This window comes from Microcoleus sp. bin38.metabat.b11b12b14.051, from assembly GCF_013299165.1.
In the GTDB taxonomy this organism is placed as follows: Bacteria; Cyanobacteriota; Cyanobacteriia; order Cyanobacteriales; family Microcoleaceae; genus Microcoleus.
This window is the reverse complement of record NZ_JAAFKD010000015.1, coordinates 1-57,671: the sequence shown is the minus strand read 5'-3', so window position 1 is coordinate 57,671 and position 57,671 is coordinate 1. Positions and strand designations below refer to the sequence as shown.

Here is a 57,671-nt window from a genome sequence, read left to right as displayed (position 1 = left end):
ATCGCCCCAGCGCAGACTGGACACCACTACGGCCGCCGTCAAACTCACGGTCACGCCATGATTGTAGACCCTTGGGGTGTGGTTTTAGCCGATGCTGGAGAGGAACCGGGTGTGGCGGTAGCAGAGATTAATCCCGATCGACTCGAACAAGTCCGGCGCCAAATGCCTTCGCTGCAACACCGGGTTTTTCTGTAAGTTATGGTGGCTTGGTACTTCGCAGTTTTGACACCAATTAATGTCAAAATTGTGGTTTGGGTCAGCCACCAAACCTGAATATTTTTATTCTAGCGACGAATTGTGTACGTTCGTACACAAAAAACTTGGCTCGGGTGCCATCAGAACGGGTAGGGGCGAGTTTACGGTTGAGATCGAGCCGATCCCCCCTAACCCCCCTGGTTGTAGGGGGGGACAGGAGTGTTATCAAAGTCCCCCTTCTTAAGGGGGATTTAGGGGGATCGAGACTGCGGTAAAAGCGAAATTTATCAAGGTTTTTTCCCGGAGTTGAACGGCCAATAACTCGGGATAAAATGTCTCAGGCAGATTTAATGGGCGTGCACTTCTGCTAAAAGGCGAATTGGCGACAGTAGAAGTGCACGAAATGCGTCTTTTTTGGAGAAATGAAACACACTCTTTCGGTTTTAGTTGAAGATGAAGCGGGTGTCCTCACTCGAATTGCTGGTTTGTTTGCGCGTCGGGGTTTTAATATTGAAAGTCTAGCGGTTGGCCCGGCGGAGCAAGTGGGAGTGTCTCGGATTACGATGGTTGTACCGGGAGATGACCAGATTATCGAGCAGTTGACGAAGCAACTGTACAAGTTGATTAACGTGCTTAAGGTTCAGGATATAACGGAAATTCCCTGTGTGGAACGGGAGTTGATGTTGCTGAAAGTTAATGCTGCTAGCGGAACGCGATCGGAGATAATTGAGTTAGCTCAGATTTTTAGAGCGCGGGTGGTGGATATTGGTGATGATACCCTGACTTTGGAAGTTGTCGGAGATCCGGGTAAGATGGTGGCGATCGTCCAAGTTCTAAATAGATTTGGGATTAAGGAAATTGCTCGGACTGGAAAAATAGCCATGACGCGCGAGTCCGGGGTAAATACGGAGTTTCTCAAGTCTTTGGAAGCGAAAGTTTAAGTCAGTTGACAGTTGACGGTTGACGGTTAACTGTTAACTGTTAACTGTTAACCTTGAATTAAAGACGCTTTTTATTATTATAAGGTCTCAAAGTTTATGCCAGTTCCTAATGAAGTTATAATTTTAGTACCCGGTATAAATACTCAAGAAAAAAATGACTTTATGGAAAATTTTTGTAGCTCTTTAAGCGAGCAGCTAGAGAGTTTTACTGTTCAAGAAGACGGTGAAATAAAAATAGCAGGACATACAGGAAAAAGATTTTCTATTTATAACAAACAAGAGTTGTACAAAACAATTGACATTTATGAAGGTTATTACATGGATGTATTCGCTAGTAATAAACTGAGTCAAAAAGATGAAAAAACTAAATTTATTAGAGGTGGTGAAGTCTTGATATATTGGTTGATTTCTCCTATTTGGTTGTCCGTTAAGGAATCTCCTTCTTTATTTATAAATTTTATTATTTCTGCTATTTTATTTACAGGTTGGTATTACGGAATTTTAGCGGCAGTTTTGATAGCTATAGGACAAACAAATAGTTTTTTTGGGGCGGAATTTCCGCTGGAGATGGCAAAAAAGATTGGATTTTTTGGTGAATCAATGAAAGGATGGTCTTTTTGGTTTTTTATTAGTATTTTATCAAGCTTTTTACCCATCAGTTCACTTATTGATATCTGTGAATTTTCCGCAGCCTATTTAGGGGAAGATACAGAGGGTAGTACAATCAGATCAAAGACTCGTGGTAGAGTATTAAATCTTCTCGAAGACGTATTGAAGAGCGATAATTATGATAGAGCAACTATATTAGCTTATAGTTTTGGTGTTGCTGTGGCGACAGATACTCTGGCTGATTATCACAGTGACAAAACTTTTCGATACATTACTTTAGGGGGAACTTTAAAGGTTTTATCTTATAAATCTAATTGGGGAGAGAGAGAAATAAATAAATGCTTAAACAATGCAACAATAAATACTTGGATTGACTGCTATTCTAATCAAGACTGGGTGGCAGCTAAGACTCCGTTACCTAAAGGAAGTCCCTCAGATAAAATGATTTACAAAAAAGTTTATGCAAAATCTTCTTCTCTCCTCCAACGTTTCCTAGGAAAAACTCACGTTTGTTATTTTTATGACTCTAGCGTTTGGGAGACTATTATTCGGTAAAATTTATAACTTCCGTAAGTCTATCAGCCTCACTTCCAAAGACAACTAGCCCACTCTCTGTTTTTATTCCTAGAAACAGCCAATAGCCAACAGTCAAACGTTAACTAACAAATTACCATTGAGGTTGACTTTCGATCAAACGTGTGGCTGTGATGCTGTCTACAGGCTTGGAGAAAAAGTATCCCTGTCCGTATTCGCATTGCAGGGCTCTGAGCAAATTAAGCTGTTCAATAGTTTCGATGCCTTCAGCAATTACATCCATGCCTAAATGACTGGCTAAAATTAAAATAGTCTGTACGATGGCTTCGTTTCCTTCATCTTCAGTCATGCGGCTGACAAAAGCTCGATCGATCTTTAAGGCGTCAGTGGGAAAAGTGTGCAGGCGGCTCAAAGAAGAATAGCCTGTGCCGAAATCGTCAATATATAATTCTATTTCTAAATTTTTCAATTGGGAGAGGATAGCGGCGGCTGATTCGGCATTGTCCATGATGACGCCTTCAGTAATTTCTAACTTTAAAGTGCGGGGGTCAAGCTGAGTTTCTTGTAAGATTTCGCTCAGGCGAGCGATTAAATCCGGCTGTTTAAATTGTTCGTTAGAAAGGTTGACGCTCACAGTCAACGGTCGATTTGTTGGGAATTTTTGGTGCCATTGGTGGATCTGGTGGCAAGCCGATCGCATCATCCACCAACCAATAGGTACAATCAATCTAGTTTCTTCTGCTACTAAAATAAACTCGCCCGGAGATACTAAACCCCGCTGGGGGTGATACCAGCGCAGCAGGGCTTCAAAACCGACGATTGTACCGCTAGTTAGAGAGACGATGGGCTGGTAGTAAAGCTGAAATTCCTGGGAGTCTAAAGCGCGCCGCAAATCGTTTTCGAGTTGCAAAAGGGCGACGGCGCGAGTGTGCATACTTAAGTCAAAAACTTCATGACGAGCTTTGCCCAATCCCTTCGCGTGATACATGGCAGCATCTGCATCTCGCAGCAGTTCTTCTGGTCGATCGTACAATATTTGTAACGGTACCGGGGCAATTGAGGAGTCGGAAGACAAGCAAGACACAGAAGGTTCTCCATCGATATTTCGGAGATTTCCAGGACTAGACATTTCGCTGCTGGTAGTAGAATTCTGCGGCAAACCGGAACAAACAATGCCTATGCTAGCACTGCTAAAAACTTGATATTCGTTGAGGTAAAAAGGCTCTGCGAGTTGTGCTTGCACTCGTTCGGCAATCTGGATTGCATCCTCAGTGTTTTTGATATTTTCCAGCAAAATAGCGAATTCGTCACCGCCGAGACGGGCAACGGTATCTCCAGCACGCAAACAGATTTCCAGGCGTTGTGCGATCGCAATGAGCAACCGATCGCCCACTAAATGCCCCAAACTGTCATTGACAACCTTAAAGCGGTCGAGATCGATAAATAGCACCGCAAACAAAACCTCGGGACGGCGTTTGGAAAGTTCGATCGCGTGTCCCAAGCGATCCATAAATAAAGCTCGGTTGGGCAAACCTGTCAGCGTATCGTGCAAAGCATCGTGTACTAACTTCTCTTCTGCGATTTTGCGAAGGGTAATATCTTCGACAGTGCCTTCGTAGTAAAGCAAATTGCCGATCGTGTCGCGAACCGCCCTGCCATTCTCGGAAACCCAGATGGTGGTGCCGTCAGCGCGGTAAACTTGGGACTCGAATTCAGACACAGCGCCGTGTTTTTCGATCGCGCGCAAAAACTCAACGCGGCGGCTGGGATCGACGTAGAGTTGGCGATCGATGTCGCAGATGTTTGCGATCAGTTCCGCGGCCGACTGGTAGCCGTAAATTCTGGCCAAAGCAGGATTAGCACTGAGGTAGCGCCCGTCAACTGTCGTCTGAAAAATTCCCTCGATCGCATTTTCAAAGATGCTGCGGTACTTTTCTTCAGCCTGTTGCAGGGCGAATTCTGCCTGCTTGCGATCGCTGATATCCGTCAGCGTACCCAGATACCCCAGAACTTCCCCGCTGTGGTCAATTTCCGGGACTGCTTGCCAAAATACCCAAGTTGTGAGGTTGCCGTTGCAAAAGCGGTATTCTAACTTGCAAGGCAACTTATCTTGCACGGCGCGATACCACTGGCTCAAAACCCGAGATCGGTCTTCGGGATGCAAACTTTGACCCCAACCTTCACCCAATGCCTGTGCGGCCGTCAGTCCCGCCATTTCCAAAAATCGCTGGTTGACATACAAACAATCTCCCGCAGCGTCGGCGCGGAAAATCCCGACAGGCAGTATTTTTGCCAAAGTGTAGTAGCGATATTCGCTTTCGAGCAGGGCGCTGGCGGCGACTTTAGTCTCGGTGATGTCAAACATGGCACCTTGCAGGATGACGGATTTACTGCCTTCATCGCGAACGGCGATCGCTCGATCGCGAAACCAGACAACTTTGCCGTTGCGGGCGATCGCGCGGTATTCTGAAACAAGCGGCGCCTCACCAAAAATATCTTCTCCACCGGTGAATTTCTGTGCTGCGTTTTCCACTAACACGCGATCGCGGTCTTCTGGGTGAACGAGTTTCAGCCACAGGTCGGGGTCTGCCTTCCATTCAGCTACAGAATAGCCGAGAAAAGTCTCGATTTGGGGGCTAATGTAAAGTTTGGCAGCGTTGCGGTTGAGGGGAGAAATGTAGGTGACAGCGGGCATCTGTTCTACAAGGGCGCAGTATTTGGCTTCTACGGTGCACAGGGCTGCTTCTAGGCGCTGCCTCTCTAATTCGGCGGCGGCGCGAGAGGCAAAAATGCTGAGAATTAGTTGGAATTTGGCAATCTGTGATTGTACCAGAGGTCGATCGTGGAAAATACAAATAATGCCTAAAGGTTCGGCGTAAGAGTTTTTGAGCAAGACTCCCAGGAAACTGCACGCACCTGTCACTATGGGTCTGCGGTCTTGTGGAAAGGTTTCTCCCAGGGAGTCTTGACAGCAGTACATTCCCCGCTCGAACACCAGCGATTCGGGAGTATTGGCCGTGTGGCACTCAAAGTTTGGCTGCTGTTGTCCATCGAGCCAAAAACTGATCGCTTGCAATCGATCGGGAGGGGTATCGGCGCGTTCGATCGACTTCATAGATTTGGCAGCCACGGCGCTGCGAACTGCGAGTGCTGAGGCTAAGTGGCGAACCAAGGCATCAAAAAATTCTGCTCCCCCCGGCGAATTAGTACCTGCTAGGATGTCGCCCAGCAAGTCTTCCTCTAATTGCGGGGAAGTGTTAACTTTGGCAGAACACTCGGCATTCGGCCCATCTCGATTTTCCTCGATCCCACCCGATCGGCTCTGACTGAGGGTTTGGCTGGTGGAAAGCCCTACAAGAGACGAAGAATTCACAGTTGGGAGCTGTTGCTGGGCGAAGAATAGAGAGCGACCAATACTGAAAAGTGTACCCAAGAAGTTGTTAGTTGGCTGCAACGGATTTGAGTTGAATAAAATCAAAAACTTTTTCTGATTTTGGACTTTTGGGGATAAATCGCCGTTTAATTGTGGAAACTGGTCTTGCTCTGCTGGCGGCAGACTAGGCGGCCTTCCCTGCCACTTGAGATAAATCGCCAAGGCAAAGGCTAAGCTCGCCGATAGTCCCAGAAAATATGCAAGAATCTCAAAGTAAAGAAATAAATCTAGCTGGAACATCGATTAGCACCGCTCGACAATTGTAGTAGTTACTTGAAGCCAATCTATTTATTAAAAATAACTAAGTATCGTCACGGATGAGTAACAAATACAAGGTAGGATCGCAGGTGAAGCCGACAAGAGAGTTAATATCACGCTATGAAAGCGATCGTTTTTGAAACCCCCGGAAGCCCGTCCGTATTGAAATTGCAAGATATCCCCGCCCCTACTATACAAACAGAAACTGAAGTTTTGGTGCGGTTGCGGGCGGCGGGACTCAATCCGATAGATACTAAGTTGCGATCGCGTGGCACTTTTTACCCGGAGAAAAGTCCTCACGTTTTGGGGTGCGACGGTGCGGGAGTAGTAGAGGCCCTCGGTGATGCTGTGCAGAGTGTCCAAGTCGGAGACGAGGTTTTTTTCTGCAACGGAGGTTTGGGCGGGTCGATCGGTACTTATGCTGAGTTTGCCGTTGTAGACGAAAGGTTTCTCGCCATCAAGCCTGCTGCATTAAGTTTTGCTGAGGCGGCGGGTGCACCATTAGTTTTAATTACAGCGTGGGAATCGCTCTACGATCGAGGGCGCTTGCAAGCTGGCCAGGTGTTATCAAAGAAAGTGCTAATTTTAGCAGGTGCAGGCGGTGTCGGCCACGTCGCGATACAGTTGGCTTCCTTGCAAGGCGCTGAGGTTTGCACCACTGTTAGTTCCCAAGCAAAAGCCGAAATTTGTAGCTCTTTGGGTGCTGATTCAGTTATTTTATACAAAAACACTGATGTTGTCGATCAGGTTTTGACTTGGACTCAGGGACAAGGAGTTGACTTGGCCTTCGATACAGTCGGGGGAGAAAGTTTTTACCAAATAATTCCGGCTGTGAAGATTTATGGAGATTTGGTAACAATTTTGGAGCCCGATCCGGCTTTAGGCAATTTGAAAACAGCGAGAATGCGTAATCTGCGAATTAGTCTGGAATTAATGTTAACACCGATGCTGCAAGGTTTGGTGGAGGAACAGCAACAGCAGGCGAAGATTTTGCAGCAGTGCGCTCGTTTGTGCGATCGTAATTTATTGAAAATTCACGTCAGTCAAACTTTCCCTCTAGAACAAGCTCAAGCCGCGCATGAGTTGTTAGAAACAGGTTCAGTAACGGGTAAAATAGTGCTGGAAATTGTAGGTGATTGAGATTGCGCGCGGATGGAATTCGCGGGTGGTGGAGATTCGGGGTGATTGAATTCGTGGCGACACAGCCCCGGCGAATCGAATTCGCGGCGACACAGCCCCGGCGAATCGAATTCGCGGCGACACAGCCCCGGCGAATCGAATTCGCGGGCGACACAGCCCCGGCGAATCGAATTCGCGGCGACACAAACGAAACCCGCCTCCGCGGGTTGAAGAAATTTTGGATTCAAGAATCGCTGGCGGTTGAGATTCCCGGCGATTGAAATCGCGGCGACACAAACGAAACCCGCCTCCGCGGGTTGAAGAAATTTTGGATTCAAGAATCGCTGGCGATTGAGATTCCCGGCGATTGAAATCGCGGCGACACAAACTAAACCCGCCTCCGCGGGTTGAAGAAATTTTGGATTCAAGAATTGTGGGCGGATTCCCGGCGAATCGAATTCGCGGCGACACAAACGAAACCCGCCTCCGCGGGTTGAAGAATCACGGGCGATTGAGATTATCTAGTGGTTTGTGAGTCAGTTCCCAATGAGGAATCATTGATTTCTCCTTATGGTGAACAGCTTGATTTTTGATATATTTAGTCACAACGTCGAGCCCATCACGGCTAACAGTAAATGCCCCATAGCTGCCTTGCCATTTTAAAAAATCACCCGGTTTAATTTCGTGAGTGATTAAATGGGAAGAACTGCCCTTGACTTGCTTAATTATCTCAAATACCGCTAAAGTAGTCGGAAAACCTGTTAACAGGTGAACGTGATCTTCGATACCGCCAACAGCAATCACAGTGCATCCCAACTTCTGACATTCTGCAATAATTGCTGCATAGATAAGTTGTTGAATATCAGGAGTAATCAAAGGCAATCTATCCCAAGTTGCCCAAGTAAAATGGACATATAACTGCGTAAAATTGTCTCTCATTTCTATTAAAAATCTGTAAAATTTGTCTTCAACCCGCGGAGGCGGGTTTTGCCTGTGTCGCCGCGATTTCAATCGCCGGGGCTGCCGCAATTTCAATCGCCCGTGCATCTTCAACCCGCGGAGGCGGGTTTTGTCTGTGTCGCCGCGATTTCAATCGCCGGGGCTGCCGCAATTTCAATCGCCCGTGCATCTTCAACCCGCGGAGGCGGGTTTTGTCTGTGTCGCCGCGATTTCAATCGCCGGGGCTGCCGCAATTTCAATCGCCCGTGCATCTTCAACCCGCGGAGGCGGGTTTTGTCTGTGTCGCCGCGATTTCAATCGCCGGGGCTGCCGCAATTTCAATCGCCCGTGCATCTTCAACCCACGGAGGTGGGTTTTGTCTGTGTCGCCGCGATTTCAATCGCCGGGGCTGCCGCGATTGAAATCGCCGGGGCTGTGTCGCCACGAAATCCATTCGCCCCGGCCTCTGAAATTACGATCGCCCTTAAGTCGTATACTCAGCGTTAATCTTCACGTAGTCGTAACTCAAATCGCATCCCCAAGCCTTCGCAAAACCGCCGCCATTCCCGACACTAACCTGAATTAAAACCGTGTCTTCCTTCAGATATTCACCAGCAGCCGCAGCCTTCATGTAATTACTCGCAACAGATTTATCAAACTCCTTCGGTTGTCCGTTTTCCATCATCAAAAAATCTCCCAATTGAATCCGCAAATTCTCTTGTTCAAAAGGAACTCCCGCGCGTCCCGCCGCCGCCGCAATTCTGCCCCAATTCGGATCGCGTCCAAAAATAGCAGCCTTCACCAAAGAAGAACCGACAATTGTTTTGGCAATTTTACTCGCAGAAACTTCGTCGGCGGCGCCGCTAACTTGCACTTCTACCAAACAAGTTGCACCTTCGCCATCGCGGGCGATCGCCTTTGCCAAATGCACGCAAACTTCTGTTAGCATCGCCTCTAATTTTTCAGCCTCCGGGCCCATTTCTGTAATCGCAGGCGTGCGAGATTGGCCGTTAGTCAAAGCAATTAGCGAATCGTTGGTACTGGTATCGCCGTCAACAGTAATTTGATTGAAACTTCTGTTAGCCGCCCGACTCACCATTTCCTGCCACAAATGCGACGATACTGCTGCATCGCAAGTTACAAATGCGAGCATTGTTGCCATATTTGGGTGAATCATTCCCGAACCTTTGCAAATGCCGCCGATGCGTACCGGCCGATCGCCAAACATGGTTTCTAGGGCGATCGTTTTCGGCACCAAATCAGTCGTACAAATAGCCTTAGCAGCAGCATCAGAACCAGTTGCCGAGGCCTCAGCAACCAATCGCGGAATTCCCGCCCTCAGCGGCTCCATTTTAATCCGCTGTCCGATCACGCCCGTGGAGGCCAACAGAATCGATTCTGAAGGAATATTCAGCGCTTCTCCCAACAATTTCGCGCTTTCGAGGGCATCTGCCAAACCTAGTTCGCCAGTAGCAGCATTAGCTTGTCCGGCATTGCACAAAATTGCTTTGGCGCTGGGTTTAGCTTGCAAGCGCTGGCGGCAGTAGTCCACGCAAGCAGCCCGGACTGTGGATGTGGTGAAGACTCCCGCGGCGATCGCGTCCACCTCTGACAAAATTAAACTTAAATCCGGCAAGCCTGAAGGCTTCAAACCCGCTGTAATTCCCGATGCTCGATATCCTCTGGGTGCTGTAACTCCGCCGCCAATTTCTTTCCAGTCCGACATGATGACCTCCCTAGATCTTTCTATTCTATTGAGAGGGGATTATATCATTTTAGATTTTAGATTTTAGATTTTAGATTTTAGATTGCCAATAAATGACGAATGAAAGAGTTGTTCCTTCGTCATTTTATGGTTCCGCACCCGATGCCCCGATGCGTGGAAATGTGCTGCTTCACTTTTTGAGTTTAACCAACCCCATAAAATTAATCGCGACTTCTTCTGTAGAGATCGAACTCAAGAAGAAGCCGCGATGGTTTTGTCACTGTCATGATTAATTTTTAGCTGGCAAACAACCAACTCGATTCAACTGTCTCGCTGTTGAAAAAATGAGTTATTTGCGATCGACACTCGCCTGAGAACCAGTATCTAAACCAACTTCAGCAGCCGCGCGGCTCAGCATGGATTCCTGACGGTTTTTGACGAGATGTTGGTGGCGCATCATCAAGCTGCGCGCTTGTTGTTGAGTAGACATAACTGGTTTTCTCCAAATGTAGGTAATAGGTTTGCGGGCAATTGGGGAAATTGAGCTTTGCCTTAGCTCATGGTGGCGTTGCTGCGATCGTAACTGTCTTTAAGGCTGGGCTGCGGCTTGCCTTGAATGTGGCCCCAGTATTGGGTATCTTCCATCCCAACTTCGGTAGCGCTGCGGTTGAGCATGGATTGCTGCCGGTTCTTCACCATGTGGTGGTGGCGCATCATCAGAGAGCGGGCTTGATTTTCGGTAGACATATCCGGTTCCTCCGTTTTCCTTGATTAATGTTGGGCTGCTTTTTTGTTCCTATTTATGACTATATCAGATATTTCTGTATCTAAAGCTACAAAAATATAACTGTAATAAAACTTTACACTTGGGTGAGAAGGGCGATCGCACTTCTCGCCGGTGAAACACGAGTAAAGGGATTTCGACTTTTCGATGCTAGGGGAGCGATCGCACCATTTTTTTGATAGCAAAAATGTGGAAGGACACAATATGATATTTTGTGTGGTTGTGGAAATAGTAGTTAACTAAAATAAGTTACTCTAGCTCGCGAATCTATCGTATTTCCTCAAGAAGTTGAGGCTAGTATTAATACCATGCGTGACAAATTGTTGCTACATTAAGCGTATATATAGCCTTTCAAGCTCTCATATGAGGTACTATCTGGCATAGGGCATAGGGCAAACAGGGCATAGGGCATAGGGCATAGGGCATAGGGCATAAGCCAAACAGGCCAAACAGGGCTATCCTCACTTTTTTGAGAACCGCTATAAATTATCAGTCATAATCATAAATTGCCGTCTCCGGCAGTGCCGTTTCCCTACAGGTAAAAACCTCTAATTTATTTTTGGTAGCAATGTTTTTTTAACTTGGTATATTTTGTATGGTTTATTTAATTGATGTTGAATTCTACAAATATCTTAAATCAGACAAAATTTTTACAATAAAAAATGATTGAAAGCCTCTCCCTTCCTTGTATTGGAAAATTTAAAAAGACTATTCATTACTCCAATCCTCTTTATTCCAGATAGAAGTCGCCCTCCTTGCGTCAACTGAGGGCGGGCACGGGGGCACCGCCCCTACCAACTGTCAACTGAGGGCGGGCACGGGGGCACCGCCCCTACCAACTACCAACTGTCAACTGTCAACTGTCTCAAAAATCGCTCCTCGTTGCTGTAAATTTAGCTTCACATCCTCCGCCAGTCCCGAGTTATTCCCAAACCTGGCTGACTCGACATTAGCACCGCTGAAATTAGCATTTGTTAAGTTCACTTCGAGCAGATTTGCGCCGCTCAAATCTGCGCCGCTGAGGTTTGCTAAAGCCAGACTGGCGCGGTACAAATCTGCGCCGCTCAAATCGGCATTTCCTAAAAAAGCGCCGCTCAAATCTGCACCACCGAATTTGGAATTTTGCAGGTTGGCGTCGCTGAAATCCGCATCGTTTAAGTTTGCACCGCGGAAGTTGGCTCCCGGGAGATTGGCGCTGCTAAAATCCACTGCACTTAAACTCGTCCCGCGCAAGCTACCGCCCGCGAAATCCTCTGCTGGATTGAGGTTTGCGATTTTTGCCAGTTCGGCAAAATCGTCGGTTTCAGCGGAAATAATGCGATCGACCATTTCCTGCAATTGAGCTTCGGCTTCCGCGACAATTTCCACCTCTGGCGCTTCCACCGCAGGCAAATTGTAAGATAAAAGCGCCCAACTCAGAGCCGGTTGCAGTTTATTTGCTTGCAAATATACAGTCAAGATTCTTTCTAAAACCGAATGTTGATTGGGTGTGATATCGTGCGGCCACAAACCCTCCGCATCTGTGAGATAGATATCTTCTTTCGCAACTTCAAAAACCGCTGCAATTCGCAGTGGTTTCGCTTCAAATCCTCCTATTTTAGCACTTTTGAGCAAACCTTTTAATACTGGCTTGCCTCGTTTTAAGGAAAAAATCCAAGCAGGCTTTGTATCGTCGCCCACTGTAGAAACGTGACACAACGTGCCGTCTGTATCGTCCAAATTTTCCGCATTTTCATGCTGACTTTCGTTCAACAAAACTTCTGTGCTGCTTTCGATTGATGACAGCGCGAAATCGCCGACTAACTGACGCGATGCTACGGGGATTTCGCAGTTTTCCAGACTTAGCTTGAGCGTCCCGCCTTGCAGGCCAAATTTTACCCTACCGCCCAGCAGCGGCTCCCAGTGCTCGTTAAAATTGAGGCTCAAGTGAATGTCGAGCTGCTGGGTTTGGGCTGCAACCGACGGCACTGGAATTGCTTCTAGTTGCATCCACAAGCAATCTGGGTATTTGTTATGAGACTCTAGCGATCGCATATCGGTAGAAGTGCTGGCTCTGCCAGACTGTGATGGAGATTTTGATGAGTTCTTGATTTATACTTTATCATAATCCGGTTTTTTATATAGCAGTTCGATCTCTCATAGGAGATATTGACCGATCGATCCCTCAATCCCCCAATCTAAAATCTAAAATCTAAAATCTAAAATCTAAAATCTAAACCTAGACCTCACCTTTTTGAGACTCGTCTATACCTGGGGGGTGCGCGTCCTAGCTGAGCTTGTTAATTGGTAGTATTTCACTTTTTACCCAATTCCGAAATGCTTTAACTACTTCTAAGTAATCCATTGTTTCTGCTTGTTGTAAAAAATTGACAATTTCTAAAATATTTACGGCGGGAAAGGCTAAACTACGCGCGGCGGAGCTATCCCGCAGGGACTCGCTCGAAACGTAGGCTCTATTTTCTAATCTGTTGATAATCAGCCGTTCCCCATTATAAATCCAAACTTCCGGCACGCCGACATCGGCATAAACTTGCAAGCTATTTTGCGAACAACTCGCGATATCAATTTCCACTACTAAGTCCGGCGGATTTTGACTCGTGTTGATATTTTTTGGGTTTTGAATTGCACAGAAATTCTGGATGTAAAAACATTCGTTGGGTTTGGTAATGCTGAGTTCTGCACGCTGAAAATTTGTGGAACCGACCGCTGCAATATTAACTCCGAATTCTTCAGCTAGGGTCTCGACAAATCTACTGATTATTGTTTTGTAAAATTGGTGTTCTGGCGAAGGTTCCAGAATTTCGAGATGGCCACCATTGTATGTCAGCCGCAGTGAGGGGTTACTGAATTCGGCGAGCAAGGTTTCGTAGGTTTGCTCGCTGATACCCGATAGCTGGATGTTTTGGTCTGGCGAGGAGAAATTTTCAGCGGTCATGGCGGTATTTTGCTGAGGAGTTCGTAGGCGCAAGCCGGGGCGTAGCCATCGCGTTTTTGGATTGTACCATGAATCCTGGGCGATCGCACTCCTCATATTCACGCACCCACCTGCGGCGGAAATACCGCAGATAAATCGAGAGACAACTCTGGAAAACCCGGAATTACCACAACCTCATTCGGTAAAACCACTCGTTTGAGTCGATAATCGAAACCACCTGTTTGTTTCTGATAAGGTTCGCTGTACATTTCCAATTGAATATCTACTAAATTAAATATCCAATAATCAGAAATCCCCGATTCAGCATAGAGAGATAACTTTGTTCTCCGATCGTACTTCAAAGTAGAATCAGAAACCTCAATTACCAACAAAATATCAGCAGCTAGAGGGTGAGAAGATACATAATCATCAGAGCGATTGCGGGCAATCACTACATCAGGTTCTGGTTCGGTATCATCAGACAAGATAATCGGTTCCTGACCGCGCACAATCGCTATTTCTTCTAGCAGCGAATACAATTTTCCAAACACCCGCGAGTTACAAACCGAGTGAAGTCTACCTTTGGCAGCCATTTTGATAATTTCTCCGCGAATCAATTCAAATCGAGCATCGGACTCAAAAAAGCCCAGTTCTGCCAAACGGTCATATTCGGCGATCGAGAATCGTTTTGCAGTAGCGAAAGTCATAGCTTTTATTCTCCTCTACAATTGCCAATATTGCCATTTTACTCAAAAATCCCGCCCCGCGCCCTCAACTCAACTTTTACCCCTTCCGAAATCCCCAAACAACCAGTAAGATTCGCATTTTTCACCACCGCATTTTTTAAATCGGCGCGGCTCAAATCAGCACCATTTAAATTAGCACCGCTCAAATCAACACCGCTCAAATCAGCATTCTTGAAATCAGTATTTGTTAAATTTGCATTGACTAGAATTGCATTTGGCAAATAAGCACTGCTCAAATTGGCGCCACTTAAATTTGCCCCGGTTAAATTTGCCCTCGGCAGCTTTGTTCGCAAATCTGCACCGCTCAAATTGGCGCTGCTGAGTTCAGCATCCCGCAAATTAGCATTGCACAAAGTAGCATCGATTAAATTAGAAAAACTCAGCAAAGCTCCGCTAAGATCCGCTAAGGTTAAATCGGCACTTTGGAGGTTAGTTTTACGCAAATCTGCGCCATTAAAATCAGCATAATTCAAGTCAAAACCGCTTAAATCGGCTCCGGCAAAATCTTCGACGGGATTCAAGCCAACTGTTTCTGCAAGTTGGACAAAATCCTGATGTTTATCAGTTAAAAACAATTCTCGCACGATCGCCAATTGCTGCTGCCGGTACTCGTCGGCTTTCTCATAATCGGCTAAATACTTGTAAGCAAGTTTCAAACTCTTGAGAGCGCTGCGCTCGATGCGATCGTCCAAGTGGGCGCGCGCGATCGACAACTGCTGCTGATAACACTCGATCGCACTGGGTAAATTGCCATCTGCATCGCAAGCAAAAGCCAAATTGCCCAAAGCCTCCAATTCAGAGCGAGTGTCGCCCGTCTCCCGCGCGATCGCCAAACGCTGCTGCTGGTAATCCATAGCACCAGAAAAATCTGAGCGGGCACAGCAAGCATTGCCCAGATTTCCCAAAGCATTCGCCTCGCCCCGGCGATCGCCAATTTCCCGCGCTAACAGCAAATGCTGCTGGTAACAGTCGATCGCGCGATCGTAATTTCCCAGCCCTTCGTAAGCCACGCCCATATTACCCAGCGCCGCACCCGATCGGCGTTTATCGTCAACTTCTTGATACAGCCTCAGCGCTTGCTGCCAAGAATCCAGCGCCGCCTCAAATTGATGCGCCTGATATTGCAAAATCCCTTGCTTGATTAGATCGCTAGCTTGTTCGCTCATACTGTCAAAATTATTTGATAACTGAAGTTGATATTAATCGACTTAAAGCCGTAATTGGTAGTTGGTAATCGCTAATTGGTAATCGGTAATCGAATTCTGCCAATTCTGCCTTTTTCCCCCGCTGTTATATCCGTATTTACACGGTAATGCCTGAAAACAAAAGATAAAAAAAAGACCTATAACTACTGAGGTAACTCTCCTTGCCATCAGGGTGCACCTGCACAACACAAGATAGCAGGAATGTATTGATGGGTAACACGACTCTGGTTAAATTTTGAGGAAAAACTATAGCTGGTGCAGCGGTTTCAACCTTCAGCCCGCCCGGTTGCCTGCTTCTTGTTGTCTATTCCTTCGTGTCCCTAGGCTCTTGGCGGTTCCACGATCCGGCATTCTGGAGGCGAAAAACCACTGATCCGTATTGATGCGTCCGTGCACGCAAAAAAAAGACAAAAAAAAGAGAGAGTTACTTCAATAACTCTCTCTGCCATCAGGGTGCATCTACATAACACAATATAACATGAACGTTATGAGGGGCGAAACCCCCAATCATGAAGATACTGTAAAGAAATGTATATTTAATTATAAAGATATCGTGCAGCAAAAAGGGCGGACTCAGCATAAACCGATCGCCCGCCCCTCAATCCGCTACACGACACCCTTAATCAGTGCTCAGCCTGGGGTGTTAAGCTTGGCTGCCAGCAATTCATTGGTCAATTTCGGATCGGCGCGGCCGCCCGTTTCCTTCATCACCTTACCGACAAAGAAACCCAGCAGTTTTGTTTTGCCAGCGCGATACTGTTCGAGCTCCTTGGGATTAGCGGCGATCGCGGCATCGATCGCCCGATCGATCGCCCCTGTATCCGAAATTTGAATCAAACCCTTGCTTTCTACCAACTTCTGAGGCGAACCGCCGCTTGCGAGTAACTCCGGCAAAATATCTTTAGCGATTTTGCCGCTGATGGTGCCAGCATCAATTAGCGCCAGCAGTTCGGCTAAATCCTGCGGTTGGAAAGGAATTTCTGCGATCGCCAGTTTCTGATTTTTCAGGTAAGCAGTGATATCGCCCATCACCCAATTGGCAGCTTGTTTAGTCGCAGCACCGGCGGCGATCGACTTTTCAAAATACTCAGCAACCGCTTTGTCGTCAGTCAGCACCCGCGCGTCGTAGGGAGAAAGAGCGAGATCAGATTCATAGCGATGGCGCTTGGAGGCCGGCAATTCCGGGAGTTGAGCTTTCCAATCGTGCAATTGCTCGGTGGAAACCTCGATCGGAGGCAAATCCGGTTCCGGGAAATACCGATAATCGCTGGCACCTTCCTTGAGTCGCATACTGAAAGTACACTGCTTGTTTTCATCCCAAAGCCGCGTTTCTTGGAGGATAGTTTCGCCATTTTCGATCGCTTCAATTTGTCGCTCGATCTCGTAGTCGATCGCCCGTTCGATCGCATTAAAAGAGTTCATATTTTTAATTTCCACCTTAGTGCCGAACTCTTTTCGACCAACGGGGCGCACCGAAATATTCACGTCGCACCGCAGGGAACCTTCCTGCATATTCCCGTCGCCAACACCGATATAGCGGACGATCCGGCGTATTTCTTGACCGTATTCGGCTGCTTCGGCGCCCGAGCGCAAATCCGGTTCCGAAACAATTTCGATTAAAGGCACGCCGGCGCGGTTGTAGTCCACCATTGAATAAGTAGATCCGCTGAGGCGATCGCTGCCGCCATGAACTAATTTCCCGGCATCTTCCTCCATGTGCAAGCGAGTGATCCCGATTTTTTTTCTAGTAGAATTGCCCGTTTTGTCCACCAGTTCAATTTCCAGCCAACCGTTAGTAGCGATCGGCAAATCGAACTGAGAAATTTGATAATTTTTCGGCAAATCCGGATAGAAATATTGCTTGCGGTCAAACTTGCTGTAAGGTGCGATTTCGCAGTTGAGAGCCAGCCCTGCTTTCACTGCATACTCCAGCACTTTTTGATTTAATACTGGCAACACTCCAGGCATTCCCATACAAATTGGGTCAATGTTTGTATTTGGGGCATTGCCAAATTCTGTAGAAGAACTGGAGAAAATTTTAGTATTCGTACTCAATTGACAGTGTGTTTCGAGACCGATAATGGCTTCGTACTGAGTTTTAACTGGTGCAGCAGCAGTCATAAAAAGAAATACGGTAAGTGGGAAACTCGGCGACTTTAGTCCTTCCTAGGGAAACGACCCGGGGGACTTTAGTCCCCGTAAACCCCCTTGCGGGGTTGGAGGGGTGTGGTTGCCCCTCCAATGGAGATATTGTGGTCTCCTTTCTCCCTTGCGGGGTAATGTTGGCCTCGACCTGGTTATAAAGGCTTGTTAGACCTGCAACACTGTTTCAGTGACTTTAAAACTGTTTAATTGCAGATGACAGAGCGAAAAACTGGCGTCGCATTTTCCGGTGTCGTGACCTAAATAACGGCTCCTCGCGATCGAGGGGTCTGGTCAGTACAGCTTGCTCGATTTCTCTTACAAGCTCAGTCCCTAAAGGGCTGAGTTACTGACAAGCGACCTATAAAGACTGAATAACTTTATATTTTATCTTAGCTGTTTATTGAGCAAACCGACTTGAGATTATTGGGCGGGGCAAGCAGGGTTTCACTGGTGTCAACAACCAGCTTGAACTCCTTTGCATATCTGGCGAAAAATCCAAGTATCGGTACCGGTCATCCGTGGCGATCGTTCTTGGAAGAGTATTGTGAAAGTCCCCCACAGCTCGATCGGGCGGATGCGAGCCAGAGCGAGGCTTCCGAAGTCAGGTTAAATTCTGGCGCTAGATTTAAGCTTAATTCGATCCCCATCAAACGGTTTTCACTGCACGCAGGCAGAACTCGCAAACAAGATCGGCTCCTGTGGCCGCTAGTGACAAATAATTCACACCATGAATTGCCAGACGGCGCCGCCCTCGTGCTGCTGGGAGCAGTGCACCAATGCCCTGCTACAGATCGGCCGCCGCCGCAGGGCGAACGCATCGGTATTATTTCGATCGCCCGAAACCACGATCGCGTGCAAAAATATACTAAGCACCCCACGGCACCCGTACTTGAGTGAGGAGAGTTTTCGGGCGATCGCCCGAAAGCCGATCGGGACGCTCAACCGATCGTGCGTGCCGCCTAAAATCACGCCGGGGCAGCCCACAATTGAAAAATTTAAAATGTATAATTTAACCATAAATTTATTTTTTTAAATTTTTCAATTAAATTGATTTTTATCAAAAAAACACTTGCCTAAATCTCAAAAATATGCCAGAAATTCCTGTAGAAAGTGCCCCACTGTTTGCCAACAGTATCACTGACCTAGATCAGGCAGAATCAGCCCTCGAACTTGCTTGGAACGAACTGGAAAAACAAACAGCAGAAACCATTGCTCAGATAGTCAAAGCAGGGGCAGCAAACGGACAGGAAATCAGCCAGCATTTTGCCGGGGTCAAGGAACTGCGCCAGCAACTGCAAACCAAAATCAAACAAGCCCAGGAGCGGCGGGAATTTCACTTAAAAAACTCGCCAATGGCAGTTATAGAGTGGGACAGCGAATTTCGGGTAGTCCGGTGGTCGCCCGTGGCAGAACAAATATTTGGCTGGAGTGCAGCAGAAGTAATCGGCAAATATTGGCACGAATGGTCAATAGTTTATGAATTCGACTTCGAGCAAGTGTGCGCCGCCACAAATCAACTCTTGCAGAACCAAGAACCCCGCAACGTTTGTCGCAACCGCAACTATACCAAAGATGGCTCGGTAATTTACTGCGAGTGGTACAATTCTGCACTGATCGATGCAGAAGGAAAATTAGTTTCAATTCTGTCTTTTGCCAGAGATATAACCGAACACCACCGCACTCAAGAAGAACTGCACCTGCGCGAACAAGCCTTCAGCGCGATCGCCGAAAATGCCACCGATATCATAGCGCGGTTCGATCGAGAACTGCGCCACCTGTACGTCAACAAAGAAGTCCAACAAGCCACCGGAAAACCCCCGTCAGAATTTATCGGCAAAAGCAACAGAGAATTAGGAATGCCCCCCCACTTTTGCCACCTGTGGGACGAAGCTTTGCTCAAAGTTTTCCGCACAGGAAAACCCGAAACCATCGAATTTGACTTTCCCACTCCCCACGGGAAAAAATACTATCAAAGTCGAGTAATTCCCGAATTTGCTGAGGACAATTCAGTAGAAACTGTTTTAGGCATCACCCGCGACATCACAGAAATCAAACAAGTCGAAGCTCAGTTGCGCCAAAGCGAAGCTAGATTTAGGCGCGTAGTAGATTCTAATATCATCGGCATATTTTTTTGGAATATTAACGGTCAGATTACCGACGCAAATCAGGCTTTTTTAAACCTAGTAGGATACACGCGAGACGATTTGTCCTCCCAAAAAATTAGCTGGCAAGCAATGACACCGGCAGAGTACCGCCATCTAGACGAACAAAAAATCTCCGAGCTCGTGTCTGCAAACGTGATTGTCCCCTTTGAAAAAGAATACATCCGCTCGGACGGCTGTCGCGTTCCCGTGCTGATAGGCGCTGCATTTTTAGAAGGAACGCAGGAATTTGGGGTAAGTTTTGTGCTAGACTTGACACACCGCAAACAAGCCGAATCGGAACTGCAAAAACATCAAGAACTTTTAGAAAGCATCATTAAAACCATCCCCAATTTTCTGTACATTTACGACACAGAAGCACAGCAAAATATCTATGCAAATGCAGCAGTCACAGCCATGCTCGGCTACAGTCCTGAAGAATTGCAAGAGTTGGGTTCAGAAGCTATCTCTACCTTGGTTCACCCCGAGGATGGGGCTGCCTTAATTGCAGGTATGCAGCGGCTGGAAAACAGCACCAACCCCCACGAAATCCAGGAAATCGACTACAGGATCAAACACAAAAACGGGGAATGGCGCTGGGTTCACGATCGCTCGACAATCTTTAAAATAACCCCAGAGGGACAAATAAAACAGATCATCGGTTCCGTACTCGACATCAGCGATGCCGTGGCAGCAGCTACGCAACGCAAACAAGCCGAATCAGCCTTAAAACAGCAAAAAGAAGTGCTGCAAACAATCTTTGATAACGTGCCAGTCATGCTGGCATTCTTGGGTAATAGCGGTGAAATAGAGTGGGTAAATCGCTACTGGGAAAAAGTGCTGGGCTGGAGTTTTGCAGATATCAAAAACCACGATATCTTTACCGAATGTTATCCGCAGCCAGAATACCGCCAATACGTTATCGCTCAAATTAAAGCAGCAACTGAGAACTGGGAAGACTTCAAAACAACAGTTAGAGATGGTCGAATTCTGGACACTACTTGGGCAAACATTCGTCTCTCAGACGGCAGATGTATCGGCATCGGTCAAGATATTAGCGATCGCAAGCGAGCCGAGGCAGAACTCAAACAGCTCAACGAAACTTTAGAAGCTCAAGTCGCCCAGCGTACTGCCGAACTAGAGACTTTTTTTGATGCTTTGCCCGATCGCATTTTTGTGGTAGAACGCGAAAATATGCGTCAGGCTTTTGTCAATAAACCTTTGGCAAAAATGGCTGGTTTCAACAGCACCAAAGAAATGCAGGGCAAAACGGTGTTTGAATGTTTTTCCACTGAACTAGCCACAAAATTTGTGCAGGAAAACTTGCGGGTATTTGAATCAGGCGAAACTCTACATTTGCAGGAAAAATATGTTTTGTCCGAGCGCAAAACTACTTATTTTGATACTTATAAAGTTCCCCTGAGAAATCTCGATGGCGAAGTTTATGCTTTAATTGGCACTTCTCGCGATATCACCGAGTTGGTTGAGACAAAACAAGCTTTGTCGCAACGCACGGAGCAATTAGAGGCTGCCAATCAAGAATTAGAATCTTTTTGCTATTCTGTTTCCCATGACCTCCGCGCTCCTTTGCGCCATATTTCAGGTTTTGTGAATGCGCTGAAACAGCGGTTAGAATCCACTGATGCTGTCAGCGATCCTAAAATTGTTCATTATATGGAAGTGATTGATGACAGCAGCCAAAAAATGAGTTTGTTGATTGACGGTTTGCTCGCTCTTTCGCGGGTGAGCCGCACCGAGTTGATGCAAATTCCGATCGATCTCACCCGTTTGGTGCAAACTGCGATTAAATTGACTAAACCCCGAACTGCCACAGATCACCCCCAAACTTCCCACAGCCAAGTTGAATTTGCTGTCGGAAATTTACCGGCGGTGACGGGAGATCCAACTTTGCTACAACAGGTGTTCAGCAACTTGATTAGCAACGCCGTCAAGTTCAGCCGCGATCGCGCTCCCGCTACAATAGTTATTGATTCTTTACCCGATGGAACGATTTTTGTCAAGGATAACGGCGTCGGTTTTCCTTCTGAATATGCCGATCGACTTTTTGGAGCTTTTGTGCGGCTGCACTCCCAGAGAGAATTTGAAGGTACGGGCATCGGTTTGGCGATCGTCGGGCGGATTATTCACCGCCACGGCGGGACGATTTGGGCAGAAAGCCTACCTACTCAAGGAGCGACATTTTACTTTAAACTAGGCAAATAATCTCAAACCGCAATCTAAATTCGTAAGTTACCAGTATAATAGTTCTAAATTCAGAATTTAAAACTATTATACAGTTAAATAAGTCACAGTCGGTTTCGGCAGCCATCGGTGGCGGTTGTGAAAATTGTTAAATTTGATAAATAATCTCAGTTAAAAAAAATAAAAACTCAGAATCCGGATCGAAAAACTTAATCAAAAAGAATGAAATTTAGCAACACGAACGACCAATCAAAAAATCAAGAATTCCGTATGCTAGATCGCGAACAGACAAACTATTTAATGAAAATGACAGCGGAATCAACATTAAAACTGTTGATTGTCGAAGACATGGCAGAAGATATGGAATTAATAGTGCTCGCCTTAGAAGCGGGAGGAGTAAATTTTAAGTGCGATACTGCCGAAACAGCAACAGAATGCAGACAAATGTTGGAAAATTGCGAGTACGATGCTGTGCTGTCAGATTACCGCCTCCCAGCCTTCAACGGTTTAGAAGTGTTGAGATTGATGCAGGAATTAGGGCAAGACATACCATTTATTTTAGTAACGGGAAGTTTGGGAGAAGAAGCGGCAGTAGAGTGCATCAAAGCGGGAATGACCGATTACGTATTAAAAGGGCGGCTGTTTAGGTTGCCAACAGTATTAGAACGATCGCTCCAAGAATACAAAATGCGCCGCCAGCAACAATTCGCGATCGCCCAAATTCAGCGGCAAGCGACTCGTGAGGCGATCGTCAACCGCATCGTGCAAGCCATGCGCGAAACCCTGGTACTCGACGAAGTGCTGCAAACCACCGCCGATCAACTGCACGAAGCTCTTGAAATCAGCGGCTGCACGATCTTGCAACCAAATGCTTTCGGCAATATCATAGTTCGCTACATCAGCAAAGCCGCAGACAGACAAGGACTCATCGGGCTAAATTGCGAATTTGCCCAACACTACCGCACCTCCCTGGCTGCTGGAGAAACCGTCGCGATCGAAGAATTATCAAGCTTGTGTCCGTCCCTGCAAGCATCAGCAGAGTTGGTGGGGTTTCGCGCCGTCGCGATCGCGCCCCTGCTCTACCAGCATTCATTTTTGGGAGGAATTGGCCTCTACCAGTGCGATCGCCCGCGGTTTTGGAGCGCCGAAGAACTATCCCTGATCGAAGCCATAGCCGATCAGTGCGCGATCGCGATCCACCAAGCCGAACTCTACCAACAAGCGCAAACCGAACTCGCAGAACGCAAGCGCGCTGAAGCAGAAGTCCGCGGCATCCAGCAGCAGCTAACCACAATGGCAGCAAACATTCCCGGCTCAGTATACCGTGCCGTGCTGCATCCAAACGGCACCACCTCCATGCCCTACGTCAGTCCGGGCGTGCGCGAAGTTACTGGGATCGGCCCAGAAGAAGCGATGGCGTGCCCCCAACTGTTGACCGAAATCATCCATCCAAACGACAAAAGCTCCTATGACAGCAGCGTAGCAGCATCGAGTGCCAGTCTGTTGCCCTGCGATCGCCAGTACCGGATCGTGTTGAAGTCCGGCGAAGTCAAGTGGGTGCAAGACAGCGCCAGATTTTCCAAAAACGAAAACGGCGACATCATCATCGACGGAGTAGCTCTCGACATCAGCGATCGCAAACAGGCAGAATCAGCCCTCAGACAAAGCGAACAGCGATTTCGCTCGCTGATTGAAAACGCCACAGACATCACGATCATTCTCGACGCCGAAGGCATCTTTCGCTACATCAGCCCTTCCGTCAAGCGCATTTTAGGCTACTCGTCCCACCAGGCGATCGGGCGCAGCGCCCTAAGCACAGTTCACCCCGACGACTGCGCTGCGATCGCCCAAACCCTCCACAAAGCCATAGAAAACCCCAAAAGAAGCCAGTCCCCACTGGAGTACAGAGTGCGCCACCGCAACGGTTCTTGGTGTTATGTAGAAGCTGTAGCAACCAATTTGCTGCACGATCCGGCAGTCAAGGGCATCGTGATCAACTGCCACGACATCACGCAGCGCAAAAAAGCCGAGGAACAACTGCTGCACGACGCTTTTCACGACTCCCTCACCGGATTGCCCAACCGAGCCCTATTTACCGATCGGCTCGAACACGCTCTGAGGCTGGCAAAACGGCGCAAAGACTACTTGTTTGCGGTGCTGTTTCTCGATTTAGATCGATTTAAAGTAGTCAACGATTCCCTCGGCCATGCGATCGGCGATCAACTGCTAGTTGCGATCGCGCGGCGTCTGGAAGCTTGTCTCAGAGTCGGAGATACAGTAGCGCGCATCGGAGGAGACGAGTTTGTGCTGTTGCTAGAAGACATCGACGGCGTAAATGAAGCTACGGGCATAGTCAACCGCCTGCAAAAGACAATCACTTCCCCCATCCTGCTAGATGGACACGAAGTATTTATCACCGCCAGCATCGGCATTGCTTTAAGTTCTGGCGAATACGAAGAACCGACAAACCTGCTGCGCGACGCCGACACCGCCATGTACCGCGCCAAAGAACTCGGCCGAGCCCGACACGAAGTTTTCAACAGTTCCATGCACGCCCATGCTTTGAAGCTGTTGCAGCTAGAAAACGACCTGCGGCGGGCGATCGAATCTATTAAAGACCCCGCCAGAGAAGAAGACTCTCTGCCATCGGCAAAATCTCCCCAATCAGGGCGATCGAGCTTACCTCCCTTATCGGCCGACCCCCAGTTTATCATTCACTACCAGCCGATCGTGTCGATCGCCAACAACGCAATTATCGGTTTTGAAGCCCTAGTGCGCTGGCAGCATCCAGAACGCGGCTTAGTTTCCCCCAACGAATTTATTCCCATCGCCGAAGAAACCGGATTGATCGTACCGCTAGGCCGCTGGGTACTGCGTACCGCTTGCCACCAAATCCGTCATTGGCAGCAGTTAGTTCACAACAACCCGCCCTTAAGCGTCAGCGTCAACCTTTCCGTCAAACAGTTTTCTCAGCCAGATTTAATCGAATATATCGATCGAGTTCTCGAAGAAACTCACCTCGATGGCAGCAGTTTAAAACTAGAAATTACCGAAAGCGTACTCATCGAAAATTCCGATTCAGTAACCGCAATGCTAGTGCAGCTTAGAGCCCGAAACATACACCTTTGCATCGACGACTTCGGCACCGGCTATTCATCGCTCTCCTACCTGCACCGCTTTCCCACCAATACCTTAAAAATAGACCGCTCTTTTGTCAGCAGGATGGGAGGCGAATTCGACCTCGGCAAAGGAGGCATCGATCCGACAGAAATTGTGCGATCGATCGTTACTTTATCCCACAATTTAGGCATGGATGTAGTAGCAGAAGGAGTCGAAGAAGCCTCACAACTATCGATACTTAAAGGATTAAAATGCGAGTACGCCCAAGGATTCTTTTTCTCAAAGCCAGTAGACTCTCAAACAGCAGCAGTCCTGATCCGAGAGCAAGCAGAAAATCAGAATTTGCTGGCATTTAGTCTGTTAGAGAAAACCAATTAAAAAAAACACAGCACTTTGCGTGTGCCGTTTCAGCATAAAATCTTAAAATATTTTAAAGCTGTCCCTAACTGCCGTCATCCAAATCATTGTCAGTAACTCAGCCCTTTAGGGACTGAGCTTGTAAGAGAAATCGAGCAAGCTGTATTGACCAGACCCCTCGATCGCGAGGAGCCGTTATTTAGGTCACGACACCGGAAAATGCGACGCCAGTTTTTCGCTCTGTCATCTGCAATTAAACAGTTTTAAAGTCACTGAAACAGTGTTGCAGGTCTAACAAGCCTTTATAACCAGGTCGAGGCTAACATTACCCCGCAAGGGAGAAAGGAGACCATAATATCTCCATTGGAGGGGCAACCATACCCCTCCAACCCCGCAAGGGGGTTCACGGGGACTAAAGTCCCCCGGGTCGTTTCCCTCTCGGGACTAAAGTCGCCGAGTTTCCCACTTACCGTATTTCTTTTTATGACTATTGGCTACCTCGCCCTCGTTCTCCACGCCCACTTGCCTTTTGTCCGCCACCCCGAAAGCGACTACGTTCTAGAAGAAGAATGGCTGTTTGAGGCGATCGCCGAAACCTACATTCCCCTGCTGCAAGTCTTTGAAGGGCTAAAACGCGACGGCATCGACTTTAAAATTACCATGAGCATGACACCGCCCTTGGTAGCCATGTTGCGCGATCCCTTACTACAAGACCGTTTCGACGATCATTTAGCCAAACTAGAAGAACTAGCCGATCTCGAAATCGAACACAACAGCGGCAACGGTCACCTCCGATATTTAGCCGAACATTACGCCGCGCACTTCTCCCAAGTGCGGAATTATTGGGAAAAGTTCGATCGAGATTTAGTCAAAGCCTTCAAACAATTCCAAGACACAAACAACCTCGAAATCATCACCTGCGGCGCCACCCACGGCTACCTACCGCTGATGAAAATGTACCCCGAAGCAGTTTGGGCGCAAATACAAGTAGCCTGCGAAAGCTACGAACAAAACTTCGGCCGCCGACCAAAAGGCATTTGGCTGCCCGAATGCGCCTACTACGAGGGCTTAGAGAGGATGTTAGCCGACGCTGGCCTCCGGTATTTTCTCACAGACGGACACGGCATCCTCTACGCCCGCCCGCGTCCCCGCTACGGTAGCTACGCCCCAATTTTCACCGAATGCGGAGTCGCAGCATTTGGTCGAGATCACGAATCATCGCAGCAAGTTTGGTCATCCGAAGTCGGCTATCCCGGCGCCGCCGAATACCGGGAATTCTACAAAGATTTGGGTTGGGAAGCCGAATATGACTACATCAAACCCTACATCATGCCCAACGGCCAGCGCAAAAACACCGGGATTAAATATCACAAAATCACCGGTCGCGGATTGGGTTTAGGCGACAAACAGTTATACGATCCTTACTGGGCGCGGGAAAAAGCAGCCGAACACGCCAGCAACTTCGCCTTCAACCGGGAACGGCAAGTCGAACACCTCAACGGCATCATGCAGCGTCCCCCAATTATTGTATCGCCTTACGACGCCGAACTTTTCGGTCACTGGTGGTACGAAGGGCCTTGGTTCTTAGATTACTTATTCCGCAAGAGTTGGTACGACCAAAATACCTACGAAATGACGCACCTAGCCGATTATTTGCGGGGAAATCCGACTCAGCAAGTGTGCCGTCCTTCCCAGTCTAGCTGGGGTTTCCGCGGTTTCCACGAATATTGGCTGAACGATACCAACGCTTGGATTTATCCGCACTTACATAAAGCAGCGGAACGAATGATTGAGTTGGGAAACATGGAAGCAGAGGATGAGTTGCAGTTGCGGGCGTTGAATCAAGCAGCGCGGGAAGTGCTGTTAGCTCAATCGTCTGACTGGGCGTTTATCATGCGTACAGGGACGATGGTACCCTATGCGGTGCGGCGGACGCGATCGCACTTAATGCGCTTTCACAAGCTGTACGATGAAGTGAAAGAAGGCAAAGTGGATTCCGGCTGGTTGGAGAAGGTTCAGGAGATAGACAACATCTTCCCCGAGATTAATTATCGCGTTTATCGATCGCTCTAAGCCAATTTAAAGGCAATTTTCGATAGATTAAAACCCGCCAGCGCGGGTTTTTTTCATACATTTATTATTACCAACAATAGTAAATATCGTAGGGTGTGTCGCCTTCCACAATATACCGAACAAATCCAACCATATAGTAGCGATGCACCATCCCAGGAGTGATTCAACCTCCACCACTAAAAATCGTAGGGTGTGTCGCTTGCGAACAATATACCGAACAAATCCAACCATATAGTAGCGACGCACCATCCCAGCAGTGATTCAACCTCCACAACTAAATATCGTAGGGTGTGTCGCCTTCCACAATATACCGAACAAATCCAACCATATAGTAGCGACGCACCATCCCAGGAGTGATTCAACCTCCACAACTAAATATCGTAGGGTGTGTCGCCTTCCACAATATACCGAACAAATCGAAACCATATAGTAGCGACGCACCATCCCAGGAGTGATTCAACATCAACCAGTAAAAATCGTAGGGTGTGTCGCTTGCGAACAATACGCCGAACCAATCCAACCATATAGAAGCGACACACCATCCCAGGATTGATTCAACTAATATCATTTATCTCAATTATTGCTACAAAAAAGAAGTATTTGGTCTGTTTGCTCAACTATTTTTCAGGTGCGTCGCTGTGAGATTGTCAATTTTTATTGATAATTTTCGATGCGACGCACCCTACGGCTAAGGTTTTTGTCTCAATCCAAAAATCATGCAATAAGTCTCTTATTCACACACATAGAAAGGACTGAAGTCCTCACTACGAACCAAATTAAACCTTTTTTGTCCTGCTTCTTTTCCACAATAAACCCATTCCAGCCGCCAGAATTGTACCAGCCGCCGTCATCGGTTCCGGCACAGCAGCATCAGCAAAAGGTTCATACTCATAAATTGCACTAACTGTAGTATTAGCCGACACCAGACCCCCAAAACTACCTCTAGCCGGACTCCCCATAATTTTAGTCAAACCCGTTGTCATCAAAGCTGCGATAAAAGTATCACCATCACATCCACTTAACGAACTCAGAGACTGCGACGAAATATAACTTTTTGACACACTACCAGAACCCGAACCGCTAACACTTCCCGTACCACCGCTAGCAATCTTCGTTTCCGGCGGACTCGCCAAAACACTCAAAGTCAAATTCGGGTCAACCTTCAACAGCGGAATATTCACAGCAATATTTGCATTAGTCGCCGCCGTCCCCGTAAAATCTCCAGTCAAAGGAGTAATGCTCACACTATTATTAACAGTAGACTTAACAGTAACATAAGCCCTCAACAGAGTACCCAACAGCGAATTAAACTTCGGCAAAACCACATTTGTACTGCTATTTAACGGCTGCGAATCCAGATTTACAGTATAAGTTTGAGTCAGAGTAGCAGCTTCTACAGAAACACATGAACTAAAAACTGCCCAACTAAAACTTCCGCAAACAATTCCCAACTTTTGACAAACATTCATTTCAGTAAACCCCTAACTAAAATAATCAACTTGCATTTGTGGAACGGGCGTCCCGCCCGTGATTAATCTGCGGTTACAAACTCCAAACCCGCAAAACCAAATTCCCCATCAAAGACATCAAGTAACTCAAAGCAAAAACCGTATAAATTATACTCAAAGGCGCATAAGCAGCCAAAACCAATCTATCACTTAGTTCTGCCTCCATCTCCTCCCTCCGCAACAAATTAACATAAAAATCAAAGGACTTTTGACGCAGATTGTTGATTCCAGTTCCAGCAACCAACAAATAATAACCGTCAAATCGGTTGAGGGGATTCAAATTAATTGCTACAGTCAGCAAAGCCGCCACCATCAACAAATAACTAATTTGATGACAAACAGAATTAGACTCAGAAAATAACCAAACCCAAACAGCACAAGCCCAAATTGTAAATTGAATCAAAACTCCCGCCGCCACGACTAAAACCCGCTGTTTTCGCTTAACTAAACTGTATTGATCGCTAGTATCTGTATAACATCCAGGGATGAAACACATAAACAACAATCCAATCTCTTTAACAATGCCGCCGTAGTGTTTGAGCGTGAAAGCGTGACCGAGTTCGTGTAAAGATATTACCACGATTGTCAGCAAGACCAATGTGATAATGGTCTGAACTTTCCCGGCTGTCCATAACTGCTGGTGCGAGACAACAACTTCCGCTGAGGAACCAAACCACGCGGCGGCGGAAGATGCGATGAAAGCGCACAGAAAAAAGCCAAATTCCCACGTCCAAATCCAGCGCAGTTTGTCTATGTGTTTCGACAGCCAGACATCGGGATTGATTAGGGGAATTGTGAAAGATAGGAGATTGAATTTGGCTTTCGGCGGTTTTGTGCCTTCTAGCATTCCCGTTTGTGCTAAGCTTCTCAAGAGATTTTGGACATCTTCTAAATCGATGTCATATTCAACGAGAGTGTTAGTTATGGGTTGTTTGCTTAGTTGCAAGATTACCTGTTTGTCAAAGTCGTCAACTTCCATGAAAGTCATGTCTTCGGGATTGCGAAGTATCCAATGACCGTCTGGATGAGGTATCCACTGCACCGCTGATTTGAGTTCCATAGCATACTGTTACTTTGGCTGACAAAGTGCGATCGCCCTTAGCGCGTGTTTTCAAATTTCCCCTTTCCCCGTCAGATTCAGATCGCCCTAAATCCCCTGGATAGTCCGGGGACTTTGTTGTCGCCTCTTTTTGAGAGCAAAAGTGCGTTAGCGAAGCCCGCCGCTACGGGAGGCTCATCAACGAAGAGGATCGACCTAAACCATCCTGAAAACGTCAAGTTTCCAATAGATATTGCCCCTGTTTCAAAGAAGCAGGGAAATTGGAGAGTAGTTTTTGAAGAAGCTTGAGTGATATTTGCTAGGGCTTTAGACCTCATTCCAAATTTCACCTCTGCGCTCATAATATCAGAAATCAGAAAAAAAGCAAGTGCAAATTATAACTATTTTGCGAGTGTAGCGCTGACCGCCGAAAACCCGGTTTTTCATGGATATTAAAGGCTACAATCCCATATTTGGGTAAAAACTAGGTTGAGGAGTCAGCCCTAATTAAGTTGCCAGAATAACTTTACAAAAACTTTATGATTGAAAAAGGGTTTTTGCTGTAGGATAACCATGAAGAAGCAAAAAAAATCGAAAAATTAAGCATTGACAAAGTATTGGCTCGATCGCCAGCAAGACCGTTAGCAAAGCGCGGCAAATGTAAAGCGATCGCCAATACGAAAAATTTGTCAAATTTGCCTAAATTTTCAAACAAACAGAATTTTTCACAATATTACTTACAGATTTTTGTCAAGTAAGAATTTTGGTTGAATGTGGGAGACATTCGATCGAGTTCTTGCGATAAAAATTCATATTAATCAAGGTGGAAAGATTATGGGTTGGCTAAATTTTGGCGACAAAAAACGCAAACAGGCTAAAGGTTTTGGGAATTCTCAGTCGGGGAAAAAGCGGAAACCGCGCCGAACTTTTGTGTTGGAAAGAATTGTGACTCCGAGTGCGGGTGTTGGGGGATGGCTGGATGATTTCGATCCGCTGCATCAGTTATTGGGTTCTTTGTCGCTACCTGATTTACATTTACCTAATTTTTTGGCGGATAGCGGTGTTTGTCCGATCGCCCCTTCTGCACCAACTAACAATCTACCGCCGCTGATTGATTTTGACCCGCTGGGTCTGTACCATGATGGGATTGCCACTCAATCACCTTACAATCCGGGTGGTGCGTTTGAGACTTTGCCGATCGCTCTAATTCCGATCGATCCGGGTTCGCCAAATCCGAAAGATCCGAATGCAATTCGGCAATTCCTAAATTTTCCGTTGGCTTCTCAGCCGTTGGTAGGATCGATCGATACTGGCGTCAATGCGAATAGTCCCTACTTTAATTACGCGAATATCAAGCAGGGCCGCGATTATGTGGGTGGGGATAATAATCCGTTGCTGAAGGCTGGAGAAGGCAGCGAGCACGGTACTTTTATGTTGGGGATTATTGACGCAATCAACAAGACTGCGCCGAAATGGGTGGGAAGGGCGATCGACTCTGGTAAGTGGGCTGATTCTTTGGTAGATTTTGTGGATGCTGCGAAGGCTTCTGGACAGAAAAATGCGATCGCCAATCTCAGTTTGGATTTGACTCAGAAGAATGCTGACGGGAGTGTGACGACGCGCTATGAGTTGACACCGCAAGAAAGAAGTGCGATCGAATATGCGCGTCAAAATGGTGTTTTGCTGGTAGCTGCGGCGGGTAATGATGGCGGCGTGATGTCGGTTCTGGGTCAAGCTTCCCAGGAGTTTGATAATATTATTACGGTTGGTGCTGGGGATATTAACGGGCGATCGATCTATTCTAGTTTTGGTCGTGGTTTGGATATTGTGGCTGACGGCGGCACGACTGAACACCCAGCTTTATCGACTGCGGGCGACGATTTGGGTACGATGGCGGGGACTTCGGTAGCGACGGCTAAGGTTTCGGGTGCAATTTCTTTGGTTTGGGCGGCGAATCCTGCTTTGAACTATCGCCAAGTCATTGATATTTTGGAGAAAACGGCGAGGGATTTGGGGACTCCCGGATGGGATGATGAGACGGGTTTTGGTTTCTTGAATACGTTGGCTGCGGTGGATTTGGCTAAGAAAACAATGCCGGAGGTTTATAAACCTAAAGCTTTCTTCCAACCGACAACTTGGGGCGGTGATGGGATAGTGACACCCAGTGAACGGGCTGTCAATATTGTGAATGAAAACTTTACTGCTTGGGTGGTATCGTCGAATGGGATTACTCTTCGCAATAGTCCGAATACGAGCGATCGAAGTAATTTCGCTGTGAAGTATGGCGATACTTTAACTTTTGATGGTTGGACTTACGGCGAACAGCTAAGTGATTTGACGACAGGGGCCGCAGATGCTTTGTGGTATCGCTTCCGATATAACGGCGGTACTTATTGGATGCCGAGTGCTTGGACAGGTGGCTATCCTGGAAGTAAGCCACCCTTACTTCCGCCGACACAGCAACCCCCACAACAACCCCCACAGCAACCAACTGCTAATACTGTGTACCTGTCTACCAGTAGCGGACAGATATTGCAGGTTAATACGGCGACGGGTGCACAAAATCCAATCTATCAAGGTCTCGCTTTTACTGATTTGGCGGTTGCTCCAAATGGGAAGCTTTACGGCTCTACTTTCTTTGATGGTTTGTATGAGATTAATCCCTCTACGGGTGCGGAACGATATGTCGGGCCCTTGGCGGGGGGAACTCTCAATTCTCTGACGTTTTCTCCTGATGGCCGACTCTACGGGGCCGATTATATAAATGGCAATTTGTTTCAGATTTCGCCTGATAATGGTCAGATGAATTTGATTGGCAATTTGGGCGGGCCTAGCAGTGGAGATTTGGTTTTCAACGGGGCTAATGAGATTTTTGCAACGCTTGGTAGTTCTAGTAGTCCGTTGAACGATCGCCTGGTTGCTTTCAATGTGGCGACGGGTACTGTTCGCAATATAGGCGATCTGGGTTCGCGGGAAGTGTACGGTTTGACGTTGGAAAATGGGCAACTGACGGCATATACTTCCGATCGCCGGAAACTTTCAATTGACCCAAACACGGCTAGAGCAACTGTTGTCGGTACAGTCTCTACCAACGGTTTGATCTGGGGGGCGGGAACCAAGCCTGCAACTGCATCGAGTCCTACAGATGATGTGCGTCAGAAGTTCTTGTATGCTGCTAGCCAGTATTCGCAAGTGGGTGCTGCTATTACTGGTGTTCAGGATCAGGGCGGCGGTGTCTTCCGGCAGGAATTTGAACGGGCGATTATGATCTGGAATGGTCAGCAGGTGACTGTTTATGAGACAAAAGGGCGATCGGTTTCGCCAACTTCGCCCTCTCCCAATCCTCAGCCTGTTAGTGGAAAAGGGGTTACAATTCGGACTGGGCAAACAGGAGATGAATTGGTTAACTTGGTTGACACAACTGCTTCTAAAGTCAATCAGCTTGAAAAAGAGTTGGATTCTCTCAAAAAAGAACTACCTGGTCTCTATAGTCGAACAATTCAGATACCGCTGGAAATTGGGAAATACAATCAAAAAATTTCCTCAAGCGAGTCTGAGCGGGATCAAAAGAAAGCCGATATGGAAAGGTATCGGAAATCTTGGTGGGTTGGGGATAGGTGGTATGCTGACCGTATTGAGGAAGAGATCAAAAAGCTAGAAAGCACTGTTATTGATCCACTCTATCAAGCCAAGACAAAACTGGAGGTAGAACTTTCTCAAGTCCAAGCCAGGATTAACACAATTAACAATCAAAAGCCACAGGAACTTAATGCTCTTCGTCAAGAGCTAGAAATTCTGAGGAGGCGTGAGAGAAAGGAGTTTGTAAGTCCGATGAAAACTACCTACACAATTAGCCAACTATATGGCGCGTCTGGCCACAATGCTACAGGCACACACTGGGGCATTGATCTTGCTCCTCCTAGTGGAACGAATCCGCCAGCCTATGCAGTGGCAGCAGGAAAGGTCATTTGGGCAGGATGGAAAGAAGGTGGTTTTGGCAATCTGGTGATCGTCGATCATGGTGATGGATTGACTACTCTCTATATGCATTTAGATTCCGTCAATGTCGCAGTAGGTCAAGAGATTCGACGCAGCCAGCAGATTGGAAGTGTTGGCACTACAGGCAACTCCTCTGGAGTTCATTTGCACTTTCAAGTTGAACAGGGTGGCAAACATCAAAATCCAAGCAATTACGTAATACTGTAAAGATGATATCATCTAGCGGTTGATCGCACTTTTTGACATCGAAAGGTCGAGATCCCTTGACAACTTTTTCTCAGGGAAGGACGATCGCTCTTTTTGACATCGAAAGGTCGATCGCCCTTAACTCCTGTTTCTCAGGGAAGGGCGATCGCACTTTTGACATCTTGCAATAGTCGATCGCCCTTTACGACTTTTTCACGCGCCAAGGGCGATCGCTCTTTTTGGCATCGAAAGGTCGATCGCAATTTCTAATAACTATTCTTCCTCTCCTAAAATCTCTGGAATATCGCGAGCAGCATGAAGTAGCCTTACAATCTCAATACATTCATCCCTTTCTACATAAAAAATTAGATGCTTGTCAAATCCCCTGACAGCCCACTTCCGCAAACCAACCAGACGCTGATTTTCAATATTATAAAGGCTACCAATACCAGGCATTTGTGCTAATTGTGAGAAAGTTTGCCTTGCCGCATCAAAGAATTTCAATGCAGCATCAAAATTATTTCCAGCGATATAAGCAAACTGTTCATCAAGGTCAACACTAGCCCTTGGTCTAATTACAATTCGTCTGGTCATGTCTTTTGTTTGCGAACTTTTTCAACAAGTTCACTGCGTTTTTGTTCCCACCACTCATCCGTTATCTCAATAGATTCACCACTATCTAACCCTTCCAATAGTAATGTCTCAAGTTGTATTTTTGCCACTCGTTCTAATTCTTGGCGAATCAAGTGTCGGATATATTCGCTGGTGGTACTGTACCCACCTTTGGCAACCTGTTCGCTGATAAATTCCCGCATCGATTCGGGCAGCGAGATGTTGAGTGTTGTCATAGTTTGTAAACCTTTACATCTCTAACTATTCAATTATGGCAAATATTGTCATTTTTTGTCAACTGCTGTTTAAGCTAAGCTAGGTAAGGCGATCGCTCTTTTTGACATCGAAAGGTCGAGATCCCTTGACTACTTTTTACAGGCGGCGGGATCGCTCTTTTTGACATGGAAAGGTCGATCGCCTAACAGTATCAGGCATTGTTTCTCAGTGAGCAACACGATGTATAGATTCAATGTATCGCTCAATTTCCTCATCAGTCAAACTGATTCCATTCTGCCAAAGTTCATACTCACTGAGATCGATGTCCTCATTCCAAATCAGTCCAAAACCACCCGGTTCAACTCTAAAACTCCTGAAAAATGCAGGATTGCATAACGGAGCAAACATGGGATTGTCTAATAATTTAGAAATATCATATTTGCGGATTTGAAGATTAGTAAACTTAACCATCAAGGTATTATCATCAATAGCTTTAGCCGAAACAATGCGCTCAGGTTTCATAAAAAATCACAGTTATTTTAACGGTGGAAGTTTACTAAATTCTTGGCTATTCCACATATCCAGCAGTTCTTTCTGGTACAACGCAGCCCATTCTAATACCAGCTTTTGGGCCCGATTCGGTAAATCTCCTTCAATAATGTCTAAAGACTCAATGCCGATCAAAGCATTGTACTCACCGTAAACTGCGTGAAAATGAGGAGGTGGGTGATCCCCAAAGAAAATTTTGATGATAATTCCGTAAAATCGTGCAACTTCTGGCATAAAGCTTCTCTAGACGACGGTATGAGGATTATTGTAGCCGAGGTAAGAGCACAATGACATTTTAGAGCGGATTTCCAGCGATCGCACTTTTAGCATCGAAAGGTCGATCGCACAACACAATCTAGTCAAACAGCATTTTGAACAGACGGAACGCTTGACAATAGAGAATTACTGCTGAATAATTTCAACGATTTTAGCGATCGCCTCGTTCAACTTCTCAGGCTTAAGCTTACCAGCTTTATAAAGTATAATTTCTCGGTCAGCCGTAAACAAGCGATTAGGTCTAATATTGCTAATTTGGTTAAGTCCGCCCTCGCTGAAATCACTACTTTCCAGAGTGATAGCATAGCGATCGGCGATTCTCTGGCTAGTAATTTGACAAAGAATTAGATCGTCTCCTGTCAAAGTTGCTATAACCAAAGCCGGTCGGCGCTTGGCTTGTGTTAAATCTGAAAATGGGAATGGAACAACTACCACATCACCTTTTACAAATTCTGCCATGCTTCATCCTCCTCTGACTTTAACCAGTCTTTTTGCAAAGCCGATTCACTGAGCAGGCTTGATTCTAACTTATTTTTATCATATTTTACTTTTAGAAATTGCAGAAAATCCCAAACTTCTTCTAATATAAATTCTGGAATATTATCCACTTCTTTAAGGAGCAATTCTTTAGCGTTCATGTCATTTACCCATAAAGACATAGTAACTGTTCATCTATGATAGCATCTTTGAGATTAGGATCGATCGCACTTTTAGCATCTTGCAATAGTCGATCGCCCTTTACGACTTTTTCTCAGGGAAGGGCGATCGCTCTTTTTGACATCAAAAGGTCGATCGCACTTTCCGCACAATCTATTATCTAGTTGACTGCAAAAAACTTGACTCTGCTTCAGCATCCTTAATCGACTGTCTCAAGCGTACCAAACGCTTTTGCCTGTTATTATTTTCTAACTGCATCGTGATATCTTCTAATTCCAGCGTAGCAGCTTCCATCGCTAAACGACTGTGGCGCAAAGATGCCAATAATCTCTTAGCTGTTTCTGGATCGGGAATGTGGGGTTGGCTAGTCATGGCAAGTTCCACTCCGTTTTCACTTCTTGAATACTCCGTTCCATTGCCGGAATTTCCCTTTGGATGCGTTCAATAGATTGGTTTACTAAGTTTAGCATATCAGGCGGAATCGTGGGTTGAGACTCAGCTATGCGTAACTGAAAATTAGACAACCGCGAAAACCAAGGTGCAGCACGTTCAGCCACGCTTTTGAGTTCATCCAAAAATGGGATCGTGTCATTCGTTTCTCCAAATAGTTCAAACAAGGTCAATTCTGCTGTTGTTGCTGCATCAATAATATCTAGTAACTGACGTTTTAAATTCCAGATGATTTCCGCAAGTTCATTGGGAAATTTTGCCATATTTCCACGTTCCTCATAGCTGCTTAATCATTGTAAATCTAATTGTGATTCACTTTTGATTTAATTTACCGTTAACGAAGGGAAACTAGACTACCTTGATAAAAATAGGGAAACGCGATCTATCTTAATTATAGCGACGGTTTTCACTCTTAGACGGGATCTCGCACTTTTGGTATCTTGCAATAGTTGAGATCCCTTTACAACTTTTTCACTCTTAGACGGGATCTCGCTCTTTTTGCATCTTGCAATAGTCGATCGCCCTTGACAATTTTTTCACTCTTAGACGGGATCTCGCTCTTTTTGACATCTTGCAATAGTCGATCGCTCTTAACAACTTTTTCTCAGGGAAAGGCGATCGCACTTTTGGTCTCTTGCAATAGTCGATCGCCATTTACAACTTTTTCACTCTTAGACGGGCGATAGCTTTTTTGGTATCGAAAGGTCGAGATCCCTTGAGTCTTGTTTTCCAGAAAGGGCGATCGCTACCAATTAATTACAGTTAAACTTGTTACCTTAGCAAACTCTCGATCGGCCGTCACCAAATTTGCTGAATTTTGGATTGCGATTGCCGCAATAACCGCATCCGGTAGTTTCAAGCGATATTGCTGGCGAATTTCAATAATTTTATCTATCAAAACAGCATCAATCGCCGCTAAACCAAGAACCTCCACTCGTTGCAGAAACTGCTCAAAAATCTGACGATCGTCTTGAGTTAGCCCAGGAAACACTAAAAACTCAATTTGACTAATAACTGAAACTCCCAGCCACTCAGCATCTTTAAGTAATTCTCAATCGTTGAATATTTCCTTGAAGCAGAGCCACGATAGCATTTGTATCTAACACATAGCGATTACCATTCATCGCGTAGATTCCTCTGCATTATTACCGCATCTCCCCGCCAAGTTAATCGTCCCACCAAATCAGAAAAGTCATAACTGGATTTCTGCTCTACCTCAGACGAACTCGGATTCAAAACTACTAAAACTTCCCGTTCTTTTAGCAATCGTAATGCAGCCAGTATAACTTCTGAAGCGGATGAATATCTACCATTTTTGACTGTTGACTGAACAAATTGCTCTAATTCAGGAGTTAAGGATATATTCATGATGTTGAGTCACCTATTTCAGTCAACTACTATAGGCATAATAACACAAAATATCACATTTCGTCATTCAACATCTTTCGCTATCAAAAGATGGCGCTAGTGATCTTTTGGTATCGAAACGTCGATATCCATTGACAACTTTTTCACAGGCGGCGGGCGATCCTCGTTCGAGGGCTTCGCTAACGCACTTTTGACATCTTCCAATAGTTGAGATCCCTTGACGACTTTTTCTCAGGGAAGGGATCTCGCAATTTTTGATATTCAAATTTCGAGATCCCTTGACAAATTTTTCACGGGCGGTGAGCGATTCAGGAAGAGGGATAGCTTCGATCGCGCGTACTTTTTCTGGTTTTGGTATCCGCTCAATAAGTTGCAGAAATTAGTAATTAGTAGGCATTTTTGAATTGATATTAAATGCAAAATATATCTGAAATTAAACGAAAAATATACGCATTTACTGGTTAATAACTTTTGCCTGACAAAATGTATTTCTCATCATAAATTAAATACAGCCCATTCCACTTTTATCAAATACAGCCGATCGATTAATCCGCGGATGACAGCGCATCCCAACCTCGGCTCGATCTGTACTTCACTTACTGGGAATGGGCTGTATGTGTAGCCAGCGATGCGCGCTGCACGTACAACCCCTTGTAGGGACACAGCACTGCTGTGTCCTCCAATTGTCTAAAATTACTGCGTACAATTAAGCAGATTTGAGATTATCCCTCATCCTCAGCTTTCACAGGAGCGCGCCCAGAAATCACAATAAATCCCACCGACTCAAGAGTCAGGTGCGGGCGGCGAATTCCCGCTAAAACCGCTTGATTTAACGCACTTTCCGTACTTATTTCCTCAGCCAAAACAGATTCTAAAAGCTGTTCCGATTTAGAAAGTCGGTTCAAACGTAATTGCAATTGATTCACCCGGTTTTCGAGTTGAATAGCAGCACTGACAGCGGAACTATTGCAGATTTCCCCAAAAGCCTGACGCCCGCGCAGCAATTCCTCAGATACTAGCCGCCCCTTTTGACAAAAATCATCCCAATCCAGCGGATCGACAAAACTGTCAATCAACGAAGTGCGATTTTTCGACAAATTGTAATCCCGATTCGGGCCGCCTTTTCCCTTGTAAGCCCGCTGCAAAATATTCATAAGTTCCGCATCTTCAACCAGAGACATCTGTTCGCTGCGAGCGTCTACATACACCGTTTCAAAAGTTGGCAGAAACAGAGCATCAACGCGCCGCTGCAAAGCTTTCAAGTTGTAATTGTCGATATTTTGTGCTTGCAAAACTTCAGCCGCAGGCTGCACATCAGTCTGGATAGAATAATTAAATTGGAAGCCGAACCACTCCTTACCTTCCGCAGCATCCCAGCTTTCATCATGACGCCACATTGCAAAAGCTTGACCCCGATCGTCCCAGCGAACATAAGCGCCCAGTGCATCGATTAATCCCTCTCCTGTTCGGTAAAGAACGACATCCGTATGTTGATGAGCAATGCGGCGGTTGTAGCTACCGTACTGCTGACAATAAGGAATCAATCGAGTTCTCAAATCGTTCGAGGGAATCAATGTTTTTTGAGTAGGTTGATAGCGCATCAACCCCGATATACTAGGGTGTTCGATTTGTTGGAAGTGGAGAGCTTGACAGATCCAACCTTCCGTCGCCCGCTGCATTTCTTTATGGCGAGCATCGCAGTTGTCGAGGGATTCAAAATATTGAGAGGCGGTGTCATCGAGAATATCAATTTCATCGAGAACATACTGTTCGTCTATTTTGATTTTCTCTTGTTCGATTTCTGTTTTAATCGATTCTAGTTGGCTGGATAAGCCCTTCGCTCCCTCAAGAAACAACTTTTCTTCAAGCTGGAGCAGTTTTTTGTCAGCATAAAACTGAAGGCTGGCTAGAGATTTGTTGAAGATATCAAACCCATCTTTTAACACTTGAAACCAAGCTTCGTGGGGACTCTCCGGCAGATCCGGGCCTGCAAACAAACAAAATTGTACTCCCATTTTGCTACCAATGCGATCGACTCTGCTGAGTCTTTGTTCTAGCTGGTTGGGAAACCACGGTAAATCGAAGTGAACTAGCCAATCAATAAATTGCAGGTTGACGCCTGTTTCTGCCGATCGATCGCACACTAAGATAAAACAGTGCGGCTCAGTCTTAAACCGCTTGAGACTGGCTTCCACATTATCCGCAGACTTGCTCGCGTCATGGCTGGCGATCGCCTTTTTACCAAAGATTTTAGCTAAATTTTCCGCAATCTCTTGACAAGTGGCGGTAAAACTCGTGAAAATCACAATTTTCGGGAAACGCTCGCCCGGAATCGGTCGTTTAATTTGCTGTTGAATTCTCGATAGCAAATCGCGAGGATTGCTGTGATACTCGCGCGGCACCTTCAAAGCAACTGCCAAAAATCGCAAAATGGCAATTCGTAACAAACTCGGTCGATCGAGTCCTTCTTGGGGCTTTGCTATCGCGTTGAGCAAGGTTTCCAGCAGTTCCCTTTCTTCGGGAAACAGTGCTGTTTTGGTCAAAATTGCCGTGTCGCTTTGTCCGAATTCGCGATCGAGCTCTGGAGTCGATTTTTTCTGCAACCGAGCTTTGATAACCGCTTCCAAAACATTCAGCCAAGTACCGGAAGCGCGGAAAAACAGCAGAAAAATTCTCTGATATTCGCTAGATTTCGGAGCAGCAGCGCGCCATTTATCGAGTACAGCTTGAATTTCAGACCACTGTTCGTCATTCAAATCGTACTCTGTTTTCGGAACAGTATCGCGATCGAAAATCACATCTTCCACCGCATCCCGGCGGTTGCGGAGCATTCGGCGGTGCAGGCGGTAGGTATCGCTAACGTGAGTGCGAATAGTTCTAACTAAGCGAGATTGTTCGGCAGTTTCTGCTATTTTCAAACATTTTTCTAACTCCTTTGCCAACCCCAGCAAATAATCATCTTTCGGCAACAAAGTGCGGAGTTCAGCTAGTTTTTGTTGCAAAACAGCAGGCTGTGTTGTTTCTCGGAAATCCAGCAACGCGCGACCGATTTCCTGACGGTTTTGGGCCTGTGCTTTAAAACTTTCGAGATCGTCAAGACGGTATGTTGTGGGGTCTAGCAAGTGCAGCATTGCCAGAAAATCTTGCTCGCGGCCAATGACTGGCGTTGCAGATAATAACAATAAGTTTTTGCTTTTGTCAGCGAGTTTCTGACAGAGTTCAAAGGATTGTTGCTGGTTGCGATCGCTCGAATGTGCCATTGCAGCAAGCTCGTGCGCTTCATCAACAATCAGAAAATCCAGATTAGCGTTGCGGCTAACTTGATTGATTTCGCTAAGGCCCACAAGCTGCACTCGATCGGCAAAATGAGACAAATAGAATTTATTTTCTAACTCTTGGCGCCACTGTTCGAGCAAATATTTGGGAACCACTACCACAGCGCGCCCGTTGGGATCGTCGAGCAAAAATTGGCGGAGAATTGTCCCGGCTTCTACGGTTTTTCCCAGTCCTGCTTCATCTGCCAACAAATAGCGCACGATCGGGTCTTCTAGGACGCGCCGCACGACTTCAACCTGGTGCGGGTAGAGGTCTATGTTCGCAGAGATTAACCCCGTCATACCGCGGCTGACGGCGCGCTGTTCGATCGCAGACTGCACAAATGCCAAGCGGCGATCGTGAAAATACGGGGTTTCTTGACCTTTGACTGCTAAAATGTCGATCGGATCGGCGATCGGGATATTGCAGCGAACGTAAAGCTCGGTTTCCACCGCTTGCAAACTTTGGCTGTCGGGGAGGTCAATTTCGTACTCTAACTTATCTTCATCCCAGTCATAAACTCGGCCAATTATCCACCTTTGGTGACTTGTGCTCCAGAGGTAGCAGCGAGTTTGTCGCTGAAGTCTGGCTTCTTGCAGCAAACCCAAGGGTACAGTTTTGCGGAAACGGTTTTTTACTGAGCAAAAATATTCGATTACGGCATCGGTGCGCGATACCTCAACGACTTTTCCGATTCCCAAATCATTTTTGGGCGATCGAACTAACGAACCAACATCAATCATAATTTCAGCCTGACAATATCTATTAGAATACACTAACGCCCGAGGGAATAGAATAACATTGGTTGGTAGTAAGGAATGCAAGTCCTATCTTGGATGCGGACTAAAGTCCGAACGATCAAACCCCCAGGTTGGTAGTGAGGAATGCAAGTCCTTTCCAATTCTAAGGACTTGCATTCCTCACTACCAACAGTTTAATAGGTAATTACGATCGCCCAAAAACAACGCCTGGATTCCCCGATTCCCATTGCGGGTATTTCTGCATCACACTGGCGTAAATTTCAGAGTCAGTGAAGGCTGTCAACCAAGCTTGTAGAGGATTCCAAGGCTGTTGGCTGAACCAATTTTTATCGGTATGGGCGAATTGACGGACAAAAGGTGCGATCGCCATATCGGCTAATGCTACATTATCACCAAACAAATATTTAGTCGCCCTTAACTTTACATTAAGTTTCTCCAGATATACAGCACCTTCATCCCGATGCACTTGAGCATCAACATTAGCATAACGCTCAGGGTATTTATAACGGTCAAGATGATATTTAAATCCATAATCAAATTGAGCGATAAGTTCCAGCATTTCTGCAACAGAACCTTCCTGTGGCCTCAACCATTTTTCAGGATCGTGTTGTTCCAATGCCCATAACATGATATCAATACTTTGAGCCAGTACGCGCCCCTCAACATCAATCAATATCGGTACCGTACCTTTCGGAGATACATCTAACATTTCTTGCGGTTTGTCTCGCAAAACAACTTCCCGCAACTCACACAGGCGATTGCTAACCATCAGCGCCAAGCGCGCGCGCATCGCATAGGGACAGCGGCGGAAGGAATATAAAATTGGGTATCTTCCTAACATATAGTAATTTGTCATTTGTCATTTGTCATTGTCATTTGTCATCAGGAGTAAGGCAGCCTTGAGAGTCAGAAACCGGGTTTCTTTTGAGATTTCACGCCACCCAACCAGATTTTTCAGAGAAACCCGGTTTCTTGGAGCTTAGTGCTCATACTAGAGGAATCAGAAACCGGGTTTCTTTTGAGATTTCACGCCACCCAACCAGATTTTTCAGAGAAACCCGGTTTCTTGGAGCCTAGCGCTCATACTAGAGGAATCAGAAACCGGGTTTCTTTCTAGATTTCACGCCACCCAACCAGATTTTTCAGAGAAACCCGGTTTCTTGGAGCCTAGCGCTCATACTAGAGGAATCAGAAACCGGGTTTCTTTCTAGATTTCACGCCACCCAGCGATATTTTTCAAAGAAACCCGGTTTCTTGGAGCTGAGTGCTCATACTAGAGGAATCAGAAACCGGGTTTCTTTCTAGATTTCACGCCACCCAGCGATATTTTTCAAAGAAACCCGGTTTCTTGGAGCCTAGCGCTCATACTATTAATCTATTCCACCATCGGGTTTTTCCTTCGCATCATAGCGGGCGCCGATATGTGGTTGATTGCGACGCTTAGCAAACTCAATCTGACGTTGCCGCTCGGATAAAGCTTGTTTTTTGGTTTCTGTTTTCGAGTCATGACAATGAGGACAACTCACGCCCAACACAAAAAATTCAGAAGCCCGATTTTCCTCACTAATCGGCTGGCGACAACCGCGACAAAGTTCGTAGTTACCAGGCTTTAAATCATGAACAACAGAAACCCGTTCATCAAAGACAAAACATTCACCTTCCCAACGACTTTCTGCTTCCGGTACAGTTTCCAAATATTTTAAAATCCCGCCTTCTAAATGATAGACTTCATTAAAGCCTTGAGAGCGCAAAAAAGCTGTAGATTTCTCGCAGCGAATGCCGCCGGTGCAAAACATTGCCACCTTGGGTTTATCGCGCAAAGCCTTTTCTTGCTGCACCCATTCAGGTAAGTCAGAAAAGCTTTTTGTTTTGGGATTGATAGCGCCTGAAAAAGTACCCATCGATACCTCGAAGTCGTTTCGTACATCAACGACTACAACATCAGGATCGTCCAGCAGCTTATTCCACTCATCGGGTTTGACATATTTGCCAGCCATGAGGGATGGATTAATATCCGGTACTCCCATGGTGACGATTTCCCGCTTCAAGCGGATTTTCAGGCGGTAAAACGGTGCTTTTTGTGAGAAAGATTCTTTGTGAACTAAATCGGCAAAACGCCGATCGCTACGCAAGAATTCTAGCACTGCGCGTACACCTTCAGATGAACCGGAAATAGTACCGTTGATGCCTTCTGTTGCCAGCAAGATAGTGCCTTTGACGTTGTTTTTGTTGCAACAATCTATTAGAGGTGCTTTCAGGTCGGCAAAATCTGGTAGTTCAACGAATTTATATAGTGCAGCGGTTAAGAAAGTAGCCATATATCGACTGGATAAGACTAATTAGAATTATGAAAATTAATTTTAAACGGACGGTGGGACTCGAACCCACGACGTTCAGCATGGGAAGCTGCAAGCACGACTCTGGAAACCCTATACTGGCAAAGGGTTTCACCCTCGGCACAGATGTTTGTTCCCAATTTTGTCTCCAATTTCTCTCCAAATTGCTAACATTCTCGCGTTGATTTTGACATTTTACCACGACCCAGACGCGTAGTACGGCGAAAAAAGGAGCGGTAGTTGTCCAGACTCGCAGTGGTAGGCTGCGCTTGCATTTGCCCCCGTAAATCTGGCGGGGGCAACTGCAAGTACCTGTACCTCAACCTGTCTGACACCCCTGAAAACTGGTAACTGGCACAAGCCAAAGCCCAACTGATTGAATCTGATATCAAGTTCGAGGGTTTTGACCCTATCCTCAAAAAGTACAAATCCCAAACTCACTAGACTGTCATTGAGACTGTCAAACTCAAACCTGAACAGACTTTGACTCAGTTGTTTCAGAGGTACTTGAAATTCAAAAAACCTGCTGTCAAGCCCACAATTTTTCACTATTTAGTGACCGTTCAAGCTTATATTGACCGCTGTCCATAGCAAACTTTGTCTGAGGATGATGCTTTGTAATTGCGCGCGTGGTTGCTTGGCGATACTACTAACATTAGGACAAAACGAGTCTTGAGTTACGTAAATGCAGCGATTGAATGGGGGATTAAATTTAAAATAATTAGTGGATTTCGCATCTCTCCGTTTAAAGGAATGCCTGCGGATTTACCAAATAAAATACAACTGGCAAAGTGACCCCGAACCGAACGCTTTTAGTGTGGAAGAAAAGGCTTTGGTATTAGAAGCCTTCAAGAACCATAAGGGGAATTGGAACCGTAGGTAGGTTGGAGGCGAGTAATTCCCAACCAAATCCTTAACATCAATTTCTAGTCCAGAAATCTGGCCTAACTGACGAAAGGCAAAACAAAATCGGCGGCGCTGACGAGAATTTGGTTTAGTTCGAGAAATAGCACTTAACAGAGTCTCAGTAGTAATTGGTTGGTCAGCAGGCAACAATCCAAATGGTCGCGCGTAGTCGGTCTTCCATGTAGTGACTGAAACCGTCTGGCGCTTCGACTCTTCAAATTTTTGTATCCAATTGGCGATCGTTTCAAGCTCACACTCCTTCTTACTTACATACAGGCTCCAAAGAAACTCCTTTGAGGCAAGCAGAACGCCTAACTTTCGGGATTCCTTCTCCGCAAAAGAAATTCCAGCAGGGCTTGCGTAAATCCCAAGGGCGATTTGTTGCTGATGAGAAACGACCTTACCGGAGTCGGTCTTTGGTGGGAGTGTTGCTTGTAGATACAGGCGATCACACCTTTGAACAATGGCCACCCCAGCTTTCGCCGCTCTTAATCGGCCGTTCGCCTGGTTGAGTCGCCCGCGTTCTAGATTTTCCACGGCATTAAACCTGCATTACCTTCTGTGTTTGATTATAGTTGATTGTACGTGATATACACTCTGTTACAATCCTGGAAACCTTGCAAATCCGTTGTTTCAGACCTTGAAAAACGCATAAAAATAAAGGCGGCACCCAGATTTGAACTGGGGGTGGAGGTTTTGCAGACCTCTGAGTCTAGATATGGAAATAGCACTACGCAAGAGTTCTGAGTTACTCAATCAGAACTTGGACTAAATATGGACTAAAATCGTACCACATCCCACACAAAAAAGCCCAAGAACTCCTGGGCGTTTTTTGCGATCGAACTCACAAGCGAGCTACTTATACCGAACAGTCAGCGGGAGATGTTCGACGCCCAAGGCCGCGATTTGTGAGAGGCGACGACAGAATCCCTGCCACCCTTCCAGATTCATTAATCCAATGCACCCAGCAGTACCGGGTAGATTCGCATCAAAATGGATTCCTAACTCTGCACGAATCTTGCTACCACTTACTACCGGATCAGGCGTGATGTGGTAAAACAATCCCTCAACGCCTCTAGTGTCCAGCCAATAGCCAAGGGTTGGAATCTGATATTTTTCCCCTGCCGGAATAGGCCCTTTTCCTCGCACCCATTCATCGCCATATCGCTGCCACCCGGCGCAGCCTGATGTCGCCCGATAGCGAATCACGCTTCCATCTGGGTAGGTTAAATTAAGAAGCCCTTCGAGCAAATTATTGCTGTTGGCTAAGGCCATTTCAAAAAGTAAAGAGTGTGCCATGTTTGTTCACAAACTAATTTCTTGGTGAAGGCGCTAACAGGCCGCCTAGTATTGAAAAAGATGCCACGCCTAGGGCAACTAACTGCTCTGGAACCACCCCAGAAGTAAAGGCTAGCCCTACCGTTCCGACGGAAAAAATAACAGCGCTAAGGCTAACAGAACCGACAACCATTCGATAAGAGAGTTTGTCACTAAAATCCCGTGTCGTCATTATCGTAATCCTTGTTCAATTCGTTAATCACGCCCTCGACAACACCACGGACTTGGTATCCGTAATTGACCGATAAAAATTTTTCCACATCATTCATGCGCCCCTGCAAAACCGCATTCAAACTCCGAACCGCATCAATTTTCTTTTGGTTAAGGACGAGCCTCCGCAACGTGCCTTGCCCGCTCTGCACAACATTTATATTCATAGCTAAGATGCTTACGGATGCAAGGATCACAGCAAGTAGCTCAATCTGTTTCTCCATTTTTCATCCTATCCTTGTATACATTGCGGGCAAAACACTCGCTGATTCAAAGCACAGCACGGCTGTCGGCACCGTGGTCACAAGAGCCTCATCAACCTGCAAGCATCGTGGGTTTTTCAACACCTCAACCTGATTCCATTCGCAAGCAAAATAGGAGTCTTTTTCGCCATCGTAAATACCCCATCGCCGGAGTCCAAAAGGTTTGGCTTGCCAATGCAGCAGGCAAAAGTTGCCTTGAAGGTTAAAACGTTGGATTATAGGATTGAAATTCAAGGCTAGTTTAAATTCTGGCAAGTGTTCGTAAGTCACCTCGAATTGCCCAGTCGAGCTTCTCTTAATTTTCTGAGACAGCATATATTCGTGCGTGAAAAGAGATACTCGGATTAATCAGTAGACGCATCGGGAATAAATCGTTACGATACAGTTTTGGGATTGGGATTAAGTCGATACTGTTGATCGTGTCGGGAAAATCAAGGCACAATCTTTCCAATAATGGGACAAATTGAAGCCTAGAAAACAAGGCGACAGCAACCTCTATGAATTCCCCAGTCTCTACGTATTCCCCAGTGGTATCGCTTTGGAAAATCAGGAAAACCGCATCAGAGAAATAGTCGGTGTAAGTCGGAGTTGCGGGCGGAACCTGACCGTCGAAAATGATTGTCAGCATCAGGAGGATTCACCATAATACGCCAGAGACAAAGGATTTCCAATCTGGGACTGAAAGCCTGCAATCTCTTGAATCTGCTCAATGTGACCAGGGTCGCCGGGAGCGTAAGGAATCACAACCTTAAAATTACTTTCCCCAGATAAATTGGTTTGCGAAGCAAAACAGGTGATTATGTGGCGAGGCTCGATTTTGCCGACTCTCTCTATTCCAGGGCTGTTAAAGCCAGTTACTTGCCTCGTTAATAAAGCGGGGGTGATTGGTGTCGAAAGTGAACCAGAGTCATCAAAATATTGCCTCTGATTAACAAGCCCCTCACCCCCATCATCCAATGAATAGCGGAGTTTTATGTCTACTCCCCTAATGGTTTTCCTGGTGCTGATTTTGCCAACACTGCTCACTCAGCGTCAACGCCAATGACGACAATATTTTCTACGCCGACCATCTCAGCCTCATTCAAAAAATCGGCAGCGGAGTCGGCATCGTCAAAAGACAATAAGTCGCACAAGTCCGGCTCGATCGTGTTAGTCTTAGCCTCTTTCAAGTCTATCCAGTTGATAGAGTTGCCTGACGCACGCCGGATTGATTGGTTGGCCCCAAAAAACGAAATAGTCCCATCCGAATTGCACTCGGTTTTGAGCAGAATAAATCTCATAAATTCCTCAAGCTTAATTGCACACGTTCTCCAATTCGCTGACTGGAGATTATTTCTGGATTTTGACTTATGTCATCCCAGAGTTCAAACCATTCTGAGCTTCCCGGAGAAAAGGGATACTGAATCTTGTGTTCGCCCCCGGAAGTGTCTACAAGCAGTGCTTCCCTTGGTTTGATAGTTGTCGGCAAAGCGCAAAATCCCGCGCCTTGCGAAGCATTGCTTTTGAAAATTGCGGGCAAAAAAGAATCTTTTGCAGAGACTGATAAGGAAACGAAAAAATAAGTTTTGCCCGCATCCGTAACGTAACTTGCCCGGTACAACATCCTTACGGAGTGGGAGCAGAGAGAGCCCCAGGATTCTTAGAGGAAAATCGCTTGTCCCACTCCCCTCGGTACCCCAAGCACATAGTGTGAGGCACGCTACGCAAAGCCAATCCGCAAGCCCTGATCAACTCAGGATTTCGGCTGCTCATGGGAACAAGTAATTCTGATTTAGCGATAGTAACCTCCGATTCCGCACCAGGCCCGTCACCATCTTTCTTGACAACCCTGCGGTTTTGGAGCATCACGACTCTGAACCGCCTATGATCAAAAGTTATTTGGCGGAACCCAGGGCATCTAGCGCTTGATGTGTTGACTGGACTGCCACTAGCTATCAAGCAGTTATTGATTGCGTCTGTATATTGGGCATAAGGGGCGTTCCCCGCCAAGTTCGTAGCCATTTTAAAGGCTTTGGAAGACATCTCAAATGGGCCGTCGGTTTCGTAATTCATGCTGCCCACGTAGGAAGTTTCCTTCTGCCCCGCAGGAGTATTGGCAATAGGAAGAGGTACCGCTGGTATGGTAGAAGTGGTAGTACCAGTACCTTCTATCAAATCCATAATATTCCGCCAAGTCTCGCCCTCAAGTGATACGCAAATAACCGGAGCAATTTGGCGTAATTGCGTTGCAATGGCAGCCGATGCTGCAACCAAGTTAGTTTTGTTGGGAACAGGAATGCTTACTGTTTTCCCCGCCTCAAACCAAAATTTGAGCTTCCGAGGAGTCCACGAGTACCCCTCTTCATCCTCACAGGGTACCCCCCTGGTATCGATCACGCTTCCGCCGACGGCCGCAATGATTGCGTTAATCATTGCATCGGTAGTGCCGTCAGGAATTTTAAATGTGTACTTGTAATTAAATGTTTGAGTCGGGCCTCCCCAGTCGGGGAGGTAATTGCTTCCTCGAAAGGTAATGCCTTCAGGTCTTGCCATATTTTAGACCTCGCTTGCTAGTTCAAGTGCTGTTGGCTGCAAGTCAAAAGCCAGATTGTAGGTTTGTCGCAAGGTGCCGGGGGCGACATTTACTCCAGAGGCGATCGACGGATTGGGTTTCGCCACGGTAGCCTTCGTCGGTCTCGCCGTTGGGGCTAGCGATGCTAGTTGGCTGTGGGTGCGATCGACAATTTGCCGAATTAACTCCATCCCGTTCCCTGTGGCGGCATTTGCTTCGGCTGCGGTGAGACCGGGGAGAGCAGCGAGAGGGATGCGAATTTCGTTTGTAGTGATATCGAATGTATAGCCTGCGAAGATTTCGCTTGGTGAGACTTGCATGATTGAGGTTGTTTGTTGACCCTTAAAGCCTAACTAAAAGTCGTGTCTACGTCCGTTTTTTGGAGCGAAAATTGCTCGTCGGGTTTAAAGGTAAAAGCAAAGCGACGACACTTCGCAGACCCTTGCAACAGGCGAGGTAAGTGCATAAAATAAAGAAAGCAATAAAGAAATAAATAAATACAGCAAAATGAACACAGGTAAAATTCAAATGACTGTCGCGATTAGTGCGGACGTTCACAACCAGCTAAAAATAGCCAGCGTCCAAAGGAAAAGAAAAATGTGGGAAATCGTGCAGGACTGCATAGAGGCATACTTGCAGCAGCACTGTAACCAGCCAACCAATGAAGAAACAAAGAAATAAAGAAATAAAGAAATATTTTTAACTGTATAAACAGTTGTTGCAAGTCCGCACATAGCGGGCTTTTTTTTTATTATTAATGAATGTAACGACCGTATGTAGGTGAAAAGAAGGGACGGGAAAAACAACCGCACGTATTACCCAGCTACGCGATACGGTTCGGCGGGGACACAAGTTGATCCGCCTCCTTGCATACCACTCAAAGATTACTGCGCCAAGTATTTTCTAAGCAAATCCCAGGTACTGCGTTTCCTTAGAAAAAGAGTGCTTTGCGCCGTAACTTTCAGGAAGAAAATATTCATCATAGATTCACAGCCGGAGGATTAATGGCCGCGATTTATAATCTCAATCCCACGCAGCAACAGCAGCCACCGCAAGCTCGACAAGCGAAAACCACTACGGCAACCGCGATTACAACAACGGCATCGGTAGCTTTGGCGGCGAATGCGAACAGAGCGAACTATTCGCTTTTCAATGCGGGGCCGGGAACGGTGCTTTTCCGAGAAGGGACTACGGTCACTTCAGCGGCTTACGAGGTAGCAATTCCGGCAGGATTTCACTGGAATTCGGAGCCGAGTAATTATCGATATACGGGTGCAATTAGCTTAATAACCACAGCGGGGACGGCAAGTGTGATGGTTTCCGAATCCATTATTAGCTAGTAAAAATGGGAACATTAAGCAACCTGAATGGAATTACAGAGCCACAAATTCCGGCAAGTATCGCGAGAGATACAGAAGTGGCAAATGCGATCGCAAATCACGTCGCTGCCACCGACCCACATCCCATTTACCTCACGCAAGCTGAGGGGGACGGGCGATACAGGCAAAGCGCCGTAGCACTCGTTGATGCCGATATTCCGGCTGCTATCGCAAGAGATTCAGAGGTGACAAGTGCGATCGCCTCTCATGTTGCTGCTGCCGATCCGCATCCTACTTACCTCACACAAACCGAGGGGGACGGGCGATACAGGCAGAGCACTGTAGCTCTTGTTGATGCCGATATTCCGGCTGCTATCGCAAGAGATTCAGAGGTGACAAGTGCGATCGCCTCTCATGTTGCTGCTGCCGATCCGCATCCTACTTACCTCACACAAACTGAGGGGGACGGGCGATACAGGCAGAGCACTGTAGCTCTTGTTGATGCCGATATTCCGGCTGGTGTGGCAAGAGATTCAGAGGTGACAAGTGCGATAGGAGCTCACGAAATTAAGTTTCATGCTGTCAGATCGACCTTGTTAACCGGAGTTGTTGCGGCCATCGGCGTGGAATCGAATATTTCGCTGGGGTCTATTGCGCCCGAGAAAGTAATCGGGCTTTTCGCTCAAGTCAGGGAAACTTTAGGTACTTCGGGAACCCGATTCATTTTCGTTGGGGGTGGTGGCTGGTTCGCCAACACCCCTCGAATCGTAAACACCTTTATTGGGATTCCCGCTGTATCAGCTTCCCAGTTAGTAGGGCTACCAATAAATGTAATTGTCTGGCATGGAGCTTGATAGATGCCTAGCGAACCATTATTTACCAATTTTTTCGGCGCAGGCGCCACTCAAACCGCCACTCAAATCATCATCCTAAAAAGTGATTTGGTTGCGCCAACAGGCCTCACTCCGAGCTACGAGTTCACCCCGGCAGCCGAGAATCGCAGCGAGCAATCAGCACTAGCACTCGTGCTGAGATGGCTGAGGAATCAAGACCAATCATCCGATTCACAATTCGTGATCCAATCATTCGAGCAAAGTCTCGAATTCCGATTTAACAAGTGGCAGCGAAAGTATATTTCCCAAATAGAGATATACCAGGATGACACAATATCAACGCTCCCAAACCCCAACTTAATCTAAATGGCAATAGACAAACCGCTGACCGCGTTTTTCGGGAATGGAGCAACACAAACCGCTACGGGCGTAACCTTTGTAAAGGCGGATTTGATAAGCACAAGAAACCCTGTCGCTTTCACGCCGCTGGCTCCGATCGCAGTTAACACCTCGGAATCAATCTTCACAGCACTATTCCTGCGTATTTGGGAAAACCAAGATACAAGCCAAGATAGCCAGCTAGCAATTTTTGGGCCAGAAGTTTCCCTCGTAGAGGTCGTCTCAGACGGCATCGCCCGTCCATTCGAGCAGTACATCTTTCAAGTTCGGATACTCGTCAGGAAAGGACAATCCATGCCCAATCCAAATTTAGTATAGGAGAGTAAAAAATGGCAGCAGGAGCTTTTACGAACCAGCCTCGGGTAACACCAATCTACAACCCGCAACAAGCAGCTCAATTAGGCAAGGGGGACTTCAGTTCGCTTAATGGTGCTCCTGGAGCGCAAGGTGGATACGGTGGTGGAGCTGGTGGCGTCCCTGGAGGCCAAGGTGGATCTGGTGGTGGCGGAAACACTTACCTCCTTGGTGGCGGAATGGGCTACACCACGGTTTATGCAACCGTCAAATCCGGTCAGCCAATTATTATCAACCCAGAGACAGGGAAACCCTACCCACCTGGCTACATCCCCGAAATCCAAGACCCAAGCACCCATGAAGAATGGAGACCAGGGGACTCTCTAGCAGATTCGCAAAAACTTGCTGACGCAGCACTAGCAGAGAAAAAGCGAGAAGGGATAGAAATATTTATTAGACCCTTTGAAGAGAAAGTCAGCGAAGACCTCACCAATCTAAAAGCCGGAGCTGGTAACGCATTTGTTAACACAGCGAGGAAAGGCGCTGAGTTACTATACGGGAAGGACAACAAAACGCTCAAAGAAATCCAGGGGCGAATAGGAACAGCGGGGGAGCAAGCCATAAAACAAGCCCCTCAGGTCGCCCAAAGCGCGCTAACAACGGGTTTGAAGTTGGCAGGGCAAGCCGGACAAGCCACTCAAAACGCATTTAGCTCCGGGCAACCCAGAGCAGGTGAGGCGCAAATCTCTGTTGCTCCAGAGCGTCCCGCAGCCAGTTTTTCTCAAGGAACTTCCAGTCAAGCTCCTGCCACGGGAACACCTTCAGCTAGATTCAAGAGGAATTAATGGCTATCGATATGCCGGACAGAATCGCGCAAGTTGCGGCGAGAATGACGGCTGCAACGCCAAACCAAGAGGCTGTTCTGTACACGCCGAGTACGGCATCTGTACTCAGTGAGCCCATTAACTACCAAGGGTACATGGCAGTGATTCGATGTGCCGCCTACATCGATTCACTGACGGAAACTTGGGTGCCGATCGACGACCCTGCGGACACAACGGCGAGACGCGAACAAAAGGCGCAACTATTTCGCAGCAACCCCAAAAAAGGACTGCAAATATTATTGAGAAGTCCAACTAATCAAGATTTTGAAGTTGGACTGATCGACATATTTAATGTCAAACCAATATTTCTAACAGGAGCAAACGAATACTTTACCGACCTAGAATTTTACGGCGTCAGCTTCGGATGGAAAATAATAGCGAAGATGGTTGACCGGGGACACGGACTACTAGCCAACAACACAGGAGCGACGCAACAAAATGACTGGATTTCAATCACGGGATTTGTTGTGGAAAAGTCATCCTTCTTGCAAGACCACAACAACGTTGTCTACAATTACGTCACCTAGACTACGCAGGATGTACGCGCCGTTAGAGTTTATGCAAAGATCGCAAATCCGCGCATTTAATTACACACTCAAACCTCTAAGAAGGAGGCGATATGAGTAGGATTTCAGATTGCTCGAACAATCTCAACGGGCCGATAGGAAACACAGCAATAGAAACGCTTGGCGAGGAATCGTGCCAAACAATCACTGTTAGCGCTAGCGCAACAACTCTCGCCAGTGCAAACGAGAATCGCCGAATACTCAAGATTTATATACAATCAGTATCTGCTCCGAATACCGAAGTTTGGATCAGGCATGGGTTCGCGGCGACAACTTCAAATACCGCGCACCCACTTCTCAACCGATACTTGCTAATTGAAGATGGGGGCGAGATTAAAGGAAATGTAACGGCTGTTTCTATCGGCGGAACAGCGCAAGTGAGAGTTTGCACCGTCAATAGGATTTAGTATGAAACGAAACACATTTTCACCCGAGGGAGCTATCAGGCGATCGCGATCGATAACCAATGTACTTTCGCTTCAAAATATAGTCACGCCGAACAATTCGTATAGAGGGATTGGTTATGGAGCGGAGGCGAGTGTCATCGATCAAGGCAGGAGGAAGGTATTTAAAGGGATTGAAAAAATGAATGATTCTTTTCGAGCCTTTCGGGAATACCAGCAACAGGGATGGGGAGGTAGCGAGACGAGAACACCCAGACCCGCTCCTCAATTGCCACCCCCAACAACCGCAGCATTGCCTCCGGGGCAAGTAACCGCATCACAGATTGATGCAGCAATGAATTAAACAAATAAAATATGAGCTGCGACAACATTTCCGTGACACTTCATTACAACTGGGAGGGTGAATGGGATACCGAACCTATTGCTTACCGTCGGCGAAGTATTGTTACAAACACTATAGTCAACGGTCGCATCACTAAAGTTGTTGTCGGTAGCGCAATTTCTTGGGAATCAGGTTTTGAGAATGAAATATACAGTACATTCCCTATTTTTTCGACACTGGGAGCATGGCACGAACACTGTACAGAACACTCTATTTGCAACGGGCCTAACTTCGATTATTTCACGGTCGATCCTGAAACTAGAGGTAGATGCTTCGGTGCAACACCTGCCGCTCCATCCGCCCCGTTTCTCAGTGGCGCGTCTTCTCCACCACCAAAAAGGAAAAAAGAAATGTGTTGTCCGTGCGACGTAATCGCGACGATGATCGAACGAACCATGGCGGAAAAAGCCCGCCAGTCAGAAATTATAAAAGATCACATAGACCAGAGATTTATTGAGGCTTTGAAAAACATAAATCAGCAGCTTGGAGCGATCGACATCGACCTCGATCTCGATCCAGTTATCAAGGAAATCAGGCAAGTCCGAACCGACCTGTGGAACGGCCTCGGAGGACAGGAGTAATGCCAGCACCCGCTCTTGCAATTCCTTTGATACCGATCGTCATCAAGGCAAAAGTTGCTGCTGGGGCGGCGCTCGGAACGAAGGCGGCCGTCGGTGTTGCCACCGCGACAAAAACAGCGGGTGGCATCGGTGTGGTAGCGGCAACAGCGGCACCGATCGTCCCAGCAGCAAAAGTGGCCGCCACCGGCTCTGTCGGGGCTAAAGTCGCACAAGTCGTAGCAAGCGCGCCAACCGGATTGAAGCCAGCCGCTCCAGGCGCGGCCAGAATCGCTTACGGCGCGGGACAAGCTCTCGGAAATTTAGGCAGGCAAGGACTCGGCGCACTGGGAGCAATAGGAGCGAAAGTGGTCGCGGGCGTCAGCCTCCAGACCCCCACAACAGGGATAAGTGACCCCAGAGACAATGCAAATTTTAATCCGGCAACGGCAGCAAGTCGAACCAAGCCGGCTCCCATTCTTCAGCCTTCGTCCTCGCCAGAAATAGATTTTGGTAGCGGCATCGGAAGGGCAGATCCGTTATCTCCTTCGGGAAATCCGCGATCGCCCGTAATGCCACAAATCAAATCGCCGGAGAAACCTAGCCCCAGAGCCCCATTAACTCCAGGAGGAAAAGCAGCAGGGCGCATAAATATTGCGCCAATCTCAGCAGATACCTCGGCGATAGCCAGACCAAAATCACTAGATCAGGTCTCAGAAGGTGGCGTAAACTTATTAACTCCGATTGTAAATTTCCTGAAAAAACTAGACCTAGATATTGAAGGATTGAAGTTACTAATCCAGGAATCACAGCCAGATTTCAAGCCGTTACTACAAGAAATTTCAAAACTGGTAACACCTCTTGCAGGAATGATTGCAGCCATCCCAGAAACCTTTAAAAATGGGATTGTTGATCCGATCATGAAAAATGTCGTGGAATTGTTAGTTCCGATCGCAGAGATAACGGCTCTCAGTACAGAAACCTCCGCAAAAACTCCGCGAGTCACCACAGAAGGTGTCGCAGAACTGTTAGGGCCTATCTTATTAGGGATAACCTTAATAGGCGCGGCTGTGGAAGGATTGGCAAAAGCTATGAGCGGATTGTCCTTAAAAACAGCCGTCGCAATCCCTCAAGGCATGGCTGTTAGCGCTCAAATTCCTCAAGGCATGGCTGTTAGCGCTCAAATTCCTCAAGGCATGGCTGCCACCGCCCAAATTCCTATGGGATTAGCCGCCACCGCCCAAATTCCTATAGGATTAGCTGCCACTGCTCAAATACCACTAGGGTTGGCTGCAACCGCTCAAATACCACAGAGCCAACAAGTGCTCGCCGTCCTTCCGCAAACAATCAGTCTGCCACAAACAATCACCACTACAGCAACAGCAGACTTGACCTCCATAGACACGCAACTAGAAAAGCTTCTCAAAACAGCAGAAAAGACGAAAGAAGATATTGACAAATGCTGCAAAGATATCAAGGACAAACTCAAGAAAAAGAAAAAGGAGGATGACGACAGATTCCCGGAATTCAAGAATAACGGATTCATTGAATGTGACGGCGCTACCATCCCTTACAACTACGCTGGCGAAGGGCTGAAGGGATTGTATGAGCAGCAAAATGTAATTCTGGGTATCAACAAAATGATGCTCAAGAAAGTTTGCGACATAGAATTCCCGCTGATAGAAGGTGGCGGAACTTACGTGTGTGACGAAACTTTCGGCACTTACAATTACTCTGGTGTTGGACTGTTGGGACTGCAAAACCAAATTGACAGGGTGCTGGACTTCAACAAGAAAATCTTGGATGAGGTTTGCGACATAGAAGTGCCTGCATTCACTTTCCCAGATATCTTTGGTGGTGGAACTTATGTGTGTGACGAAACTTTCGGCACTTACAATTACTCCGGGGTTGGACTGTTGGGACTGCAAAGTCAAATTGACAGGGTGCTGGACTTCAACAAGAAAATCTTGGATGAGGTTTGCGACATAGAAGTGCCTGCATTCACTTTCCCAGATATCTTTGGCGGTGGAACTTATGTGTGTGACGAAACTTTCGGCACTTACAATTACTCTG

55 protein-coding genes (1 of these 55 running past the window's edge) are annotated in these 57,671 nt (G+C 46.7%); 21 read left to right on the top strand and 34 right to left on the bottom strand.

Translation table 11 applies throughout. The features are described 5' to 3' along the window. The 3 genes from QZW47_RS17110 to QZW47_RS17100 all read left to right on the top strand — a co-directional run. Positions 1 to 195, top strand: partial view of a carbon-nitrogen hydrolase family protein gene (locus QZW47_RS17110; RefSeq protein ID WP_293128960.1) — the 3' end only. It extends 618 nt beyond the left edge of the window; only the last 195 of its 813 coding nucleotides appear in the window; the start codon falls outside the window, past its left edge; the stop codon is at positions 193 to 195. 422 nt (positions 196 to 617) lie between these two features. Continuing rightward, positions 618 to 1,136, top strand: coding sequence for an acetolactate synthase small subunit (gene ilvN / locus QZW47_RS17105; protein WP_293128958.1), 519 nt, complete (start codon positions 618 to 620; stop codon positions 1,134 to 1,136). 96 nt (positions 1,137 to 1,232) lie between these two features. After that, positions 1,233 to 2,300: a hypothetical protein gene (locus QZW47_RS17100; protein ID WP_293128954.1), complete on the top strand. Its 1,068-nt coding sequence runs from the start codon at positions 1,233 to 1,235 to the stop codon at positions 2,298 to 2,300. Positions 2,301 to 2,412: 112 nt separating this feature from the next. On the opposite strand, the gene QZW47_RS17095 is transcribed toward QZW47_RS17100, so the two are convergent. Beyond that, the gene (locus QZW47_RS17095; protein WP_293128952.1) at positions 2,413 to 5,952 is read right to left on the bottom strand and encodes a GGDEF domain-containing phosphodiesterase; all 3,540 of its coding nucleotides are present in this window, start codon (positions 5,950 to 5,952) and stop codon (positions 2,413 to 2,415) included. 138 nt (positions 5,953 to 6,090) lie between these two features. Between QZW47_RS17095 and QZW47_RS17090 the strand changes: the two genes are divergently transcribed. Next, positions 6,091 to 7,110, top strand: a complete 1,020-nt coding sequence (locus tag QZW47_RS17090) for a zinc-dependent alcohol dehydrogenase family protein (protein WP_293128950.1) — start codon at positions 6,091 to 6,093, stop codon at positions 7,108 to 7,110. Positions 7,111 to 7,590: 480 nt separating this feature from the next. Here the strand turns inward: QZW47_RS17090 and tnpA are convergent, their stop codons facing one another. From tnpA to gatB, 9 genes are all read right to left on the bottom strand, one after another. Continuing rightward, on the bottom strand, positions 7,591 to 8,028 hold the full coding sequence (gene tnpA / locus QZW47_RS17085; RefSeq protein WP_293128948.1) for an IS200/IS605 family transposase: 438 nt from the start codon (positions 8,026 to 8,028) through the stop codon (positions 7,591 to 7,593). A 484-nt stretch (positions 8,029 to 8,512) separates the two neighbouring features. Then, complete coding sequence (gene argJ, locus QZW47_RS17080) at positions 8,513 to 9,754, bottom strand: bifunctional ornithine acetyltransferase/N-acetylglutamate synthase (RefSeq protein WP_293128946.1); 1,242 nt, start codon at positions 9,752 to 9,754, stop codon at positions 8,513 to 8,515. A 328-nt stretch (positions 9,755 to 10,082) separates the two neighbouring features. Next, complete coding sequence (locus QZW47_RS17075) at positions 10,083 to 10,223, bottom strand: hypothetical protein (RefSeq protein ID WP_293128944.1); 141 nt, start codon at positions 10,221 to 10,223, stop codon at positions 10,083 to 10,085. A 62-nt stretch (positions 10,224 to 10,285) separates the two neighbouring features. Next, positions 10,286 to 10,480, bottom strand: a complete 195-nt coding sequence (locus QZW47_RS17070) for a hypothetical protein (RefSeq protein ID WP_293128943.1) — start codon at positions 10,478 to 10,480, stop codon at positions 10,286 to 10,288. An 886-nt stretch (positions 10,481 to 11,366) separates the two neighbouring features. After that, complete coding sequence (locus QZW47_RS17065) at positions 11,367 to 12,506, bottom strand: pentapeptide repeat-containing protein (RefSeq protein WP_293128942.1); 1,140 nt, start codon at positions 12,504 to 12,506, stop codon at positions 11,367 to 11,369. Between the two features lie 277 nt (positions 12,507 to 12,783). Next, entirely contained in the window at positions 12,784 to 13,452 is a 669-nt protein-coding gene (locus tag QZW47_RS17060; RefSeq protein ID WP_293128941.1) for a Uma2 family endonuclease, read from the bottom strand. Between the two features lie 98 nt (positions 13,453 to 13,550). After that, on the bottom strand, positions 13,551 to 14,138 hold the full coding sequence (locus tag QZW47_RS17055; RefSeq protein WP_293128939.1) for a Uma2 family endonuclease: 588 nt from the start codon (positions 14,136 to 14,138) through the stop codon (positions 13,551 to 13,553). 38 nt (positions 14,139 to 14,176) lie between these two features. Then, a complete protein-coding gene (locus tag QZW47_RS17050; protein WP_293128937.1) occupies positions 14,177 to 15,343 on the bottom strand; it encodes a pentapeptide repeat-containing protein in 1,167 nt (388 codons plus the stop codon). Positions 15,344 to 16,012: 669 nt separating this feature from the next. Then, positions 16,013 to 17,503, bottom strand: coding sequence for an Asp-tRNA(Asn)/Glu-tRNA(Gln) amidotransferase subunit GatB (gatB, locus tag QZW47_RS17045; protein ID WP_293128935.1), 1,491 nt, complete (start codon positions 17,501 to 17,503; stop codon positions 16,013 to 16,015). A gap of 474 nt (positions 17,504 to 17,977) precedes the next feature. Here gatB and QZW47_RS17040 point away from each other — a divergent pair, with 474 nt between their 5' ends. The 4 genes from QZW47_RS17040 (at position 17,978) to QZW47_RS17025 (ending at position 27,420) form a co-directional block, all read left to right on the top strand. Then, the gene (locus QZW47_RS17040) at positions 17,978 to 18,424 is read left to right on the top strand and encodes a hypothetical protein (protein ID WP_293128933.1); all 447 of its coding nucleotides are present in this window, start codon (positions 17,978 to 17,980) and stop codon (positions 18,422 to 18,424) included. Positions 18,425 to 18,615: 191 nt separating this feature from the next. Then, positions 18,616 to 21,891, top strand: a complete 3,276-nt coding sequence (locus QZW47_RS17035) for a PAS domain S-box protein (RefSeq protein WP_293128931.1) — start codon at positions 18,616 to 18,618, stop codon at positions 21,889 to 21,891. Positions 21,892 to 22,140: 249 nt separating this feature from the next. Next, positions 22,141 to 25,368, top strand: coding sequence for an EAL domain-containing protein (locus QZW47_RS17030; protein ID WP_293128929.1), 3,228 nt, complete (start codon positions 22,141 to 22,143; stop codon positions 25,366 to 25,368). 462 nt (positions 25,369 to 25,830) lie between these two features. Next, the gene (locus tag QZW47_RS17025) at positions 25,831 to 27,420 is read left to right on the top strand and encodes a glycoside hydrolase family 57 protein (RefSeq protein ID WP_293128927.1); all 1,590 of its coding nucleotides are present in this window, start codon (positions 25,831 to 25,833) and stop codon (positions 27,418 to 27,420) included. Positions 27,421 to 28,196: 776 nt separating this feature from the next. Here QZW47_RS17025 and QZW47_RS17020 read toward each other — a convergent pair. Next, the gene (locus QZW47_RS17020; protein WP_293128925.1) at positions 28,197 to 28,889 is read right to left on the bottom strand and encodes a PEP-CTERM sorting domain-containing protein; all 693 of its coding nucleotides are present in this window, start codon (positions 28,887 to 28,889) and stop codon (positions 28,197 to 28,199) included. 73 nt (positions 28,890 to 28,962) lie between these two features. Next, positions 28,963 to 29,988, bottom strand: a complete 1,026-nt coding sequence (locus QZW47_RS17015; RefSeq protein ID WP_293128923.1) for a site-2 protease family protein — start codon at positions 29,986 to 29,988, stop codon at positions 28,963 to 28,965. Between the two features lie 813 nt (positions 29,989 to 30,801). Here QZW47_RS17015 and QZW47_RS17010 point away from each other — a divergent pair. Both QZW47_RS17010 and QZW47_RS17005 read left to right on the top strand, forming a co-directional pair. Next, a complete protein-coding gene (locus QZW47_RS17010; RefSeq protein ID WP_293128921.1) occupies positions 30,802 to 34,173 on the top strand; it encodes a peptidoglycan DD-metalloendopeptidase family protein in 3,372 nt (1,123 codons plus the stop codon). A gap of 93 nt (positions 34,174 to 34,266) precedes the next feature. Next, positions 34,267 to 34,422 (top strand): hypothetical protein, encoded by a 156-nt coding sequence (locus QZW47_RS17005; RefSeq protein ID WP_293128919.1) that lies wholly within the window; start codon positions 34,267 to 34,269, stop codon positions 34,420 to 34,422. A gap of 3 nt (positions 34,423 to 34,425) precedes the next feature. Here QZW47_RS17005 and QZW47_RS17000 read toward each other — a convergent pair whose 3' ends face one another. The 6 genes from QZW47_RS17000 to QZW47_RS16975 form a co-directional block, all read right to left on the bottom strand. After that, complete coding sequence (locus QZW47_RS17000; protein ID WP_293128917.1) at positions 34,426 to 34,746, bottom strand: type II toxin-antitoxin system RelE/ParE family toxin; 321 nt, start codon at positions 34,744 to 34,746, stop codon at positions 34,426 to 34,428. Next, positions 34,743 to 35,000: a type II toxin-antitoxin system ParD family antitoxin gene (locus QZW47_RS16995; protein ID WP_293128915.1), complete on the bottom strand. Its 258-nt coding sequence runs from the start codon at positions 34,998 to 35,000 to the stop codon at positions 34,743 to 34,745. The genes QZW47_RS17000 and QZW47_RS16995 overlap by 4 nt, the downstream gene beginning before the upstream one ends. 205 nt (positions 35,001 to 35,205) lie before the next feature. Next, positions 35,206 to 35,502: a DUF2442 domain-containing protein gene (locus QZW47_RS16990; RefSeq protein ID WP_293128913.1), complete on the bottom strand. Its 297-nt coding sequence runs from the start codon at positions 35,500 to 35,502 to the stop codon at positions 35,206 to 35,208. A 12-nt stretch (positions 35,503 to 35,514) separates the two neighbouring features. Next, positions 35,515 to 35,763: a DUF4160 domain-containing protein gene (locus QZW47_RS16985; protein WP_293128911.1), complete on the bottom strand. Its 249-nt coding sequence runs from the start codon at positions 35,761 to 35,763 to the stop codon at positions 35,515 to 35,517. 168 nt (positions 35,764 to 35,931) lie between these two features. After that, complete coding sequence (locus QZW47_RS16980; RefSeq protein ID WP_293128909.1) at positions 35,932 to 36,264, bottom strand: type II toxin-antitoxin system PemK/MazF family toxin; 333 nt, start codon at positions 36,262 to 36,264, stop codon at positions 35,932 to 35,934. Continuing rightward, positions 36,249 to 36,443: a hypothetical protein gene (locus QZW47_RS16975; RefSeq protein ID WP_293128907.1), complete on the bottom strand. Its 195-nt coding sequence runs from the start codon at positions 36,441 to 36,443 to the stop codon at positions 36,249 to 36,251. Before QZW47_RS16975 ends, QZW47_RS16980 begins: the two co-directional genes overlap by 16 nt. 36 nt (positions 36,444 to 36,479) lie before the next feature. Between QZW47_RS16975 and QZW47_RS16970 the strand changes: the two genes are divergently transcribed. Further along, on the top strand, positions 36,480 to 36,626 hold the full coding sequence (locus QZW47_RS16970) for a hypothetical protein (protein WP_293128905.1): 147 nt from the start codon (positions 36,480 to 36,482) through the stop codon (positions 36,624 to 36,626). Here the strand turns inward: QZW47_RS16970 and QZW47_RS16965 are convergent. The 16 genes from QZW47_RS16965 to QZW47_RS16890 form a co-directional block, all read right to left on the bottom strand. Continuing rightward, a complete protein-coding gene (locus QZW47_RS16965) occupies positions 36,619 to 36,834 on the bottom strand; it encodes a hypothetical protein (protein WP_293128903.1) in 216 nt (71 codons plus the stop codon). The two genes, QZW47_RS16970 and QZW47_RS16965, sit on opposite strands and share 8 nt — an antisense overlap. Beyond that, complete coding sequence (locus QZW47_RS16960) at positions 36,831 to 37,175, bottom strand: hypothetical protein (protein WP_293128901.1); 345 nt, start codon at positions 37,173 to 37,175, stop codon at positions 36,831 to 36,833. Before QZW47_RS16960 ends, QZW47_RS16965 begins: the two co-directional genes overlap by 4 nt. 482 nt (positions 37,176 to 37,657) lie before the next feature. After that, complete coding sequence (locus tag QZW47_RS16955; protein WP_293128899.1) at positions 37,658 to 37,903, bottom strand: PIN domain-containing protein; 246 nt, start codon at positions 37,901 to 37,903, stop codon at positions 37,658 to 37,660. Between the two features lie 122 nt (positions 37,904 to 38,025). Next, positions 38,026 to 38,280 (bottom strand): type II toxin-antitoxin system ParD family antitoxin, encoded by a 255-nt coding sequence (locus QZW47_RS16950; protein ID WP_293128897.1) that lies wholly within the window; start codon positions 38,278 to 38,280, stop codon positions 38,026 to 38,028. A 722-nt stretch (positions 38,281 to 39,002) separates the two neighbouring features. Further along, entirely contained in the window at positions 39,003 to 42,338 is a 3,336-nt protein-coding gene (gene dpdE, locus QZW47_RS16945; RefSeq protein ID WP_293128895.1) for a protein DpdE, read from the bottom strand. A 202-nt stretch (positions 42,339 to 42,540) separates the two neighbouring features. Beyond that, complete coding sequence (locus tag QZW47_RS16940) at positions 42,541 to 43,212, bottom strand: glutathione S-transferase (RefSeq protein WP_293128893.1); 672 nt, start codon at positions 43,210 to 43,212, stop codon at positions 42,541 to 42,543. A gap of 514 nt (positions 43,213 to 43,726) precedes the next feature. After that, positions 43,727 to 44,674, bottom strand: coding sequence for a rhodanese-related sulfurtransferase (locus tag QZW47_RS16935; RefSeq protein ID WP_293128891.1), 948 nt, complete (start codon positions 44,672 to 44,674; stop codon positions 43,727 to 43,729). Positions 44,675 to 45,457: 783 nt separating this feature from the next. After that, positions 45,458 to 46,135 (bottom strand): hypothetical protein, encoded by a 678-nt coding sequence (locus QZW47_RS16930; protein WP_293128889.1) that lies wholly within the window; start codon positions 46,133 to 46,135, stop codon positions 45,458 to 45,460. 318 nt (positions 46,136 to 46,453) lie between these two features. Further along, a complete protein-coding gene (locus tag QZW47_RS16925; RefSeq protein ID WP_293128887.1) occupies positions 46,454 to 46,897 on the bottom strand; it encodes a hypothetical protein in 444 nt (147 codons plus the stop codon). A gap of 191 nt (positions 46,898 to 47,088) precedes the next feature. Further along, entirely contained in the window at positions 47,089 to 47,313 is a 225-nt protein-coding gene (locus tag QZW47_RS16920) for a hypothetical protein (protein ID WP_293128885.1), read from the bottom strand. 60 nt (positions 47,314 to 47,373) lie between these two features. Further along, the gene (locus tag QZW47_RS16915) at positions 47,374 to 47,679 is read right to left on the bottom strand and encodes a hypothetical protein (RefSeq protein ID WP_293128883.1); all 306 of its coding nucleotides are present in this window, start codon (positions 47,677 to 47,679) and stop codon (positions 47,374 to 47,376) included. A gap of 25 nt (positions 47,680 to 47,704) precedes the next feature. Continuing rightward, positions 47,705 to 48,037 (bottom strand): hypothetical protein, encoded by a 333-nt coding sequence (locus tag QZW47_RS16910; protein WP_293128881.1) that lies wholly within the window; start codon positions 48,035 to 48,037, stop codon positions 47,705 to 47,707. Next, on the bottom strand, positions 48,037 to 48,435 hold the full coding sequence (locus QZW47_RS16905; RefSeq protein ID WP_293128879.1) for a hypothetical protein: 399 nt from the start codon (positions 48,433 to 48,435) through the stop codon (positions 48,037 to 48,039). Before QZW47_RS16905 ends, QZW47_RS16910 begins: the two co-directional genes overlap by 1 nt. Next, positions 48,432 to 48,689: a hypothetical protein gene (locus QZW47_RS16900; protein WP_293128877.1), complete on the bottom strand. Its 258-nt coding sequence runs from the start codon at positions 48,687 to 48,689 to the stop codon at positions 48,432 to 48,434. The genes QZW47_RS16905 and QZW47_RS16900 overlap by 4 nt, the downstream gene beginning before the upstream one ends. A 325-nt stretch (positions 48,690 to 49,014) precedes the next feature. Then, positions 49,015 to 49,941, bottom strand: a complete 927-nt coding sequence (locus QZW47_RS16895; RefSeq protein WP_293128875.1) for a hypothetical protein — start codon at positions 49,939 to 49,941, stop codon at positions 49,015 to 49,017. A 3-nt stretch (positions 49,942 to 49,944) separates the two neighbouring features. After that, the gene (locus QZW47_RS16890) at positions 49,945 to 50,280 is read right to left on the bottom strand and encodes a hypothetical protein (RefSeq protein ID WP_293128873.1); all 336 of its coding nucleotides are present in this window, start codon (positions 50,278 to 50,280) and stop codon (positions 49,945 to 49,947) included. Positions 50,281 to 50,467: 187 nt separating this feature from the next. Between QZW47_RS16890 and QZW47_RS16885 the strand changes: the two genes are divergently transcribed. From QZW47_RS16885 to QZW47_RS16840, 10 genes are all read left to right on the top strand, one after another. Then, positions 50,468 to 50,641, top strand: a complete 174-nt coding sequence (locus QZW47_RS16885; protein ID WP_293128871.1) for a hypothetical protein — start codon at positions 50,468 to 50,470, stop codon at positions 50,639 to 50,641. 323 nt (positions 50,642 to 50,964) lie between these two features. After that, on the top strand, positions 50,965 to 51,300 hold the full coding sequence (locus QZW47_RS16880; RefSeq protein ID WP_293128869.1) for a hypothetical protein: 336 nt from the start codon (positions 50,965 to 50,967) through the stop codon (positions 51,298 to 51,300). Positions 51,301 to 51,305: 5 nt separating this feature from the next. Beyond that, positions 51,306 to 52,133: a hypothetical protein gene (locus QZW47_RS16875; protein ID WP_293128867.1), complete on the top strand. Its 828-nt coding sequence runs from the start codon at positions 51,306 to 51,308 to the stop codon at positions 52,131 to 52,133. Positions 52,134 to 52,136: 3 nt separating this feature from the next. After that, positions 52,137 to 52,478, top strand: coding sequence for a hypothetical protein (locus QZW47_RS16870; protein WP_293128865.1), 342 nt, complete (start codon positions 52,137 to 52,139; stop codon positions 52,476 to 52,478). Next, the gene (locus tag QZW47_RS16865) at positions 52,479 to 52,829 is read left to right on the top strand and encodes a hypothetical protein (RefSeq protein ID WP_293128864.1); all 351 of its coding nucleotides are present in this window, start codon (positions 52,479 to 52,481) and stop codon (positions 52,827 to 52,829) included. A gap of 11 nt (positions 52,830 to 52,840) precedes the next feature. Beyond that, positions 52,841 to 53,650 (top strand): hypothetical protein, encoded by an 810-nt coding sequence (locus tag QZW47_RS16860; protein ID WP_293128862.1) that lies wholly within the window; start codon positions 52,841 to 52,843, stop codon positions 53,648 to 53,650. Further along, positions 53,650 to 54,216, top strand: coding sequence for a hypothetical protein (locus QZW47_RS16855; protein WP_293128860.1), 567 nt, complete (start codon positions 53,650 to 53,652; stop codon positions 54,214 to 54,216). Before QZW47_RS16860 ends, QZW47_RS16855 begins: the two co-directional genes overlap by 1 nt. Before the next feature lie 447 nt (positions 54,217 to 54,663). After that, positions 54,664 to 55,002: a hypothetical protein gene (locus tag QZW47_RS16850; protein ID WP_293128858.1), complete on the top strand. Its 339-nt coding sequence runs from the start codon at positions 54,664 to 54,666 to the stop codon at positions 55,000 to 55,002. An 11-nt stretch (positions 55,003 to 55,013) separates the two neighbouring features. Further along, on the top strand, positions 55,014 to 55,622 hold the full coding sequence (locus QZW47_RS16845) for a hypothetical protein (RefSeq protein ID WP_293128856.1): 609 nt from the start codon (positions 55,014 to 55,016) through the stop codon (positions 55,620 to 55,622). Continuing rightward, a partial coding sequence (locus QZW47_RS16840; RefSeq protein ID WP_293128854.1) for a hypothetical protein occupies positions 55,622 to 57,671 on the top strand: 2,050 nt, incomplete at its 3' end. The genes QZW47_RS16845 and QZW47_RS16840, both read left to right, overlap by 1 nt.

Coding starts and splice junctions, on each gene's coding strand:
- ilvN (WP_293128958.1), top strand. CDS start 618: ATGAAACACACTCTTTCGGTTTTAGTTGAAGATGAAGCGGGTGTCCTC.
- QZW47_RS17100 (WP_293128954.1), top strand. CDS start 1,233: ATGCCAGTTCCTAATGAAGTTATAATTTTAGTACCCGGTATAAATACT.
- QZW47_RS17095 (WP_293128952.1), bottom strand. CDS start 5,952: ATGTTCCAGCTAGATTTATTTCTTTACTTTGAGATTCTTGCATATTTT.
- QZW47_RS17090 (WP_293128950.1), top strand. CDS start 6,091: ATGAAAGCGATCGTTTTTGAAACCCCCGGAAGCCCGTCCGTATTGAAA.
- tnpA (WP_293128948.1), bottom strand. CDS start 8,028: ATGAGAGACAATTTTACGCAGTTATATGTCCATTTTACTTGGGCAACT.
- argJ (WP_293128946.1), bottom strand. CDS start 9,754: ATGTCGGACTGGAAAGAAATTGGCGGCGGAGTTACAGCACCCAGAGGA.
- QZW47_RS17075 (WP_293128944.1), bottom strand. CDS start 10,223: ATGTCTACTCAACAACAAGCGCGCAGCTTGATGATGCGCCACCAACAT.
- QZW47_RS17070 (WP_293128943.1), bottom strand. CDS start 10,480: ATGTCTACCGAAAATCAAGCCCGCTCTCTGATGATGCGCCACCACCAC.
- QZW47_RS17065 (WP_293128942.1), bottom strand. CDS start 12,506: ATGCAACTAGAAGCAATTCCAGTGCCGTCGGTTGCAGCCCAAACCCAG.
- QZW47_RS17060 (WP_293128941.1), bottom strand. CDS start 13,452: ATGACCGCTGAAAATTTCTCCTCGCCAGACCAAAACATCCAGCTATCG.
- QZW47_RS17055 (WP_293128939.1), bottom strand. CDS start 14,138: ATGACTTTCGCTACTGCAAAACGATTCTCGATCGCCGAATATGACCGT.
- QZW47_RS17050 (WP_293128937.1), bottom strand. CDS start 15,343: ATGAGCGAACAAGCTAGCGATCTAATCAAGCAAGGGATTTTGCAATAT.
- gatB (WP_293128935.1), bottom strand. CDS start 17,503: ATGACTGCTGCTGCACCAGTTAAAACTCAGTACGAAGCCATTATCGGT.
- QZW47_RS17035 (WP_293128931.1), top strand. CDS start 18,616: ATGCCAGAAATTCCTGTAGAAAGTGCCCCACTGTTTGCCAACAGTATC.
- QZW47_RS17030 (WP_293128929.1), top strand. CDS start 22,141: ATGCTAGATCGCGAACAGACAAACTATTTAATGAAAATGACAGCGGAA.
- QZW47_RS17025 (WP_293128927.1), top strand. CDS start 25,831: ATGACTATTGGCTACCTCGCCCTCGTTCTCCACGCCCACTTGCCTTTT.
- QZW47_RS17020 (WP_293128925.1), bottom strand. CDS start 28,889: ATGAATGTTTGTCAAAAGTTGGGAATTGTTTGCGGAAGTTTTAGTTGG.
- QZW47_RS17015 (WP_293128923.1), bottom strand. CDS start 29,988: ATGGAACTCAAATCAGCGGTGCAGTGGATACCTCATCCAGACGGTCAT.
- QZW47_RS17010 (WP_293128921.1), top strand. CDS start 30,802: ATGGGTTGGCTAAATTTTGGCGACAAAAAACGCAAACAGGCTAAAGGT.
- QZW47_RS17000 (WP_293128917.1), bottom strand. CDS start 34,746: ATGACCAGACGAATTGTAATTAGACCAAGGGCTAGTGTTGACCTTGAT.
- QZW47_RS16995 (WP_293128915.1), bottom strand. CDS start 35,000: ATGACAACACTCAACATCTCGCTGCCCGAATCGATGCGGGAATTTATC.
- QZW47_RS16990 (WP_293128913.1), bottom strand. CDS start 35,502: ATGAAACCTGAGCGCATTGTTTCGGCTAAAGCTATTGATGATAATACC.
- QZW47_RS16985 (WP_293128911.1), bottom strand. CDS start 35,763: ATGCCAGAAGTTGCACGATTTTACGGAATTATCATCAAAATTTTCTTT.
- QZW47_RS16980 (WP_293128909.1), bottom strand. CDS start 36,264: ATGGCAGAATTTGTAAAAGGTGATGTGGTAGTTGTTCCATTCCCATTT.
- QZW47_RS16975 (WP_293128907.1), bottom strand. CDS start 36,443: ATGAACGCTAAAGAATTGCTCCTTAAAGAAGTGGATAATATTCCAGAA.
- QZW47_RS16970 (WP_293128905.1), top strand. CDS start 36,480: ATGATAGCATCTTTGAGATTAGGATCGATCGCACTTTTAGCATCTTGC.
- QZW47_RS16965 (WP_293128903.1), bottom strand. CDS start 36,834: ATGACTAGCCAACCCCACATTCCCGATCCAGAAACAGCTAAGAGATTA.
- QZW47_RS16960 (WP_293128901.1), bottom strand. CDS start 37,175: ATGGCAAAATTTCCCAATGAACTTGCGGAAATCATCTGGAATTTAAAA.
- QZW47_RS16950 (WP_293128897.1), bottom strand. CDS start 38,280: ATGAATATATCCTTAACTCCTGAATTAGAGCAATTTGTTCAGTCAACA.
- dpdE (WP_293128895.1), bottom strand. CDS start 42,338: ATGATTGATGTTGGTTCGTTAGTTCGATCGCCCAAAAATGATTTGGGA.
- QZW47_RS16940 (WP_293128893.1), bottom strand. CDS start 43,212: ATGACAAATTACTATATGTTAGGAAGATACCCAATTTTATATTCCTTC.
- QZW47_RS16935 (WP_293128891.1), bottom strand. CDS start 44,674: ATGGCTACTTTCTTAACCGCTGCACTATATAAATTCGTTGAACTACCA.
- QZW47_RS16925 (WP_293128887.1), bottom strand. CDS start 46,897: ATGGCACACTCTTTACTTTTTGAAATGGCCTTAGCCAACAGCAATAAT.
- QZW47_RS16920 (WP_293128885.1), bottom strand. CDS start 47,313: ATGAATATAAATGTTGTGCAGAGCGGGCAAGGCACGTTGCGGAGGCTC.
- QZW47_RS16910 (WP_293128881.1), bottom strand. CDS start 48,037: ATGCTGACAATCATTTTCGACGGTCAGGTTCCGCCCGCAACTCCGACT.
- QZW47_RS16900 (WP_293128877.1), bottom strand. CDS start 48,689: ATGAGATTTATTCTGCTCAAAACCGAGTGCAATTCGGATGGGACTATT.
- QZW47_RS16895 (WP_293128875.1), bottom strand. CDS start 49,941: ATGGCAAGACCTGAAGGCATTACCTTTCGAGGAAGCAATTACCTCCCC.
- QZW47_RS16890 (WP_293128873.1), bottom strand. CDS start 50,280: ATGCAAGTCTCACCAAGCGAAATCTTCGCAGGCTATACATTCGATATC.
- QZW47_RS16885 (WP_293128871.1), top strand. CDS start 50,468: ATGAACACAGGTAAAATTCAAATGACTGTCGCGATTAGTGCGGACGTT.
- QZW47_RS16880 (WP_293128869.1), top strand. CDS start 50,965: ATGGCCGCGATTTATAATCTCAATCCCACGCAGCAACAGCAGCCACCG.
- QZW47_RS16875 (WP_293128867.1), top strand. CDS start 51,306: ATGGGAACATTAAGCAACCTGAATGGAATTACAGAGCCACAAATTCCG.
- QZW47_RS16870 (WP_293128865.1), top strand. CDS start 52,137: ATGCCTAGCGAACCATTATTTACCAATTTTTTCGGCGCAGGCGCCACT.
- QZW47_RS16865 (WP_293128864.1), top strand. CDS start 52,479: ATGGCAATAGACAAACCGCTGACCGCGTTTTTCGGGAATGGAGCAACA.
- QZW47_RS16860 (WP_293128862.1), top strand. CDS start 52,841: ATGGCAGCAGGAGCTTTTACGAACCAGCCTCGGGTAACACCAATCTAC.
- QZW47_RS16855 (WP_293128860.1), top strand. CDS start 53,650: ATGGCTATCGATATGCCGGACAGAATCGCGCAAGTTGCGGCGAGAATG.
- QZW47_RS16850 (WP_293128858.1), top strand. CDS start 54,664: ATGAAACGAAACACATTTTCACCCGAGGGAGCTATCAGGCGATCGCGA.
- QZW47_RS16845 (WP_293128856.1), top strand. CDS start 55,014: ATGAGCTGCGACAACATTTCCGTGACACTTCATTACAACTGGGAGGGT.